Consider the following 57,671-nt stretch of genomic DNA (forward strand, 5'->3'; position numbering starts at 1 on the left):
TGAGCTTGGTGTCCGCCCACAGGAAGATGCCACCGATCAAAAGGAAAGTGATGAGCAGTAGTGCTCCGACGCCACGCATGCAGCCCTTTGCCGGATTGCGTCGTGGCTTGGTAGGGCGATAGGCCGGGCGAGGCGCAGGTTGCTGTGGCCGGTAACTCTGGCTCTGGCGTGGCTGCTGCCGTGGTTGGTACTGCGGGCGTTCGTATCGCGGGCGTGGCGTTTCCTGGCGCGGGCGCTCCGATTGAGCAGGTGGAATGTACTGGCGTGGGCGCTCAGGTTCTTGGCGGCCCACCCGTGGCATATCCACCTCTGTACGGTCAGTGCGTGGCCGCCGGCGCGGTGGCTGAGACATGCGCGTGCCCGGACGCTTGCGCACGGGACGACCGTAACGGTCCAGAATCGGGTTGCCGTTGCGGTCGCGTGCAATGTCGTCGCCGTGAGTCATGGCTATTAGAGTAACGCCTGTTGCGGTGGGATGTCTTCAGGCAGGTAATGGCTGCCAAGAAAGATGGCGAAATCAAGGTCGTAGATGTGCACGCAGGACCATCGACCAGTCACATGCTCGCGGTAGGTGAGGATCCCTTCATCCCGCAGATCGAGGTCGTAGGGTTCGATGATCTTCACTTCGTGGCCCAGTGAGGTGTCCGCGTGCATTTCCATCAGCCGCCGGTCGCTGATCGCGGCAAAGGTTTGCCGGATGATGTCTTCAGTGGTTTCCGCACAGATCGGTCGTTGACGAACGTCGTGGCTGATCTTCCCAAACGCTTCCAACAGGAGCTCTTGGAACAGTTGGGTGGACTTTCGCTCCGATTCTGGATCGAGCTGATCCACCAGCTCCCGCATCGCTGCCGTGTAGTCGGCGCTGGCGAAGTCCCCTAAGAATTCCAGCCATTTCGTGGCTGCGGCGATATGTAGAGCGCACTGCGGGCTGAGCATGAGCAAAGGAAACGCGTATTCATGCTTGTCGACGTCCGCCGGAAGTTCTTCTTCAACGCGACCAATCGCCGCTATCCGTCTTTCCAGGGTTGCCGGCGAGCAATGAAGCGCTGCGCACAGCTCGAGGGTGTTCAGGTCCTTTCCAGCAAGGAATCGCGCGTTTACCAGTTTTGCGGCGTCTTCGATCTTGTCATTGCCACCCCAACGGTAGCTCGCCCTTTGTAGTTCGTTGAAGTAGTGCAGTTCGGAGGTGATCTTCTCCACCCGGCCAGCGACAATCGTCCCCTCGGGGTGTATCCCAATTGACTCGAGTGCTCTGGAATTGATCGCGACTGTGGTTTGGCCTTTGTTGCCGAGGTCAACGGTCAAAGAATGATAGGTAGTTTCGCAGAAATCATTTTCTATCTCCTCGACGTCTATCACTCGGCCGATGATGAACGCTGATTCGAGGTAGCTAACGGGCTCGCGAGTCGCAAAAGGATCGTTTATGGTCGCGCCAAAGTCCTTTGATGCTTCTTGGTAGTCGATGTAGAACATCAGGTCGATGCCAGCCAGTGCGCCACCCCAGTCGCCGGCGTTCGGCGGGGAAACGTAGAAGTCGTGGGACAAAGTGGGGAAGATGATGGTGTTGTTCTGGAAGTCAGAAACTTCAATGACCGCGTCATCGATGTGGTTTTTCCAGCTGAGCCAGTCAGGATTCGCCGCATTCAGGCTTCCTTGCAAATCGGTTGTGCCACCGTAGGTAAAACCCATGGCAGACAGGTGATTCTCTATCACGTGAGCCCCGTGGTCATGGCGTGCCGAGCCCCAATAGGACTCCACTGAGTTGCCAATGTCGAATTGTGGATCGAGGAAGAACGGTGGTGGAGTGAGGTTGAAAAACCCAGTGACTATTGCATCGCCACTGATATGGTCGCCCGGCGCAAAGGAGTGTTCGTCGCCAGGGCAGGCTGCTGTGATGGTGCAATCACTGAACTCAACTGCCAGCAACCAGTAGTCACGGTGGTATGTGGCATCGACGACCTTTCCCGTAGCGCGAAACTCTTTGCCACGAAGCTTGTGCCAGCTGCTCATCCATGAGTAATTGTCGACCACAGCCTCCTTGAAGAGGAGGGTGAATGTTACCTCGGGACTATCGTTCAGTGGATCCCAATTGTGTGGATCGGCGATGAGGATTTCCTTATTTCCCATGAGAAAGACACCTTTTTCAAGATCCAAAGGAACCACCGAAAGCTGTGTTGTTTCGCCTGCTTTAAGTGCGGGGATGACCTGATCCCCGAAAAAAGAAACCATCGCGAAGTCGTTTTCAAACCGGCCCTGGAAAGTAGAGGTGACTTCCACCGGATCATGAATCAATGACTGCGGTCGCGCTTGGGTGCGATAGGTGTCGGCGAGATAAGGCTTCAGGCCAATTGCTGCTAAGTATTCCATGGCCCCAGATAGTAGAATGGGCTCCGGACAACTCAGCGGGAAATTGGAACGCTCTAGCGAACGCTAAACAGATCTCCTGGCTGGCAGTCCAGGGCTTCGCACAGGGCCACGAGGGTGGAGAAGCGGACTGCCTTGGCGCGGTTGTTTTTCAGGACGGAGAGGTTGACGGCTGTGACGTCGACAAGCTTGGCTAGCTCGGCGAGCGTCATACCCTTTTCTTCGAGGATACGATCAAGGTGGCAATAGACCTCCACTCAGATCAATCCTTCCTGGTCTTCCTGCATTTTCACGGCGCGGCTCAGTGCGATGGACATCATCGACAGCACCATCATCAGGATATACATCGGGATAAAGCCCGGGTCGTCGATGCCATTGGGAAGCGTGTTGTTGTCGATGCCCTCGGTGGCGGATACCCAGTTGTTGCCCATTCCTTCGATGAATTGGCCGACGATATAGGCTATCCCGGCCCCCGAAGATACTTTCAGCAGCCGGACGTTGGTGGAGGTGAAGAAGTCACCCTTGATAAAGCTGTGGGTGGCTTTCAGAAGCGCGACGCACATCGTGACGGAGGAGATGGTCTTTACTGCGTATGTGATGAGGAAGATGGTGGGTTGGTCTTCGGTGAGCTTATCCAATGGAACATGGATGCTGTTGACATCGTGCATCAGCAGGCCGATCGGGGAGCTGATCTCCTGCCAGGCGATAAGGCGAAACAGGGAAATGGCGGTGAGGAAAAGGATAAAGGCGAAGCCGAAGGTGTTGGCGCTGAGGTCCCAGCGGGTTTTCTTGGTCATTGCGACCACTCCTTGAGTGTATCGATTCTCGATGTATCGAATTTCATTGTATCGAAAAGCGATATGCTGTCAAGAGTTTTGTGAAACTACAAAAATTGATAACCGACGAACGCCACGGCGTCGATGAGGAAATGCCCGATCACCAGCGGCCAGACTTTGCCATAGCGATGGAAGTACCAGCCGTACACCAGGCCCATGACAATGTTGCCGAATCCCGCGGAAACGCCCTGGTAGAGGTGGTAAGAACCGCGCAGAACTGCGGAGCATGCCAGCACTGCCCACAGTGGAAACTTCAGTTGCTCCAGCCTGGTCATTAGCCAGCCGACGACCACTACTTCCTCGCCAAATGCGTTCGCAAAGGCCCAGAGCAACAGCACGGGCACGCCCCACCAGGATTCAAAACCGGAGGGAATCACTTCCTTTGTGAGTCCCAGATGCAGCGCCCCGTAGTAAAACGCCAGGCCAGGCAACCCGATGATTGCCGCGAGTCCTGCGCCGGAGACCCAATCGCGCCAGCGGTAGCGCGCGAGGTGAATGCCGTCGCCCGCTAGCAGGAACAGCGCCAATAGGCCCCAGCCGACCAGCACCAACGCCGAACACAGCTGCAAACCATAGTCCAGCCAGAGCGCGGTCGCAGCGGGTTTGTTCAGCGTGACCGACTGCTCGTTCAGTGGCCCCTGGAACAGGGAATCTATGAGACGGAGCAGGGAACGCACCCCGCTCATCCCGAACGTGATGGTCAGGACGATCGCGATTTCCCACCGAATCCTACGAGCCATGCAATTCCTCCGCGAGCCCCAACAATTCACCCTCTGAGCAGCGGATCGCTCCCAGGTGTACCGACCGGCCACCAAACGGAATCGAAATTCCCGCCCACCCGGTGATGTTAAATAGGGTGCACCACGGCGTCCAGCGGGTTTGCTCGTCAAAGTCTTCCCGCGGTGAAAGCGCCGAGAAATGCCCAATTTTCGGCGGATCGAACGCGAGCGTCGGCGTGAGTAGCACGTCGATGTCCCACGCCCCGCGCACCACAGCGCCCAATGACGCGCACTTATCGACGGCTACCGCCCGCTCCTCAGCTGACAGTGCCTGTCCCTTTCCTCGAAGCCACGAAACGATTTCGCTGGCCTCGCCATCGATCTTCCGGCACATTCCGGAGAGCATGGTTTCGAAGGCCTGGAAGTAGGAGGCGTCGTAGGCGGGGGCCACTTCCACGACGTCGTGGCCGAGATCTGACAGTGCCGTCGCCGCTTCCTGGCAGGCGGCCACCCATTCCGTGGTGACTGTACCGTCTCCGTGCAGTGGCTCCAGCAGAACTCCGATTCGCAAGGGGCGCGGGGTCAATTGGACCCCGTGCATGCGTGCTTGCATGGCAACGCTCTGGGTAATGAAGCCCTGAACTGTGAGTTTGCCACCCCGGTTGTCGTGGACTGGCTTGAAGCCCACGACCCCGCAGGCAGCTGCAGGCACTCGAATTGATCCGCCGCCATCGGAGGCGTGCGCTACCTCTACTAGCCCACGGGCTACTGCGACGGCCGCCCCGCCGGAGGATCCACCTGGAGTGTGTCCTGGCCAGAGCGGATTATCTACCGCGGGCATGCCCACGGGTTCGGTATAGGCCATCATTCCGAGTTCGCTGGTGGCGGTTTTGCCCACGATTCGGGCGCCTTTGCGCACCAATTCATTAACGAATGGGTCGGAGGGTTCGAATACGGTGCGGTGCACTGATCCGTAGGTCGTGGGCATGCCCGAGACAGGCATCAAGTCTTTGATCGGGATGAGGAGATCCGACAGTGGGCCTTCGGTGAGCGCGGGCTCCGAGTCGACGACGTGCACGAACCCGGATTGCTCCGGGCTAAGGGCCGTGACTTTGGCGTGGAACTCCTCGAACATGCGTTATAGCTTAACGGGCAGCTCCGCAGACTGATCCTAACCCCAGCCCAGCCTGTGCAGTTCGTCGTCATCGAGCCCGAAGTAGTGCCCGATTTCGTGGATGACCGTGATCTTCACCTGCTCCACAAGCTCTTCCTCCGTGCGGCAAAAATCCTGGAGTGCGCCACGGTAGATGGTGATGGCGTCGGGCAGGTGCCCCGAGTAGTCAAAGGTGCGGTCGGGGAGGGCAACACCTTCATAAAGCCCGAGGATGTGCGGTCCGGAGGGATGGTAGTCCTCGATGAGGATGACCGCATTTTCCAAACGATTCAGCAGCTCGGGTGGGACTTGCGCCAGGCCCAGATCCACGAGCTCCTCAAACCGTTCGTCCGAAACCTCGATCATGGCGTAGGCGTTGGCGTGCGCAGTGGGTTGCGGGTCGGTTGTGGTGGTGGGGCAGCGCCATCGATGGTGAACTGGCCCTTTGCGGAGCCCGCCAGCACGGAGAAAGATCCCGCCTGGTTCGGCTTGAACAGCGCACAGTTGACGGTGTGGGAGCCACCGATCCATGAGTTGGTGTTGATGGAAGTCCAGAACGGTTGCAGCGTGGAGTTGTAGAGTGCGTCGTCGCCACCGAGGAATTCCTGGGCAGCCGCGGTGCATTCGCCCTGCAGGTATTTGTCCTGATCTTCCACCGTCGGGACGCCCTCTGGGAAGTGTTCCTTCAGGTTAACGACCTTGGTGACCTCGAACGAGTGATCTTGCGCGCAGTCGACCGTACGAGTGGAGCCAGCGGCGTCGACAAGCACGCAAGCACCTGCTTCGTGGGCGCGCGACTGGTCCTGCTCGGTGGCGCGACCGGTTGTGGTCATTGGGATGCCGTTTTCGCCCGCGACCTGGACTCCACAGAGCATCGTGCGGTCGCCGGCGTTCCACGCCTCAGCTGGCGGCAGGATCGGCGCGATGGAGTAGCGGCCAAGCGGATCGTACTGGCCCTGCAGGTATTCGATCGTTGGGCCTTTACACAGCTCTTCGCGCAGCTGCGCCTGACGAGTAATGTCCGGCGCCGGCGCCTTCGGGCCAAATTCGGACGAAGGGTAGGCTGCGAGGTTTTCGCGGGAAGCCACCTCGTAGCGGTGGGCGCCCGCGCAGTCGGTCTTGCCGAAGTTGCTAAACGACCCATCCTCCGCGACATCCCAGGTCAAACAGCTACCCGTGTCAGCGGTCGTGAACGGCGCTGCCTGCACGGCGGTATCGCCCTGGCTTGACGACGAACCGTTCCCAGCTCCTTCGGTGGCGGCCTGAGTCTGGTAGGAATAGCCACCGATTCCGGAACCGGCCACCAGCGCTGCGATGAGGGCAGAGCGAACCGCCAGGGAGCTGCGCCACGAATTTGATCTAGTCATGAGGCCTCTATTGTGCCTAAATTTCAGGCAAATGTCATAGTCCGGCGCGACTGACGTGCGTTTTTAGCGTGTATCGATCCGTTCGGTAGAGGGAACTGCACCACTCAATGGGCAGGCCATTGGACTGGGATTGGCGCACAATCTTCAGGAGTGCGGTGCCGGGTTCGACGTCGAGAAGCTCGGCGGTTTCTGCGGTGGCGTTGACAGCGGTCGCGGTTTGGATCGCATCGGTGATGGGCACGTTGTATTCGGTGCCGAGAATGGAATACACCGAGTTGTAGACGTCGTTTTCGAGCAGGTCAGGGACGTATTGGGAGTTGTACCAGGCGTCGTCGATGGCATAGGGGACGCCATTGCCCAGGCGGAGTCTGCGCAGGTGAGTGTGCGTGGCTGCGCTGCCGAAAAATTCCGCGATGCTTCCTGGGGCGCTGGCTCGGGCGGACAGCAAAATCTTGCTGGAAGACTCAAGCTGCTGCGCCTCCATCTCTTGGGAAAAGGAGGCCAGGTGCAGGCGTGATACGAGCGGGCTAGGGGCAACGAAAGTGCCTTTGCCGCGGGCACGTTTGAGAACTCCGCTGGCTACGAGGTCACCGATGGCGCGGCGGACCGTGATGCGTGAGACGCCGTAGGTCTCTTCCAGGACCCGTTCTCCAGGCAGCATGTCCCCAGGCGAGAGCTGAGTCGTGCACAGCTCTTCGAGGATCTCCCGGAGTTGGGCATGCTTGGGCTTTGAGGGGTCGTCGAGTGCGACGACTGGTAAGCCGGGTGCACTGTTGAGGACAGTCATACTTCCAACCATACGCCTTACTGGTTATGACCACCGGCTTCGCTGGTGAGGTGATAGTCACAGTGCGGAACTCCACGGTTGTTGAGCAAGATCACGTGGGGAAACATATGCCCGGTTGATAGTGTTTTGCGCTAGTCTGGAATACGTGATTGATCTCAAATTCCTCCGTGAAAACCCAGACGTCGTACGTGCCTCCCAGAACACTCGTGGCGCTGACCCGTCACTCGTCGACCAGCTCATTGCAGCCGACGAGCGCCGGCGCGAAGCGATCCTGGCTGCAGACAAGGCTCGTGCTGAGCAGAATGCCTTTGGCAAGAAGATTGGTCAGGCATCACCGGAGGAGCGCCCTGCGCTGCTGGCAGGCTCTGAGGAGCTCAAGGCTGCCGTCAAGCAGGCAGAAGCAGATCAGAAGGCTGCAGAAGACGCAGTGAACGAACTGCAGATGCAGATCGACAATGTTGTTGTTGGTGCCCCTCCAGGAGGCGAAGATGACTTCGTCGTTCTCGAGCACGTTGGCGAGCCAACCAAGTTCGACTTCGAGCCAAAGGATCACCTCGAGCTGGGTGAAACCCTCGGCCTCATCGATACCGAGCGCGGCACCAAGATCTCCGGCGCCCGTTTCTACTTCCTCACCGGCTACGGCGCGTTGCTGCAGCTGGCGATGCTGAACCTGGCTGCCCAGAAGGCAACCGCCAACGGCTTCAAGCTGATGATCCCACCAGTGCTGGTCCGCCCAGAGATCATGCAGGGCACCGGCTTCCTTGGCGCGCACTCCGACGAGGTTTACTACCTGGAGAAGGACGACTTGTTCCTCGTGGGTACCTCTGAGGTGGCGCTGGCTGGCTACCACAAGGACGAGATCATTGACCTCTCCGAAGGCCCACTGCGCTACGCAGGTTGGTCCAGCTGCTTCCGTCGTGAAGCTGGCTCTTACGGCAAGGACACCCGCGGTATCCTGCGCGTGCACCAGTTCGACAAGCTGGAAATGTTCGTCTACTGCAAGCCTGAAGACGCTGAGGCGCAGCACCAGGCGCTGCTGAACATGGAGCGCGAGATGCTCGCTGCTGTGGAAGTTCCTTACCGCATCATCGACGTCGCAGGTGGCGACCTCGGTTCCTCCGCAGCTCGCAAGTTCGACACGGAGGCCTGGATCCCAACCCAGAACACCTACCGTGAGCTGACCTCCACCTCCAACTGCACCACCTACCAGGGCCGACGCCTGTCCGTGCGCTACCGCGACGAAAACGGCAAGCCACAGATCGCCGCCACCCTGAACGGCACCCTGGCTACCACCCGCTGGCTGGTCGCCATCCTGGAAAACAACCAGCAGGCCGACGGCTCCGTTGTGGTCCCAGAAGCTCTGCGCCCATTTGTTGGTAAGGAAGTTCTCGAGCCAATCAAGTAACCACAGCAATGCACACGACTGATTTCCGACGTCGCGGGGCAATCTACCTGCCAAAAGACTTTGTTCGTCCGGCTAGGCACGCTGAGCAATCGGAGCCGTTCTACGGCACGATTGCTTCGCTTGTCGCGCGCATGCTCAAAATGCAGGGCATCAAAGTCTACGTGGAAGGCGCCGAGAACGTCCCTGCCGACGGAGCAGCCCTTTTCGCCATCAATCACACGGGCTACTTCGATTTCATCCTTGGTGGCGTGCCCGCCAAGGCGCGTGGCGGACGCTTGGTGCGTTTCATGGCGAAGAAGGAAATCTTCGACGTGCCCGTAGTCGGCACCATGATGCGCATGATGCGACACATCAGTGTGGATCGCTCTGCTGGCGCGGCATCGATGGACCTTGCCGTCGAGAAGCTGCGTGAAGGTAACCTCGTGGGCATCTTCCCTGAGGCGACGATTTCCCGCAGCTTCGAGATCAAGGAGCTGAAGACGGGCGCGGTGCGCATCGCGAAGGAAGCCGACGCCCCGCTGATTCCGCTGGTCATTTGGGGCTCGCAGCGCATTTGGACCAAGGACATTCCAAAGGACGTCGTCCACCCGAACGTGCCGGTGTGGATCAAGGTGGGCACTCCGCTGGAGCTTTCTGGCGATCCTGACGCGGACACCGAGCGTCTGCGTGAGGCCATGATTTCCTTGCTTGATGAGGTCCGCCACACCTACGCCCGCAACTTTGGCCCGTTCCCGACGGGTGAGCGTTGGCTGCCAGACTCCCTAGGTGGCACTGCGCCGACCCCGAAGCGCGCCGAGCTGCTCGCGATGGAGGAACGGGAGCGCCGACAAGCAAAGAAGGAGCGTCAGCGCGCCGAAAAGCTGCGTCGCCTGGATGCTCGCGCTGACCGCAAGGCGATGGACATCCTGCGTTCCCGTGGCTGGTTTGGCCGCATGAAGGCCCGAATCGCAGCTGTGGTGGAAGCACGCCGTGATCGCTAACCCGCCGCTGCTCATTGCCAGCGACGTAGACGGCACGCTTATCGACGACCGCGAACGCATCCCACTCAAGGTGCGCAATGCGATCCGTCGCGCAGTCTCCGCCGGAACCGTATTTGCGCTTGCTACCGGCAGGCCACCACGGTGGATCCATCCGGTGCTCAGCCAACTTGAGCTCAAGCCTGTGTGCGTGTGCGCCAACGGCGCGATCGTCTACGACGCGGCGACGGACACGATGCTCGACGTATGTAATCTGTCCCCGGCGGACCTGAAGACCATCGTCGGCATTGCCGAAGCTGCCTTGGCTGCGCATGGCGGCGCAGGTTTTGCTGTGGAACGCGCTGGCGAGTCGGCCTGGGCGCCCGAGAAAGAACTCTTCCTGGTATCCCCGACGTACGTCCCCGCATGGTTCTCTGAGGATAACGGCATGGTTCCGTTGGATGAGCTCATCGGACAGCCCGCCATCAAGCTGCTCGTCAGGAATGAGCACCTCAGCTCGGCGGACATCTACGAGCTTGTGGCACCTCACATCCCGCCAGAGCTGGCGCACGTGACCTTCTCGGTCCCGGACGGGCTGATCGAAGTCGCTGCGCCCGGTGTGACCAAGGCTAGGGGAGTGGAGTTCCTTGCCTCGCGCATTGGCGCTGGCCCATCAGACGTCATCGTCTTTGGCGATATGCCCAACGATATTGAAATGCTGCAGTGGGCAGGCCACGGCGTTGCCATGGCCAATGCTGTGCCTGAGCTCAAAGCGGTTGCCGATGAGATCACTCGCTCAAACAACGAGGGTGGCATAGCGGACGTGCTTGAGCACTGGTTCTAAAAAGAAAACTCCTACCTGGTTTTCCAGGTAGGAGTTCGTTGTTACATGTGGATCTGTGTCTGTCCCGTCGCAGGGTCCAGGGTGATGTGGCCGTGCTGGAAGTCGACTCGCTTCAGCCCGCCGACGCTGTATTCGTCTGAGGTTGGCAGTCCGAGTGGGCCGGCGTCCATGCCCTGCTGGACCCAGGCGTCGCCGATTGGGCCGTAGAGAGCGTGGGTGCCCGTGGCAGGGGACTTGACCACGGCGCCCTTTTCAAAGGCTTCGAAGGTGACCGGGTTCTGCGCGCCTGCTGCGTACTGGACTGGGCCCTTGGACTCGCCAAGGTTGTCCTTCATCAGCTTCGCTACAGCCTGGACATCAGGATCGGAGGACAGTGCCTGAGCCTGGTCGATCTTGCCTGGCAGGTCGGAGATCTTCAGTCCGCCCACCTTCGGGGTGCCGCCGTCGAAGGTGATGCCGGCTGGCAGCTTGCCTTGGCTTGCCAGGTAGGTGAACACGAGCGTAGCGAGTGTGCCGACGACGCTCATGATCGCATTCTGGTCGCCGTTGCGAGCAGAGCTCAGGGTCTGCAGCAGGTCACCAACGGTGTTGCCGACTGGTGCAGGAGCTGGCGCCGGTGCCGGAGCTGGAGCTGGGGCAGGGTTGTTGTCGACTGGTGCCTTGGTGGTGGTGGTCTTTGGTGCCGGTGCGGTGCCGCCGATGCCGTTGTACTTGTTCATGGCGATGTCGCGGATGCGGCCCATCTGGGCGTAGCCGGCGTCACCTGGGCAGGTGGTGGTGCCGACGTCGCGGTGCGCGAAGATGTTCGGCAGTGTGACCGCTGCGCCGTAAGGGTACTTGGAGTAGCTGGTGCCCTCGGAGTAGTGGGTGTCCGTACCCTTAGGGTTCACGCCAGCGACCTTCAGGCGCCAGCCTGCGAGCTCGCCCACCGATTGGATCTGTGCGGAGCTTGGCTGCACGCTCGAGTAGTCGCCCATCATGGAGATTGCCCAGGTGTTTTCGTTGAAGCCACCTGCATGTGCGCCCATGACTGGCTTGTTCATTCCGCCGTAGCGGCCTTCAAAGATATTGCCGTACTTGTCCACGAGGGAGTGGTATCCGACGTCGCACCAGCCGAGGTTGACGCCGTGGTACTGGTAAATGCCACGCACGATGCCTGCGGATTCCTCTTGGGAGTAGTTGTTGGAGCCCGCGGTGTGGTGAATGGTAATTGCGCTCACCGAGTCCGAGTAGTCCGGATTTGGCTGGCAGTTCTGGCGGATGGACTCGTCAGCGCCCCATCCCGCGCGAGAAATGATCCGTGGCATGCCGTCGGAGTCCGCAGCCAGGTCGATGCCTGGGCTCACCTGGCTGGTGCCACCGTCAATGAAGACGGCCTGCAGGCCGGTGGTGGTTGCCTCTGCGACTGGCTTAATGTCGCCGTAGTTGGTCGGCAGCTTTGGCAGGCCGGCAGGCTTATCGACGACCGGTGCCGCAGCTGTGGTCGCTGGAGCTGCCGGGGTTGCTGGTGCCTGCTCTGGCGCCTTTTCCGGGGTCTGCTCTGGGGCTTTCTCTGAGGCGGCTGCTGGGGCTGGCGCAGCTGGTGCTGCCGGCGTTGCTGGAGCTTCGGCAGGCATGAGGTCCATGCCGACCAGGGACACCTGGACGCGCTTGGTTGGCTCGATGTAGACGAGCTCGGTGCCGTTCTTGCCCTCAGCCTGGACCTCGGAAGCTGGTTCAGCCTCGAACCATTCGGTCCACGTGCCGTCGGCGCGCTGGCCACGGAAGTGGGCGGCAACATCCTTCTTGCCGTTCCAGGTGAGGGCGAACATGGAGAATTCCTTGTCGCGCGAGAATTCCTTGACGGCGCGAGGGCCACCGGCCTCGCCCTGGGCGGATACTGCTGGGTCGTTGACCACAACGGTGGCGCCATCGTCGAAGGATGCGGTCTCCATGGACGCAGCAACAGGGGCGATGCCACCTGTCTGGGTGTTGAGGATGCCGCTATTTACGCCCACGGCGGCCGAGGCTACGAGTGCGGTAGACAGCAGAAACGCCCACACGGGGCGCGAGGTCGTGGTGCGGATCGTTCGTCGTTGCAGCACTATGTTCTCCCTGTATTTGCACAATGGTGCAGCTGTGACAGTAGTTATCAGTTGAATATGCTAGTGCAAGATCGAGACGAATGATAGTCTAGTGAATAAGAGTTTCCTGAGTTTCCTATTGTTACTAGTGGGAATGTGCTTTGAAAAAAGTCGGGAAACACGGTCGCAGACCCGGCCAGTGGGGGATAAGGGCGCTACGCTCTACAGACATGACTTATGACCTCATTGTTGTGGGCTCCGGCCTTTTTGGATTGACCGTTGCAGAGCAAGCCGCAAGTCGACTGGGTAAGAAGGTGCTGATCGTCGAAAAGCGTGCACACTTGGGTGGTAACGCTTACTCGGAGGCTGAGCCGGAGACCGGCATTGAGATCCATAAGTACGGTGCGCACCTGTTCCACACCTCCAACAAGCGCGTGTGGGACTACGTCAACCAGTTCACCGACTTCACCGACTATCAGCACCGCGTGTTCGCCATGCACAACGGCACCGCATACCAGTTCCCAATGGGCCTGGGTCTGATCAACCAGTTCTTTGGCAAGTACTACTCGCCAACTGAAGCGCGCGAGCTGATTGCAGAGCAGGCTGCTGAGATCAACACCGAAGACGCCACCAACCTCGAGGAAAAGGCCATCTCCCTCATTGGTCGCCCACTGTACGAAGCCTTCATTCGCGACTACACCGCCAAGCAGTGGCAGACCGACCCGAAGGAACTGCCAGCGGGCAACATCACTCGCCTGCCGGTGCGTTACACCTTCAACAACCGCTACTTCAACGACACCTACGAAGGCCTGCCTGTCGACGGCTACGCTGCGTGGCTCGAGAAGATGGCCGAGTCTGACCTGATTGAGGTTCGCCTGAACACTGACTGGTTCGAGGTTCGGGACGAAATTCGCGCTTCCAATCCGGAGGCTCCAGTAGTCTACACTGGCCCGCTCGACCGCTACTTCGACTACTCCGAAGGCAAGCTCGGCTGGCGCACGCTGGACTTCTCTACGGAAGTTCTTGAAGTTGGCGACTTCCAGGGCACCCCGGTCATGAACTACAACGATGCCGATGTCCCATTCACCCGCATCCACGAGTTCCGCCACTTCCACCCAGAGCGCGCCGATAAGTACCCGACCGACAAGACGGTCATCATGAAGGAATTCTCCCGCTTTGCCGACGAGAATGACGAGCCGTACTACCCAATCAACACTCCAGCCGACCGTGAGATGCTGCTCAAGTACCGCGAGCTGGCGGAAAAGGAAGAGGGCGTCTTCTTTGGTGGTCGCCTCGGCACCTACCAGTACCTCGACATGCACATGGCGATCGCTTCTGCGCTCTCCATGTTCGACAACAAGCTGGAAGAGCTGCTGAAGTAGTTTTGTACAGGGGTTTTACCCTTTATAGGGACACGTCAGCAATTGCGCTGTAGTGTCCCAGGCATGACCAACTCTTTGCACCCATACTTTGGCTTCGCAGGCAACGCTGCCGAGGCAATGACCTTCTACCAGTCCGTTTTCGGCGGCGAACTCCAAATCATGACCTTCGAGCAGGGCGGCGCAGGCGAGTTCGCTCCAAATCCTAACTTCGTGATGCACTCCCAGCTCATCGTCAACGAGTCCTGGTTCCTCATGGCTGCCGACTCCGAAGAGGTCGCAGGTTCCACCTCCGGTGCGCCACGCATCACCGTCGCCATTGCTGGTTCTGACGACCAGCTCGAGGTGCAGACCGCACAGTTCAACAAGCTTGCTGAAGAGGGTAAGGTTGTTATGCCTCTTGAGAAGCAGATGTGGGGAGCTGTGTACGGTCAGGTAATCGACAAGTTCGGTATCACCTGGCAGTTCAATATCGGCGGCTAATTTTTAGCTTTTGGCCCGGTCGAGTGTTTTCTCGGCCGGGTTTCTTTGTGTTTGGGGTGCCTGTGTTGGCCGGAGGGATTTGGCATCCTGGGCAAGATTCCTCCGGTCTTTGGGTGGCCTGTCTTGGCGTTTTGGCGCCAAAGCCCGGAGGAATTTGATCTGGGTGCTGGATTCCTGCCCGGCGGGTTGAAGGCTGATTGCCTGAGGGGGTAGGGGCTTATGCGGTGCCGGGGGAATTTGGGATTCTGGGCAAGATTTCTCCGGTTTTTGGGTGGCCTGTCCTGGGGTTTTGGCGCCAAAGCCCGGAGGAATTTGACTCTCGGGCAACGTTTCCCCGGCAGAAAGCGAGGGTCCCCAAGGACTGTTGAGCAGAAGGCGAAACACCTGAATCGAAACCCTGTCAACAACTTGAAAAGTTGCTACCAAACGACTAAGGTTAACTCCAGGTTAACAAAAGGGTTCCCCAAAGTGAACGGAACCGAAGAGAGGAAATCATGTCCGCCCGCGACTTCGACATTGTCCGTGAAGATCTGCACCGCCGTTATGGCCACATGGTTGACGCTGCCCAGATCGACGCCATTGTTAACGATACGATCGTGGAGCAGAACGCAACTGCCAAGCTTACTGCTTTTCTGCCAGTCTTTGTGGAGCGAATCGCGTCCGAAAGGCTGGAGGAGCTGCTAGCTGGAAAGGAAGCGCATCCTCGCCAGGAAGTGCTTTTTGCTTGCGAACGCAATGCTGGCCGTTCCCAGCTGGCATCCGCCATCATGCGCCACCTCGCTGGCGATGATGTTTTCGTTCGGTCTGTGGGGATCAAGGCTCGTGGTGGCATTAATCCAACCGTGCTCAAGGTTCTGGAAGAGCGTGGAATTAGCACCGAGGGCCTGTACCAGAAGGAGATTTCCCCACGCGTTTCTCACCGCGCTGACGTAGTTGTTCTGCTCGGCATTAACGAGATCCCAGGCGTCCCAGGCGATCGCTACGTTCGCTGGGATATTGAGGATCCAGAAGGTGCTCCGATCGAAAAGGTTCGTGAGATTGCGGACAGCATCGAAGAGCGCATTCGCGAGCTGTTGCCAAAGCTGCAAGTTCCAGCAACTGTCTAGTTACTGAAAAGAAGGGCGTCCAAGATTGGGCGCCCTTTTTGCGTGCCCTGAAACAGCAACCCGCCCGAAACAACTACGCTGGAAGTCACCAAAAACGTAGAAAGGCTGGAGATGAGCGAGAGCAAAGCAGTAGAGCAATTGCAGCGGGTCCTGCTTCCACGACGTGGTGAGCCACAAGACGTGCGGACCCTGTACTTGCTGGAAGCTGAGCAAAACAAGGAGCGTGCGACCTGGAATGATCGCTACTCTCTGAGCATTCCAGCCGGAGCTGAAATCTCCTTCCAAACCTATTTCAACGCCTTTGCTGCCAGCTACTGGCGCCGCTGGTCGCAGCTGGATTCTGTGATCTTGAAGGTCGAGCTGGAAGGCGAAGCCCGCGTCGACATTTACCGCTCCAAGATCGACGGTTCCCGCATCGCGGTTGAAGGCGACCTCATCAAGGGCACCGGCGAGTTCGAGATTTCCCTCGCCCCATTCGAAGACGGCGGTTGGATCTGGTTCGACATCACCGCCGAAACTGACACCGTGATCAAGAAGGCCGGCTGGTGGGCGCCAGTCGCACCTGGTCGACAGACCATGCCTAACGGCGAGCAGGTCGGCCCATTCGACAAGCGCGTGACCGTCGGCATCCCGACCTTCAACCGCCCCGTCGACGCGGTCAAGGCTCTGGAAGCACTGGCCGAGGACCCAGAGGTCGACGCGGTCATCGATACCGTCATCATGCCTGACCAGGGCAACAAGCACCCCGCTGACGAACCAGGCTACGAAGCTGCCACCAAGCACTTCGGCGATCGCTTCTTTGAGTTCCGCCAGGGCAACCTCGGCGGTTCCGGCGGCTACTCCCGCATCATGTTCGAAGCCCTCGGTGGCGTTGATGGCACTGGCGACGCAGGCGCCAAGAAGTCTCCATACATCCTGTACATGGACGATGACATTGCCATCGAACCGGATTCCATCCTCCGCGCGCTGCAAGCAGCCCGCTACGCAAAGTCCCCAATCCTGGTCGGTGGCCAGATGCTGAACCTGCAGGAGCGCAGCCACTTGCACTCGATGGGTGAGGTTGTCGGTCGCCATGACTTCATGTGGACCTCCGCACCATACGTGCACTACGACCACGACTTTGCCAAGTACCCACTGTCTGACCGTGGCAACCCTGGGGACAAGCCAGGCACCCGCAACTCCTGCGACCTACACCGTCGCATCGACGTGGACTACAACGGCTGGTGGATGACGATGATCCCGCGCGTCGTCGCAGAGGAAATCGGTCAGCCACTGCCGCTGTTCATCAAGTGGGACGACGCTGAGTTCGGCCTGCGCGCCGGCGATCATGGCTTCCCGACGGCCACCTGGCCAGGCATCGCGATCTGGCACATGGCCTGGTCTGACAAGGATGACGCCATCGACTGGCAGGCCTACTTCCACCTGCGCAACCGCCTCATCGTGGCGGCCCTGCAGCACACTGGCCCAGTGGACGGCATCATCAAGTCGATGCAGAAGGCGACGATCAAGCACCTCGTCTGCATGGAGTACTCCACGGTTGCTATCCAGAATGAAGCCATGAAGGACTTCCTGGCTGGACCTGATCGCCTCTTCGACATCCTGGAAAGCGCCCTGCCACGCATCAATGCAATCCGTAAGACCTACTCGGACGCCGTGGTGATGCCAACGGCAGCCGATCTGCCGAAGCCTTCTGGCGCGCCGGGCGTTCCGATCAACGACATCGGCGGCCGCTTGGCAAAGCCAAAGAAGGCTGTGTGGGCTCTCAAGGGCCTCATCCACACGCTGCAGAAGGAAGACAAGCGTCACCACGAGGTGCCACAGGCCAACCTGGCACCGATCAATGCCCGTTGGTTCTCGCTGTCCCGCATGGATGGCGCCACCGTCACGACCTCCGATGGTCGGGGAGTGGTGTACCGCAAGCGTGACCGTGACCAGGCCAAGGAGCTGCTCATGGAGTCCCGCCGCCTGCAGAAGGAAGTGGCAGAGCGCTTCCAGGAAATGCAGGGCAAGTACCGCGCTGCGCACAAGACGTTGACCAGCCGTGAGGCATGGGGAGAAATCTTTAATGACTAATGAATCCGATGTCCTGGTTGCCATCCAGGATCGGCTGTACAAGGAGCCGTACACCCAGGTAGCGCGCGGGATGAGCCTGTTTGGTGAGCATGCTGCGGGTTGGCTTGGGATGGGTGTGCTTGGCATGGCCGTCGATAAGCCACGGCGCCGGCAGTGGGCCGCGTTGACTGCATCCGCGTTCACCAGCCACGCTGCGTCCGTCGTGATCAAGCGCATCGTGCGACGTCCACGCCCGACTGACCCGCGCATTCAGATCGGCGTGGGAACTCCGAGTAAGCTGAGTTTCCCGTCGTCGCATGCGACGTCCACCACCGCGGCTCTCACCTCTCTGGCGATGTTGACTAGGTCACCACTGCCACTTGTTGGCGTGCCAGCAATGATGCTGTCGCGTATGGTTTTGGGGGTTCATTACCCAACGGACGTTGCGGCCGGCGCCATCCTCGGCGCATCGACTGCGCTGATCGCGGACAAGCTGGAAAAGAGGAATGCATGAGCAAGGAGCAGCGCTTCGGCGACTCGGAGCCGCACACCGAGGGCATCGACACGATGAAGAAGCGCCAGCCGCCGAAGAACCTCGCCGACGGCATGGTCAAGGCGCTGCGCCCCAAGCAGTGGGTCAAAAACGTGCTCGTGGTCGCCGCACCTCTCGCGGCCGGCACTGAGACTTTGTTCAACCAACGCACGCTTATCGACGTTGCTTTCGCCTTCATCGCGTTCTGCATGGCTGCATCCTCGATCTACCTAATCAACGACGCCCGTGACGTCGAGGCTGACCGCGCTCACCCAACCAAGCGATTCCGCCCGATCGCCGCTGGTGTCCTGCCGGTGGGCCTGGCCTACTGCATGGCTGTTTTCCTCATGATCGCGGCCCTTGGTGTGTCCTTCCTGGCGACGTCCGGTAGTTCACTTGCCATCGTTGTGGCTATCTATATTGCGCTGCAGCTTGGCTACTGCTTCGGTTGGAAGCATCAGCCGGTCATCGACATTGCGCTGGTGTCCTCTGGATTCATGCTGCGCACCATGGCCGGTGGTGTGGCTGCCGGAATCGTGCTTTCCCAGTGGTTCCTGCTGGTCGCGGCGTTCGGTTCGCTGTTCATGGCCTCGGGCAAGCGCTACGCCGAAATCCTTCTTGCCGAGCGCACGGGCGCAAAGATCCGTAAGTCGCTGGAGGGCTACACCCCGACGTACCTGCGTTTCGTATGGACACTGTCTGCCACTGCCGTGGTCATGTCCTACGCGCTGTGGGGCTTTGACATGGGACATGCATCCGAATCTGTTGCCGCAATTTGGTACCAGGTTTCGATGGTCCCATTCACCATCGCGATCCTGCGCTTTGCAGCCGATGTTGACCGTGGCGATGGCGGTGCCCCCGATGAACTTGCGCTCACCGATAGAACATTACAAGCCCTCGCTGTCCTGTGGATTCTCTGCATTGTAATGGCTGTGTATGTTTCCCCGATGTTATAACTGCTTGCCAAGTTATTGATTTGGTGTAGGTTTAATAACGATCAAATAGGAACGCGCGAGGAGAGTTATGTCAGTTGCACAGCGTTTGCGCAATGTTGGACGGAAAGTCACTTCGGTAGCACTTGCCGCCGTCACCGCTGCAGGTCTGGCCGTTGCCGGTTCCGGAGTTGCCCACGCAGATAACCGCGACTGGCTGCGTCCAGACGCAACCGGCACCTGCGACTGGGACCCAGCGATGTACTGGGTACAGCGCTGCGATGTCTGGTCCGAGGCGATGGGTCGCTCCATCCCAGTCCTGATTCAGCCAGCCCAGCGTGGTGGCGACGCAGGTTTCTACCTGCTCGACGGCATGCGTGCCGACGACAACCAGACCGGTTGGACCAAGTTTGCTAACGCCCCAGAGGCATATGTTGATTCCAACATCACCCTCATCATGCCAGTCGGTGGCGCGGGCTCCTTCTACTCTGACTGGGATCAGCCAGCTCTGATCTCCTCCGGTTCCTCTGCACAGCAGGTGAACTACAAGTGGGAGACCTTCCTTACCAACGAGCTCCCTGGCTACCTGCAGGCACACTTCGGTGTGAACCCAACCCGCAACTCCATCGCGGGTCTGTCCATGGGCGGCACCGCTGCACTGAACCTGGCTGCACGTCACCCAGGCCAGTTCCAGCAGGCAATGTCCTGGTCCGGCTACCTGCACACCACCGCTCCAGGTATGCAGACCCTGCTCCGCGCAGCGCTGATTGACTCTGGCGGATTCAACCTCAACGCAATGTACGGCTCCACCCTGAGCCCACGTCGCTTCGAGAACGACCCATACCACAACCTCGAAGGCCTGCGCGGCAAGGATGTCTACATCTCCGCAGCTAGCGGCAACTGGACCGAGGCTGACATGAACCTCGCTCTCAACGACCGCATCATGGGTTGGGGCCTCGAGGCACTGTCCTCCATGTCCACCCAGGAGTGGGAGCGCAAGGCACGCAGCATGGGCCTCAACGTTACCGCTGACTACCAGCCTGAAGGCATCCACCGCTGGGGCATCTGGAACGAGCAGATGTGGAAGACCCGCGACCGCGTTCTCAATCACATGAACGCCTGGTAATTAATACCTCCTGAAAGCCCCACCTGATGGTGGGGCTTTTTCTTTTTCTCTTCGCGAGGACGATAATCCCCGTTAGATAATGGCCACTTCAAAAGTGCTACAGGCCCAATATCTAACGGGGATTATCGCCCTCGCGTCAAACCACGCCGAAAACCAAATTCACACCAATCACATGGCGAACAATGTAAACAAAATAACCACTAGCCCCTGGTGTGTCACTGCCAGAAAAGTCTAAAGTTGTACTTAAACTTGAGTCCAACCTATTGGGCACGTGTGCCCACAGGCGGCAAAACTTAACAAACTAGGCGTCACGCCTTCCGGAAGCGGGGAACTTTCGGAAACTGTGGCCCGCAGAACAACAGCTGAAACACGACTATTTAAGGACTTTTCATGCGTGAAACTCGCTCTGCTCGGCGACGTTCCTTCCGCCATGTCCTCGCGGCCGTGCCGGTCACATTGGCACTGGTAGCGGGAATGGCATCCCCGGCTCTCGCTCAACTGAATTCTTCTGGATCCTCAGGTTTCCCTGGTGGCACCGGCGCTTCTGATTACCTGGATCCTGGTGAGGTGCCACAGCGCACCCCGATCAAGACTGACTACCCAAAGATCGAGGGCCTGCCAGCAGGTGTGTCTGTCGATCGCGTTGAGTGGATCACTGATCGTCGTGTGGCTGTGTTTATTAAGTCTGCCGCTATGCCTGAGCAGCTGATGCAGGTTCAGATCCTGCTTGCTCGTGACTGGCACTCCAACCCGGAGAAGAAGTTCCCTGAGGTGTGGGCCCTTGATGGTCTGCGCGCTGTGGATACGGAGAGTGGTTGGACCATTCATACCAATATTGAGCAGTTCTACGCTGACAAGAATGTCAACGTGATCATGCCGATTGGTGGCGAGGCTTCCTTCTACACCGACTGGGAAGGCCCTGCGAAGGACAAGAACTACAAGTGGGAGTCCTTCCTCCTGAACGAGCTGCCTGCAGTGCTTAAGAATGGTTACCGTTCCAATGAGCAGCGCGCAATCGTTGGCCTGTCCATGGGTGGCACCGCCGCGATCAACTTGGCGTCCCACCGCCCGGACATGTTCAACTTTGCTGGTTCCTTCTCGGGTTACCTGGACACCACCTCTCCTGGTATGCCTGAGATGCTTCGTGGCGCGCTGATTGAGGGTGGCGGATACGAGCTCGACAACATGTGGGGCAAGCCGGTGAACCAGCGTTGGATCGACAATGATCCAAAGCTTGGTCTGGAAGCTCTCAAGGGCAAGACCGTCTACGTTTCTGCAGGTTCGGGACGCGATGACTTTGGTGAGCCAGGCTCCGTCGCGACGGGCCCAGCTAACGAGGCCGGCAAGGGCCTCGAGGTCGTATCTCGCATGACCACCCAGACTTTCGTTGACCGCGCTAAGCAGGCCAACCTTCCGGTCGTGGCGCAGTTCCGCCCATCCGGCGTCCACAACTGGCCATACTGGCAGTTTGAGATGTCCCAGGCGTGGCCTTACATCGCAGACTCCTTGGGCGTGAAGCCTGAGGATCGCGGCGCAGAGTGCACTACTGTGGGTGCCATCGCTGAGCTGACTAAGGGTGGCCAGTGGGGTGCTTGCCTGAACAATGAATACGACGTCAAGGGTGGCAAGGCTCAGGACTTCCGTGCTGGTCGCGCATACTGGTCTGCTGAGACGGGTGCTCACATGCTCATCGGCCGCATTGGCGCCCGCTACACCGAAATGGGCGGAACGGACTCCTGGCTCGGCTTCCCGCTGACCAATGAAATGCAGACTCCGGATGGCAAGGGTCGCTTCGTCCACTTCCAGAACGGTTCCATCTACTGGACTCATGAGACTGACGCCGTAGAGGTGCCACGCGACATGGTCGATGCGTGGGGTCGCCAGGGCTACGAAACTGGCGCCATGGGCTACCCAGTAGACGTGCCGAAGGAAGTGAACGGCAGCCTGGTCCAGCAGTTCCAGGGTGGCTACACTGTCCGCAATTCCAAGCAGGAAACCTTCTTTGTGAAGGGCAAGATCGCTGAGCACTACGGTCAGCTCAAGACGGCATCCTCTCGCCTGGGCGCCCCAACTTCTGACGAGTTCTCCATCCCGGGTGGCGCACTGCAGAACTTCGAGCATGGCACCATGTACTGGTCCGCAGCCACGGGCGCGCACTTCATCCTGAATGGTGACATCCGTGATGCTTGGGGCAAGTCCGGTTGGGAGAATGGCCCATTTGGTTGGCCGGTTGAGGATCAGACTGCGATCCCTGCCGGTGGCGAACAGATGAAGTTCCAGCATGGCATCATCAAGCAGGTTAATGGTCGAATCGTGGAGGAGCGCTTCTAAATGCGAAATACCGTATCAGCCATCGCCATCGTCGCTACCGCTTTAGTGTTGGGCGGCTGTGGTGGTGGCGCGACGGTAGACAATGGGCAGGCAGCCCCTTCGTCGGTTGCTCCGCTGACCAAAACCTCGAAGACGGACCAGGTGACGTCGACAAGCCAGCCGACGCCGACACCACGCGCGGGCGGTGGAGCAGCAGCGCCCGGACCGCAGGACGGCGCCGTGCAGGAAGTTAGCGCGTTGCCGAGCGCACCGGCTCGACCTGAGAAGGAACAGCGGTTGCTGGAGGAGCTGAAGCAGCAAGGAATTAACGTCGATGGCGTCGAGGATCAAATGGTCAGCGTCGCCGGGGGCGTGTGCCATTCCGGAGAGAAGAACGACACCGTTGGCGCGGTATCGGGCCAGCTCATTGAGCAAAAGCGCACCGATAAGAAGTTTGAAGATATCCGGGGCATCCTTGTCAAAACTGCCAAAGAAGCGTATTGCTAGTTCATGCGAAAAATTCTGACGATCGTTGCAACCCTCGTCCTCCTCATCGTGGTGGGCGCCGGGGTTGTCAATTGGATGAACAGTGGTGGCCACAAGCCGTTGCCGGAGCCAACCACGGCTGCACCACAACAGCCTGATTGGTGCCCAAAGGTTGAGGTTGTTGCAGCTCCGGGTACGTGGGAGTCGGCACCGAACGATGACCCGATCAATCCGACGTTCAATCCGCATTCCTTCATGCTGACCGTCACGAAGCCGCTGCAGCAGCGCTACACCCCGGACGATGTGAAGGTGTGGACGCTGCCGTACACGGCCCAGTTCAAGAACGTCAACGCCATGCACGAGATGAGCTATGACCAGTCTCGTCAGGAAGGCACCTCCAAGCTGGAGGGCGAACTTCGCATGATGCACGCTGACTGCCCAGCTACCGATTTCATACTCATCGGCTTTTCCCAGGGTGCGGTCATCGTCGGTGACATCGCGAACCAGATTGGCGCCGGGCAGGGCGTCATTCCGGCTGAGCGAGTTCGCGGCGTGGCCGTCATTGCGGATGGTCGACGCGAGCCGGGCGTCGGTGTCGCGCAGGGCAATCCAGTTAGCGGTGTGGGTGCGGAAGTGTCCCTCGAGCTGCTGAATCCGCTCACTCAGGCGATCATGCCGGGCGCTACCATGCGTGGCCCGCGTGCCGGTGGCTTCGGTTCGCTCCAGGACAAGGTCATGGACATCTGCGCGCCGGATGATCACATCTGCGACGCCCCACTTGGCGTCGGTAACGCCGTCAGCCGTGCACAGGCGCTCATTGCCGCCAACGCCGTGCACGCGCAGTACGCTACGAACCCGAATGTCTTCCCGGGGTCGACCACAACGCAGTGGCTCATCGACTGGTCCGCAGGGCTTATCGACGCCCGCTAGCGAGCTTTCAGGCAGGCCGTTCGCGGTCTGCCTTTAAAATTTTCCAGGAAACGCAAGCAAAATAGTTTTGTATTGCTAAATAATCTGGGTAAGGTAGCTGCAACGCTTCTTTACAAGGATCACAAAAGGAAAACCCATGGATATTAATGCAGCAATGGGCCGCTTCTTCGACGAAGCCGGCAATGTCGTCCTGCCTCCAGAGTTCACCCTGGCCGCCATGTGCGAGCTGATGTACCAGGCAGACGCTGCCGCTGGCGGTAAGGACCGCGAGGTTTTGCGATTCTGGGACTATTCCGAGTCTCGTGAGGGCAAGCTGGTCTCCTTTACTCGCGAGCAGGTCAATACCCGCATCAAGGCTGTCGCGGCTCGCCTGCAGCAGACCGGCCAAATGGGCGATCGTGTCGCCATTCTGGCTGGAAACAGCCCGGAATACATCTTTTCCTTCCTTGGCGCCATGTACGCCGGCATGGTCCCTGTTCCGCTCTACGACCCAGCCGAGCCTGGGCACACGGGCCACCTGACGGCCGTCATTGGCGATTCGAACCCGAAGTTCGCCCTGACCAACTCCGCGAGCGCTTCCGCAACCCGCAAGTTCTTCGCTTCCGTTCCTGCGGCTGAGCGTCCGCGCATTCTCTCCGTGGATTCCTTGCCGGACTCCACTGCAGAAGCTTTTGTGAATCCTTTGACCAACCCAGAGGTGCTGGCAAAACTCAAGGAATCCAAGGTTGCCCCGGTCGATTCCGTCGCCTTCCTGCAGTACACCTCGGGTTCTACCCGCACCCCAGCTGGTGTGGTGCTCACGCAGCGCAACATCATGACCAATGTGCTGCAGATTTTCCGCGCAGCGCAGCTCAAGCACCCAATGCGCCTGGCGCTGTGGATTCCGCTGCACCATGACATGGGCATGATCCTGTCCGCCTTCGTCACGATCCTCGGCGTCGGCCTGGATCTCATGCGCCCACGCGACTTCCTGCAGCGCCCATCCCGCTGGATTGAGCAGCTGAACCGTCGTGAAGGCGATGCGAACATCTACACCGTGGTGCCGAACTTCGCTATGGAGCTCGGCGCGCGCTATGGCATCCCTGAGGGCGTGGAGCTGGATCTTTCCGCTGTCGACGGCATCATCAACGGCTCGGAGCCGGTGTCCGAGGTGGCCGTGGAGTCCTTCCTGTCGACCTTCGAGCCACACGGCCTGAACCGGAAGGCGATCCGTCCGGGCTACGGTCTGGCGGAGGCCACCTTGCTCGTTGCGCTGCCACAGACGGAAAATCGTCCGATATTCAAGCACTTCGACCGCGAGGCTCTTGCTGAAGGTCGCGCCGTGGTGGTTGAGGAAGGAACCGCATTCGCCTCTGTTGGTGAGCCAATTGCCCCAATGCACATGATCCTGGTTGATCCGGAGACCCGCGAGGAAATCGAAGACGGCAAGATCGGCGAGTTCTGGTGCAACGGTGCCAACATGGCACAGGGCTACCTGGGCCGCGACGAAGAGACCGCCGCGACCTTCCATAACAAGCTGGCCAAGAAGCTGCCGGAAAACTCCCGCGCCGAAGGCGTCGCCGACGACGACATCTGGATGGCCACCGGCGACCTGGGCACCTTCATCGACGGTCAGATCTACCTCACTGGCCGTCTGAAGGACCTCATCGTCATCGCTGGACGCAACCACTACCCACAGGACATTGAGCACACCGTCCAGCAGGCCAGCGCCCATGTTCGACCAGATAGCGTCGCTGCCTTCGCGATTGAGGGCGAGGACGTCGAGAAGCTCGTGATCATCGCTGAGCGCGACATCAACCAGACCGAAGACGGCGACGCTGCGGCCATCGACGCGATCCGCGAGCAGGTCACCCAGCATCACGGTGTGAACCCGCATGACATTCGCATGGTTGCGCCTGATGCCATCAAGCGTTCTTCGAGCGGTAAGATTGCACGCAGGGTTGTGCGCAAGGCATACCTTGAAGAAAGCTAGTTTCCGCGTGTAACACTTTCACGTTTTTTAACGACTGCCTTGCAGAGGGCCCTTATCTCAGTCTCTCAGCTGAGTAAGGGCCATTGACTTTTGTCCGTATCTAGTAGAAGAGGTGAGCGACCGGCATGGAGTCCAGGCAGGGTAACGCCGAGATGACCGTTTCCGAGCTTCGCGAATGGTTGCGAAATTGGGTCGTGACGGCGACGGGACTGCCTGCGGAGGAAATCACCGACGACAAGTCCCTCCAGAACTTCGGCCTCAGCTCCCGCGACGTCGTCTTGCTCTCGGGCGAACTGGAGAACCTGCTCGGAATCCAGCTCGACGCCACCGTCGCCTACGAGTACCCAACCATCGGGGCTCTCGCCCAGCGCCTTATCGACGGCCCTCCGGCCGGCACCCAGCAGGCCAAGAAGCCTCGTTTCACCGCGCAGACCGGTGGGGCACACGACATTGCCGTGGTTGGCATGGCTGGTCGCTTCCCAGGAGCAGGCAATCTTGGTGAGTACTGGAACATGATCGTCTCTGGCACCGACGCTACGTCTGACCTTCCGGTTGGTCGTTGGTCGGAGTATTCCGCCGATGAAGTGATGACGCAGAAGATCGCCGAGAACAACGTTCGTGGCGGCTACATTCAGGACATCGCCACCTTCGACGCCGAGTTCTTCGGAATTTCCCCGGTGGAAGCTGCGAACATGGATCCGCAGCAGCGCTTCGCCCTGGAACTGACGTGGGAAGCGCTCGAAAGCGCACACATTCCAGCAAGCTCCCTCAAGGGCGAGGCCGTAGGCGTGTTCATCGGTTCCTCCAATGTTGACTACGGCATGATCATCACCGCCGACCCAGCAGAAGCGCACCCATACGCACTGACCGGCACGGCAAGCTCGATCATTCCGAACCGCGTCTCCTACGCCTTTGACTTCCGCGGACCATCCGTTTCCGTTGACACCGCCTGCTCCTCCTCCCTCGTGGCAGTCCACGACGCCGTGCGCGCACTGCGTTCCGGCGACGCTGACCTGGCCATCGCGGGTGGCGTGAACATCCTGGCGTCCCCATTTGTCTCCACTGCCTTCGGTGAGCTGGGCGTTATCAGCCCAACCGGCAAGATCCACGCCTTCTCCGATGACGCTGACGGATTCGTCCGCGCCGACGGCGCTGGACTGGTTGTCCTGAAGCGTGTCGAGGAAGCCATTGCCGACGGCGACAACATCATCGCCGTGATCAAGGGTTCCGCAGTGAACTCTGACGGTCACTCCAATGGCCTCACCGCGCCAAACCCAGAGGCTCAGGTTGATGTGCTCGAGCGCGCCTACGCAGACGCGGGCGTGGACCCACGCCAGGTTGACTACGTGGAAGCCCACGGCACCGGCACCATCCTCGGCGACCCAATCGAGGCAGCAGCCCTCGGTGCTGTCCTTGGCAAGGGCCGTGACATCGCAGAGCCAACCCTGCTCGGCTCCGTCAAGACCAACATCGGCCACTCAGAGTCCGCAGCAGGCGCAGCAGGCCTGCTCAAGGTCCTGCTCGCCATGCAGGAAAACGTGCTCCCGCCAAGCATCAACTTCGCAGGCCCGAACCGCTACATCGACTTCGACTCCGAGCACCTGGAAGTAGTGGAAGATCCACGCGAATGGCCGGAATATTCCGGCAAGAAGACCGCAGGCGTTTCCGGATTCGGCTTCGGTGGCACCAACGCGCACGTCGTAGTCCAGGAATTCGATCCGGCAGAGTACGAGGCTGCGCCGGCAGCGGAGAAGGAGTTGGACGGGGTCATCCTCCCTGTCAGCGGATTGCTGCCTAGTAGGCGTCGACAAGCTGCAGCGGACCTCGCTGACTTCCTTGAGGGCCGCAGCGACGACGACTTGGTCAAGGTCGCCCGCTCCCTCGCGCGCCGTAACCATGGTCGCTCCCGCGCAACGGTGGAAGCTGCCAACGTGGAAGAGGCAGTCAAGCGCCTGCGCCAGGTAGCTGAAGGCAAGAAGAGCATCGGTATCAATGCGGCCGACGCACCTGCCACCACCGGCCCAGTCTTTGTGTACTCGGGCTTTGGTTCGCAGCACCGCAAGATGGCCAAGGACATGCTCGAGCTGTCCCCACTGTTCAAGACTCGCCTGACCGAGCTGAACGAGATGATCGAGTTTGAGTCCGGCTGGTCCCTGCTCGACATCATCGCTGACGACGAACAGACCTACGACACGGAAACCGCGCAGGTCGCCATCACCGCAATCCAGATCGCACTGACCGACTACCTGGCCGCATTCGGCGCGAAGCCAGCAGCCGTGGTTGGCATGTCCATGGGCGAGATCGCCGCTGCCTACGCAGCCGGAGGCCTGTCCGCCAAGGACGCAATGCGCATCGCCTCCCACCGTTCCCGCCTGATGGGCGAGGGCGAGAAGTCCCTGCCGGAAGACCAGCTCGGTGCGATGGCCGTGGTGGAGTTTTCCGCTGAGGACCTGGAGGCGTTCATCGCTGAGCACCCTGAATACTCCGGCATTGAGCCAGCCGTGTACGCGGGCCCAGGCATGACCACCGTGGGTGGCCCTCGCGACGCCGTGCTCAAGCTGGTGGAATTCCTGGAAGGGGAGGGCAAGTTTGCCCGCGCCCTCAATGTCAAGGGCGCAGGCCACACCTCCGCTGTCGAGCCACTTCTTGGTGAGCTCGCCGCGGAAACCGCAGACATCGAGCCACGCCCAACCACGATCCCGCTGTTCAGCTCCGTGGACAAGAATGTTGTGTACCCAGCAGGTTCCGTCATTCACGATTCCGACTACTGGCTGCGCTGCACCCGCGGCAGCGTCTGGTTCCTCGAGGCGACCCAGCAGGCCTTCGCTGCAGGCCACACCATGCTCGTGGAAATTTCCCCGAACCCAGTGGCACTGATGGGCATGATGAACACCGCGTTCTCCGTTGGTGCTGGCGATTCGCAGCTGCTTTACGCTCTCAAGCGCAAGATTCCTGCTGCTGATTCGCTGCGCGATCTGCTGGCGAAGCTGTACGTGTCCGGCCAGGACATTGACTTTGACCTAGCCTACGGCGCAGGTGAGCGCCTGGATGCGCCGTCCATCACCTGGAAGCACCAGCGTTACTGGACCGCCGCACGCCCAAGCTCCTCCGGAAACGTTGGCATGCCGGGCCACAAGGTCACGCTGCCGGATGGCTCCGTTGCCTTCTCCACACTGGCCGAACTGGTGCCAAGCGCAGAGGCCCTCATGGACGCAGCCGTCGCCACGATGGGTGTGGACGCACAGCTCGTAGTATGCGAGGAAATTTCCCCGCTGCCACCAACGGGCGAAGTCACCACGATTGCCGGTAAGCACATCGGTGGCGTGAACCTGTCCGTGTACCGGAAGATGGGCGAGACGATGAGCCTCGTCGCCGAAGGTTTCGCATCCTCCCTGGTCACCCCAACCGCGGAGACCACCGCTGAGCCTAGGCGCGTAGCCGCCCCTGCCGTCACCGATGAAGTCACCATCGAATCGATGCACTGGGACCCAGCCTCCGGGGAAACCGTGGAGCAGCGCATGCGCACCATCGTCTCCGAGGCCATGGGCTACGACGTGGAAGACCTGCCACGTGAACTCCCACTCATCGATCTCGGCCTTGACTCCCTTATGGGCATGCGCATTAAGAACCGCATCGAACATGACTTCCAGATCCCTGAGCTGCAGGTTCAGGCACTTCGCGATGCCTCCGTGGCCGACGTCGTTACGCTGGTGGAGGACATGGTGGCTGGCCGGGACAGCGTAAAGAAGGAACCGGCCGTCGAAAAGCCTGCTGCAAAGAAGGGCGGCGTTGGAGTTGCACCGCGCGATGCGTCGGAACGCCTCGTCTTTGCCACCTGGGCAACGATCACCGGTGCTGCTGCCGCGGGCGTGACCTCCGAACTGCCGGAGCTCACTGGCACCCAAGCTCAGGACATCGCTGCGCGCCTGTCTGAGCGTTCTGGCGCCGTGATCACCGTGGACGATGTGCTGGCTGCGGAGACGCTGGAACCGCTGGCTAACCTGGTTCGCGAAGGCTTGGAGACCGAGGTAGAGGGCAACATTCGTGTGCTGCGCGCACGTCCGGAAGGCTCCACGCAACCAGCCGTGTTCATGTTCCACCCAGCCGGTGGCTCCTCTGTGGTATACCAGCCACTCATGCGCCGACTGCCTGCCGACGTCCCGGTGTACGGCGTTGAGCGCCTGGAAGGCCCACTGTCTGAGCGTGCTGCTGCCTACCTGGATGAGATCAAGCAGTACTCCGACGGGCTGCCAATCGTCCTCGGCGGTTGGAGCTTCGGTGGCGCCCTGGCCTACGAGGTAGCTAACCAGCTGCGCGACACGGACGTTGAGGTCGCGCTGGTAGCCCTGCTCGACACCGTGCAGCCTGCGGAAACTGTTCCGGATTCCCCAGAGGAGACCCGGGCACGCTGGGAGCGCTACCAGGCCTTTGCCAAGAAGACCTATGGCCTTGACTTCCCAGTTCCATTTGACCTGCTGGAGACCGCTGGCGAAGACGCACTGCTTGGCATGCTCGCTGAATTCCTGGCCACCACCGATGCTTCCGAGCATGGCCTTTCCGCAGGTGTACTGGAGCACCAGCGCGCGTCCTTCGTGGACAACCGCATTTTGGACAAGATCAAGTTTGAGGATTGGTCCGAGGTTTCGGTGCCGGTCATCCTGTTCCGCGCGGAACGGATGCACGATGGCGCGATTGAACTCGAGCCACGCTATGCCACAATTAAGGAAGATGGTGGCTGGTCGGCTATCGTGGAAGACCTAGAGATTATTCACTTGAATGGCGATCACCTGGCCGTGGTTGATGAGCCGGAAATCGCGACAGTTGGTGCAAACCTGACGCGTCGCATTGCGAAGCTCGCCAAGAAGTAGAAACGAGTAGCGTAGAAACGTGACTGGAAAGACGACTGCAGAGAAGCTTGCCGATCTTCGCGCGCGCCTGGAACAAGCAAAAGACCCAGGTAGCGAGCGGGCGCGAGCGAAGCGTGACGCCGCGGGCTTGTCGACGCCTCGCCAGCGCATCGACCGTCTTCTAGATCCCGGTTCCTTCGTTGAAATCGGCGCCCTCGGTCGCACTCCGGACGACCCGGAAGCGCCATACTCCGACGGTGTCGTCACCGGTTACGGCCGCATCGAAGGCCGACCAGTGGTCATCTACGCGCACGACAAGACCGTTTATGGCGGCTCAGTGGGCGAGACTTTCGGCCGCAAGGTCTGCGAGGTCATGGACATGGCTATTCGTGTTGGCTGCCCAGTCATCGGTATTCAGGATTCTGGTGGCGCCCGCATCCAGGACGCAGTTACCTCTCTGGCCATGTACTCCGAAATTGCGCGCCGCCAGCTGCCACTGTCTGGTCGTTCCCCTCAGATCTCCATCATGATGGGCAAGTCCGCAGGTGGCGCCGTATACGCCCCGGTGACCACGGACTTCGTTGTGGCCGTCGATGAGCGCGCTGAAATGTACGTGACCGGCCCTGCCGTGATCAAGGAAGTTACCGGCGAGGAAATCACCTCCGCCGAGCTCGGCGGTGCGCGCCAGCAGGAGCTCAACGGCAACGTGTCTTATGTGGCCCGCGACGAGGATGACGCCTTCAACTACGTCAAGGATCTCCTCGATCACCTGCCACTGACCTGCAATGATCCAGGCCCTGAGTTCTGGGCTCCGTCCGATGAGGTTGTTGCCTGCGACGAGCCACTCGACACGTTCATGCCGAACGACACCAACGCCGGCTACGACATGCACGACCTGCTGTCCAAGCTCTTCGACTCCGACGACTTCCTGGAAATCCAGCCGAACTTCGCGCAGAACTTGGTCGTTGGCTTCGCGCGCATCGACGGCAAGTCCGTGGGCGTCATCGCGAACCAGCCGCTCGTGTACGCGGGCTGCATCGACGCCGATGCCGCAGACAAGGGCGCACGTTTCATCCGCATTTGCGACGCCTACAACATCCCGCTCGTCTACGTTGTGGACACGCCTGGCTACCTTCCAGGTGTGGCGCAGGAGAAGGCCGGACTCATTCACCGCGGTGCGAAGTTCGCGTTCGCGCTGGTCGAAGCAACCGTGCCAAAGGTGTCCCTCATCGTGCGCAAGGCCTACGGCGGAGCCTATGCCGTCATGGGTTCCAAGAACTTGTCCGGCGACATCAACCTGGCCTGGCCGACCGCGCAGATCGCTGTGATGGGTGCTGCGGCAGCCGTGGTGATGATCCAGGGCAAGCAGCTCGCCAAGATCGAGGACGAGAACCAGCGCGCATACATGAAGAAGGTCTTCATGGACTTCTACGACGAGAACATGACCTCGCCATACGTTGCCGCTGAGCGTGGCTACATCGACGCCATGATCGAGCCGAATTCCACCAGGTTGGCGCTGCGCCAGGCCCTCCGACAGCTCTCCACCAAGAGTGAACGGGACCTGCCGAAGAAGCACACCATTATGCCGATGTAACATTGTCGTTACTTTCTACGACATTTAAAACGTTACTGAATTAAGGCTTCACCAAAGGAAAGGCATATTCGATGCTGAGCACCGTTTTTGACCTGGCAGGCGACATCGTCGGCTACTTCTTCATTGTCATGAACCAGATTCACGGTTTCTTCGGCTAACAGCCAATAAGATACCGGCGCCCCGGCTTCCACTTATGGAAGACGGGGCGTTTTGGTTTTGTTGAGCCAGGTGGATTCTAGGGTAAGTAAAGAAATGTGTGTCCGGGCGGCGTGTCGTCGGTCGGTTTGTGTCTTTAGCCGAGTTTAGGAACCAGAGTTTCGGAGCGGAAGCGGTCGATTTGCCCTCGGCCGGAGGGATTTCATCCCTAAACTCGGGTTCTTAAACTCGGGCTTCCGGGCTAAATCCTGAGGTCAACCCTGGCATTTAGGGATCGTTGCGACAAGTGCCCGACCGGAGACACATTGTGCTGCTCAATCAGGCTTTAGCGTCGAGAAGCCACCAGGCGAGCGATCAGTCGCCAACCAAGCAGCAACAGGCCCGACATGACGGTGGCGACGATGATGAAGGAGATGTGTGGGGTGCGGCCGTTGTTGGCAGCCCAAATGCCGAGGCCACTGACCACGGCGCAGGCCCAGACGATCACGCCGGAGGCCATCGACACACCTGTCATACCGCGCAAGCGGAAGTAGACCCAGGCGATCAGCACGCCGATGAGGAATGGCCAGTAGGTATCCAGAATGTTCACTACGGTGAACGGCTCTGACTTGTGTGCCATGCGGGCGAAGATGGCGAACGCCAGGATGGCGAGGGCGTCGAAAAAGAAGTGCTTCATGGTTTCTCCTTAAGTCCAACTAGATACACTACCCAGCCGATCGCGGTGGCGAGGATAAAGGAGATCATGCGGTAGACCAGCACTGCTGCCAGCGCGACGGACGCAGTGAGCCCAGCTGCCGTTAGGGAGGCCGTCAGGGCGGCTTCTAGGGGCCCGAGTCCGCCAGGGGTGATGCCTGTGGCCCCGACGATCTTCGCGGAGAGGAAAGAGAGCGTCACGCCGGGAATTGACGCCGTTCCACCAACTGCGAGCACAGCTGCCCACAACGTAGCCAGATCAAGCAACCGATTCAGCAAAGACCACAGGGCAACCGAACCGAAGCGGAAGAAGGACAGCTTTACCGCTTGCAATTGCCGAATTGAGCTCAGCACTGAATCCAGGCCACTGTCGGGCTCGCGTCGCAGCAAGCGATTGAAAAAGGGGAGCACGAGATTCGCGCAGCGCTCCAAAAAGTGTGGGTTGTTGGCCACCCAGTACACGAGGAAGACCAGCAGGATCAGGCTGCATCCCGTGGAGATCAATGACCAGATAGAAAAGGAAGCCCCGAGCAGGGCGACAGCGAGGAGGCCGAGGATGACGAGCCAGAGCGTCGATAAGGCGCCGGAGAGTACGACGAACCAGCCAATGACCATCACCGATGCCCCCCAGGCACGTTGCACCTTAAATTGCAGGACCGTGGACAGGGCGGGGCCACCGGGCAGGCTGTTGGACCATGAGTTGGAGGCGAGGACGAGGGCGAGGGCTGAGCGTCGTCGGACGGGTACGCCTGCCGCGCGGAGGAGCTCAGCCATGACTTCGCTCATCGCGACGAATGACAGGGCGCACAATGCGGTGGCGACGAGCACCCAGCCCCAGGAGGCGGAGCGAAGCGCGGAGACACCTTCTGCGATGAATCCGAGTTGGTCACGGAAGAAAAACACCACCGCCACAATCAAGATGACTGTGGCGGCGATGCGTAAATAACGGGACTTCATCAGTCTTCCCGGCTGAGGCGCTTCATCAGTTCACTGAAAGGCACGAGATTTTCGTCCATCTCCGGGGTGCGACCACTGCGGATAGGGGAGTCGGCAACCGTGACGCCCGGGAGGGCCGGCTCCGGGGACTTGCCGTGGCCCATGCGGTCGGAGAGGTTCTTCACCCACTGCGGCGCCCACCAGTTGTCCTCGCGGAGCAGGTGCATGACGGCAGGTACGAGCATCATGCGGATGATGGTGGCGTCAAAGAGCAGGGCGAAGATCATGCCGAATGCGATGTACTTCATCATCACGATCTCGGAGAACCCGAACGCGCCACAGACCACGATCATGATCAGGGCCGCGGCCGTGATAATCGAGCCGGTGTGGGCGGTGCCGTACACGATGGAGCGATCGGTGGACATGGAGCGCTTGCGGGCTTCCACCATGCGCGAAATGAGGAACACCTCGTAGTCCGTGGACAAGCCGTAGACGATCGCCATGATCAGCACGAGGACAGGGGACATCAGAGGCCCGGCGGTGAAGTCGAAGAGCGTTCCGCCCACACCGTCGACGAACATGCCCGTCAGGATGCCCAGGGTAGCGCCCAGGCCCAGCACGGTCATGATGACAGCCTTGGCTGGCAGAATCAGCGAGCCGAACACCAGCGCCATCAGCACGAACGTAGCGACGATGATGTACACCGCCATCCACGGCAGCTTCTCAAACAGCGCTTCAATGGATTCAACCTCCAGCGCCGGGGTGCCACCAATGTGCATCTCGACGCCCTCTGGCACCTCAATGGCGCGCAGCTGCTTCACGACGGCTTCGTTGTTACTCCGGTCGACGATGCCTGCGGCAAGCACCGTTGTGCCGTCCTTCGTGCCGTGAGAAGGCGAGAATCGGCCCGTGAGGCCCTCAACAGCGTTCGCCTGCTGGTAGATCTCCACCAGCTGGGCATTATCCGCTCCAGTGACCACCAGCTTGACTGGCTCGGTGCGGAAGCTCGGGAAGGCTTCATCGAACTTCGCCTGGGAGGCACGCACTTCGTTGGATGGTGGCAGGTAGGTCTCGTTGATGCCACCGAACTTCACACCAACCAGTGGGAAAGTAAGCGCGAGGAGCACGCCGACGATGCCCACGGTGATGAGCTTGGAGTGCTTGATGGACCATGCAGGGATGCGCGCCCACACGGTCTGTTCCCACTTGGACTCGTCCTTGGTGGTTTTACGGATCGACCATTTATCAATGTTCTTACCCAGCATGCCGAACAGCGCTGGGAGGACAGTGATCGACAGGAAAGCCGCCAAACCAACAGCGGAAATAGCACCATATGCGATGGACTTCAGGAACGCCTGCGGGAACACGAAAAGTCCGGACAGGGCCACCATCACCATGAACGCGGAGAACACCACCGTCTGGCCCGCCGTTGCCACCGTGGTAGCCACCGCAGGCTTAATGGCCTTCCCAAGCGCCATTTCCTCGCGGAAACGCGACACCATGAACAAGCCGTAGTCGATGGCAAGTCCCAGGCCGAGCAAGGTCACCACAGACTGGGCAAACACGTTCACCTGAGCAGTAGAGGCCAACACAGAAAGCACGCCAAGGGAACCAGCGATCGACAGCAGACCCACGATCAGCGGCATCGAGGCCGCTACCACCGAGCCGAAAACGAACAACAGCAGGATGGCGACAAGTGGCAAGGCGTAGAGCTCTGCACGCTTGATGTCGCCACCCATGCCGTCGTCAAGCGCGTCGGCAACAGCGGTCGCGCCGGCAACCTCGGCGGTGGCGCCACCGGGCAGTTCGGCGGGGAGGAGTTGCTCCTCGACGGCCCGGAATGACTTCAGGGTATCTTCGCCGTCGCCCTTGAGGCCGACCGCTGCGAACGCCATGCGGTGATCCGGGGTGATCAGCTGGGCATTGCGCTTATCAAAGTAGCTGGTGACGTGCGCAATGTGCTCTGGGTTGTTTTCCTGCAGCGTCTTCAGGTGGTTCTGCGCTGCGGTGAAAATGAACGGGTCATCGAGGTTCTTGCCCTCGGGGGCTTCGAACAGGATGATGACGTCACCGGAGTTGTCGCGCCCGAAGGTTTCCAGCTCAATCTGTGCTGCCTTGGTGGAGGAAGAATGAGGGTCGTCCCAACCTTCCTGGCTCATGCGGTCGCCGAGCTGGGTGCCCTGGAAGAAGAACAGGCCCAAAATGGCAGCGACGATGAGAATCGGAACCGTGATGCGGAACCGGTAGGCAATTTCGCCCCAACGATAGAACACGTGTGTTTCCTTTCGTGACCGAGCGTAAATTTAGCGCGAGGACAGTAGGGCAGACAGCGGGCGGAATGGCTGCAGCCAGGCACCTTCTGCAGGGAGATTGTCCAGGCTGATGCGTGGAAGTGGTTCGCGGAAGACCCCAGGGATTTCTTCTAGGTCCAGGAAGTCAATCGTGTCGTGGCCAACGGCCCAGGATGCGTGCTCGTGGAAGCCAATGACGGTGGCAGGAATGCCCTCGGATACGAGCTTTTCCAGCAGCTCCCGGAAGTTCTGGCCATCAGCGGACGCGACGACGACGCGCTTCAGCACGCCTTCGCTGAACCTGCGCTTGATGTGCTCCAGCATGTCGGGATCAACATCAGAGTCCTCGCCAACCTTTGGCTTGGCAAACACCGCAAAACCGACGTTGCGCAGGGCCTCAACCCATGGGCGCATGACATCGGCGCCGCCTTGCGGGACGTTGGTGAACACGGTTGCCTCTGGCTCGATGTGTTCGCCGATCTCTGCGCTGAGGCGCTGGCTTTGATCGAGGAGCCAGCGGCCGATGGCGTCGAAACGTGGGCGGTAGGCAGCGGTTGGGCGGCCACCGAGGATCGCGCCGAGTCCCATGTCGATGTTGGGGGCGTCCCACACGAGCAGCATGGATTGTGGCGCCTCGGTGGTTGGAGACGTGCTGGAGTAGTTGTGCATGAATTCGTGGACTGACATTTATGCCTTCTTCTGCCACAGGAATTCGGTGATGACGTGGTCTTTTTCTAGGCCCTTGCCCTCAAACTTCGTGATCACCTGGCGGTCGGTGAGCTGTGGGCACTCTGGCCATGGCCAGCCCTTGTATTCGAGCAGTGGCTCGACGTTTACGAGCTCGGAAATCCACTCGGCATAGTCCGCGTGGTCGGTGGCCACGTGCAGCACGCCACCTGGCTTGAGGCGGGTGGCAATGAGGTGCAGCACGCCGGACTGGATGATGCGGCGCTTGTGGTGACGCGCCTTTGGCCATGGGTCCGGGAAGTAGATTCGTACGCCGTCGAGGGATTCCTCTGGCAGCATGCGGGCGAGGACCTCAACGCCGTCGCCTCGGATCATGCGGATGTTGCTGAGGTTTTCGCGGACGGCTGCGCCCATGAGCTTGGCTAGGCCCGGCTTGTAGATTTCGCAGGCGATGATGTTGGTGTCAGCCTCAAGTGGCGCCATAGCTGCGGTCGAGGTGCCGGTGCCGGAACCGATCTCCAAGATGGTCTTGGCGCCGGTGCGGCCGAACCATTCGTCGAGGTTGATCTGCTCGTCGGCAAGCACCTTGCCCATGGTGGGCCAGTTTTCGTCCCACATTTGGGTCTGGTTAGGCGTGAGCGTGCCGCGCCGGAAGCTCATAGAGCCGAGGCGTGGGTAGTCGAGTCCGTCGTTGAATTCGGACTGAAGTGGGCGACCGAAAGGAACGTTGCCTTCACGAGTGCCATAGGAATGAGAATTATCAGAATTATGCATCCCGTCCATTTTGCCTGTCCGCAGTCTCATACACAACATGGGCCCCAAGTTGCGGACGGCACGCCGATGCGGTGCAATTGTGGTTGAAGTGATGAAATCAGTGGGGGCTGATATTAATGGGGGCACTTTCACTCCAAGACTTACGCGAATTCGCGCACAATCACGCAGGTGATCCAGGCGTGCGCGCACTCATCGACCGCAGCCAGGATACGCCCCGCGTGGGTGCCTGCACCCTGCATGCGCCGGTGAGCATTGAGCTTGCCGACGCCCATTCGGTTGCTCTCTCCTGGCCTGCGATTGGCGTGGACGTTGACGTCATCTTTCTTGTTCACGATGGCCCCCTTGATGCTCGCATCCGGGATCGGATGGCTGCTGGGCCCGCCGAATTCCTCGTCGTTCCCACGGCAGGCGACATTGCTCAGGCGTGGTCGGATTTCGATCCTGGTCGGTTGGAGCGTGCCCGTATGAAGAGTCTGTGGCACGGGCTGGCCAGCCTTGGATTGGAACCACCCGCGCTTCCGGTTCAGAGTGGTCGCGGTCCAGCGTCCGTCTGCGTCATCAGCCCGAGGCAGGGAGATAGGAGCCGGGTTGCCGACATCCTCAACCAGGCCGGATATGTGTGCAGTGCTAGCGACGCCGCGGACATCGTTGTGGCCGTCGCGCCGATGGGCGGGTGGCGAAAAGAAGACGTTGAGCCACTAGCGGAGGCCTTTGCAAAGGTGGGCAGGCTCGTTTCGACCGCACCTCTTCCAGTGGGGCAAGGAATTGAAGCTGTGGTTGCTGCGGAGGAGGGTGTCGTAGCTGCGGTGCAGCGCTGCCTTGAGCGACCTCCATTGTTCCCATTGCCGGCTGTTAACCCGTCCGCGTGGGAAAGGGGCGCCATGCGGTTGGAGCGGGGAACTTTGTCAGAGCGATCCCTTGGCGAACTGCTGGTTATAACCATTGTGCTTGGGGTGGGCTTAACAAGGCTGTTCCCTGTGGGTATTGCGGTATTGATTGCTGTCATTCTTGGGGCTGTTAGGTTGTGGTCTCGATGTCGGTCTAAAGGTTCGCGGACGCCTGCGGCCAGCATCTGGCTGCGGCGCAAGTTGGCGACGGTGGGGAGTGAATGATGGATTGGGACAACTTCCTCAGTGCCCTGCTCTCGGCCGGGGATGAAGCAGCTCATATCGAATGTGATGAGCGTGGGCTCACTGTTTTGGCAGATCTTGACGGAGATGGTGTTCCTGACCGGCTTTCTCGCATGGAGTTTGAAGGCCAATCAATAACGGTCGATTTAGAAGGTTGGGGCATGAAGTGTGAAGTCAATCCGAGCTCGAAAACCCCCGAATGGGGGTGCGTGACGGAGGGGGGAACCCAACATTCCCCCGGATGGGGTGAGCTATAGCGGGGGTGCTGGACAGGTAATGACAAATTGTGGTTCTTGTCTCATCGACCTGGCACATTTTTGTTGCCGTTGTGACTAGTCTTAAATGGAGAACGGTAAACGAGCCGGTGTTCGGCGACCCAGCTGTCCGTTGGGGGTCGGGCAACCGAATAGTCAGGAGAAGCGATGACCGCTGCTGCAATTAAGGGTCTTGAGGGCGCAGCCCCGACCAACAACGAAGAGATGCTGAGCTGGATTGCGGATGCGGTCGAGTTGTTCACCCCGGACAAGGTCGTCTTCGCGGATGGTTCCGATGAAGAGTGGAACCGTCTTGCTGAAGAGCTTATTGAAGCTGGCACTCTCATTCGCCTGAATGAAGAGAAGCGACCAAACTCCTTCCTCGCGCGCTCTAACCCTTCCGACGTGGCTCGCGTTGAGTCCCGTACCTTCATCTGCACCGAGAACGAGGAGGGCGCTGGCCCTACCAACAACTGGGCTCCACCAGCAGCGATGAAGGAAGAAATGCTGGAGCACTACAAGGGCGCCATGAAGGGCCGCACCATGTACGTTGTTCCTTTCTGCATGGGTCCTATCGACGATCCAGAACCAAAGCTCGGTGTTCAGCTCACCGACTCCGCCTACGTTGTGATGTCCATGCGCATCATGACCCGCATGGGTGCAGAAGCACTGGCAAAGATCGGTGACAACGGCGAGTTCGTCCACTGCTACCACTCCGTTGGCGCTCCACTTGAGCCAGGCCAGGAAGACGTGCCATGGCCTTGCAACGACACCAAGTACATCACCCAGTTCCCTGAGACTCGTGAGATCTGGTCCTACGGTTCTGGCTACGGCGGAAACGCCATCCTGGCTAAGAAGTGCTTCGCGCTGCGTATCGCTTCCGCCATGGCTCACGACGAAGGCTGGATGGCTGAGCACATGCTCATCCTGAAGCTCAACTCCCCAGAGGGCAAGAGCTACCACGTTGCGGCTGCTTTCCCATCCGCTTGTGGCAAGACCAACCTCGCCATGATCTCCCCAACCATCGAGGGCTGGACCGCTGAGGTCGTCGGCGACGACATCGCATGGCTGCACATCCGCGAGGACGGCCGCCTGTACGCCGTCAACCCAGAGAATGGCTTCTTCGGCGTTGCCCCTGGCACCAACTACGGCTCCAACCCGAACGCTATGAAGACCATGGAGCCAGGCAACACTCTGTTCACCAACGTTGCACTCACCGACGACGGTGACGTCTGGTGGGAGGGCCTCGAGGGCGACCCACAGCACCTCATCGACTGGAAGGGCAACGAGTGGACCCCAGAGTCCGGCGAGCTCGCAGCTCACCCGAACTCCCGCTACTGCGTGCCAATCGCACAGTGCCCAGTAGCAGCCCCTGAGTTCAACGACTGGAAGGGCGTGCCTCTCGACGCCATCCTCTTCGGTGGCCGTCGCCCAGACACCGTGCCACTGGTTTCCCAGGCATTCGACTGGGAGCACGGCACCATGATCGGTACCCTCCTCGCTTCCGGCCAGACCGCTGCATCCGCAGAAGCAAAGGTCGGCGCGCTGCGCCACGACCCAATGGCCATGCTGCCATTCATCGGCTACAACGCTGGCGACTACCTGCAGCACTGGATCGACATGGGTCGCAAGGGCGGCGACAAGATGCCAGCGATCTTCCTGGTCAACTGGTTCCGCCGTGGCGAAGATGGTCGCTTCCTGTGGCCAGGCTTCGGCGACAACTCCCGCGTCCTCAAGTGGATCATCGACCGCGTCGAAGGCCGTGTTGAGGCAGACGAGACCATCGCAGGCTACACCGCACGCGTTGAGGATCTGGACCTGACCGGCCTGGACACCCCAGTCGAGGACGTCAAGGAAGCCCTGTCCGCACCTGCAGAGCAGTGGGCTGGCGACATCGCCGACAACGAAGAGTGGCTCACCTTCCTGGGACCAAAGGTTCCAGCTGAGGTCCACGCTCAGTTCGAGGCACTGAAGAAGCGCATCGCAGACGCTAAGTAAGCCAAGGACACCGCCAAATCGAGCCCAGCTAGATTTGGCGGTTTTTCTGTATCACGATCACGAGGTTGCTCACTAGAAACTCCCTAAGCACAGGAACATTCACCAGCCACCACGCCCACTTCGGGTGATACCTCGGGAAGAGCCCCACGCAGGTGGCTCCGGAGACCGAGCGTGCCCATCGGATTCCTTCGGCGCAGGAGACATCAAACAGGGATTCGCCAAACACATTCTTCGGCGGATGACCATGCACGCGTGTGTAGCGATCGCGGGCCCATTCGCCACCAATATAGTGCTGCCACAATCCAGTCTCGTGGCCACCAAAAGGCCCGAGCCAGATGGTGTAGCTCAGCACCACAAGACCGCCGGGCTTGGTGGCGCGAATCATCTCCTCGCCCATCTGCCAAGGATCAGAGACGTGTTCCGCCACATTGGAGGAATACACCAAGTCAAAGGTATCGGTGGCGAAGGGAAGCGCACGGCCGTCAGCGCGGATGGCCGAAGGCGTCGATAAGCCCGCGGCGTGCAGTTCGGTGGGCGAGGGTTCGACGCTGACGTAGTGGCTGTCGGAGAAGGCGTCGGCGAAGTAGCCGGGCCCGCCTCCGACATCGAGGACGCTGGCGTCACGCAGGTCCTGGCCGCGGAGGTCGCGGGAGAGGGCATCCAACTGGGTGTAGGTATCAGCAGCTAGGGCGCTGTAGAAGACGTCCGGCTGGGCCTGCTCTAGTGGGAAGGACCGCAAAAGATGCCACGAGCGCGCGAAAGTGGCATGTCGACGAGCGTGATGCAGTGAAGGCACAGTAGGCATTGTAGGCTGTGCCAAGAGATGAACATTCTATTGCTGTGCTGGCGCGACACGGAACATCCCCAAGGGGGAGGAAGCGAACGATACCTTGAGCGGGTCGCTTCGCACCTTGCGTCACGTGGTCACCGCGTGCAGTACCGCACAGCCGCTGTGAAAGGCAAAGACTACCGCGAGAGCCGTGGCGGGGTGGCGTTCCTGCGCCGCGGGGGCCGAATGTCGGTGTATGTCACGGTAGCTGCGGAAATGCTGCTCGGGAAGCATCGCGACGTGGACGTTGTGGTGGATACCCAAAACGGCATCCCGTTCTTTGCCACGTGGTGGCTGCGTAAGCCGACAGTGGTGTTGACGCACCACTGTCATCGGGAACAATGGCCGGTGGCGGGACCCTTGCTGTCACGGATTGGCTGGTTCCTGGAAAGCCGCGTCGCGCCGTGGGCGTACCGAAAATCCCAGTATGTGACGGTGTCGGAGCCGTCGAAGCAGGAACTGGTTGACCTCGGAGTAGCTAAGCAGCGCATCGCGATCATTCGCAATGGGCTGGACCCGGTTCCGGCATTTGCACCATTGGAATCCGACGGCAAGACCCACCTGGTGACGCTCTCGCGGTTGGTCCCGCACAAGCAAATTGAGCACGCCCTGGATGTGATCGCTGCGGTGTCCGCGGGCCACGACGTTGTCCTCGACGTCATCGGTTCCGGCTGGTGGGAAGAAGAACTGCGTAGTTACGCAGTTTCGCTGGGAGTGCAGGACAAGGTGGTGTTCCACGGGCATGTGTCCGAGGCTGTGAAGCATGCCCTCCTGGATCGCGCGAAGGTACAGCTCATGCCGAGCCGTAAGGAAGGCTGGGGGTTGGCGGTCATGGAGGCCGGCCAGCACGCCGTCCCAACGATTGGTTACCTCAGCTCCGCGGGACTTAAGGATTCCATCCGCGACGGTGAGACGGGAATCCTGGTACGAGACAAGGCGGAGCTCATCCGGGCGACCTACCGATTGTTGGAAGACCCTGAGCTCCGCAACAACCTAGGGCGGGCAGCGAAAGAGCGTTCCAGTCAGTTTTCTTGGGAGCTCACCGGCGAGGAATTCGCCACGCTCCTAGAGCAACAAGCCCAGCGCTGATCCACACCATGAGCAGTGCGAATCCGAGCCACCACTGAGCGGAACGCGGGGCAGCAGGACCGATCGTGGTGAGCGTGCCATCTGCGTAAATCGCGCCGATACCAAGCTCGCGCAGCCCCTCAGTATCGCCCTGCTTGTAGCGCTCGTGCGCAGCCACGAATCGCTCCGCAGGAGCATCAACGAGGACCCCATCGACCCGAAGCTCACCATTTTCCACCACCGGCGCGGCCTTTGACAGGGGATTGACGGTCGGGGTGCCTTCGATAAGCGCCAAAGTAGTGAGATGGGGGAGGAAGACGTCGCGGTCGCGGGGCAGCGATATGGCTGGTTCCGGCACAGGCGCGAGCTTCTCGACGGCCATCGGCGCATCCCATACCTGCAGCGCTGCGAACACGAGAGCACTGGCAGCGAGCGCGCGCGGCCTCAGCGAAGCTGCGAGGAACACGCACGGCGCGATGGCGAGTATGACCAGCTTCTGAGAGTCCCGGAATAGCGCTGCTCCGGGCAGGTGTGCGACGGCGAATTCGGCCAGGGAGGGAAGGAGGGCCATCGCTAGGGGAGCGAGGATTCCGATGGCGAGCAGCGCTGCGAACCTGCGGGGGATACTGCGGATCCGGGTGAGGAGTATCGCGAACAGGGCTACGCCTGCGAGCGCGAATCCAGCTTCCCGAGAGGCCGGAACAGCAGCCGCGTTCCAGATCCCGCCCAGCCCTACAAGCGCTCCCGCGGTGCCAACGAGGTGCTCCGCGCGGGCGGCGAACATGCTCGCGCCCTGGGGAAGAGCAGTTGGAGAGGACAGCACGCTGGGGACGAGCCAAGGCAAACTCACCACGATCCCGTAAAGCAGTGTGAGGTGCCGATACTGCGCAACAAGAGCCACTACCAGGGCAATGACTGCTCCAGTGGGTGTGAGAGATGCCAGCCACATGGCCGGGAGCAACGTTTCCCACCGCCCCTCAAGCGACCACACCGCGATGCCCGGCAGCAGCCACGCCGCGATGCACAGGGACCAGTGTCCTTGCAGCAACCGCTCAACGATGAACGGGTTTGCAACGGTCATGGTGACAGCAAGGAGCGTGGCTAGCGGGGTGCTTTCAACCTTTCGTGCAACGCAAACGGCCCCATAGGCGCCGAAAGCTGCGCTGGCCACCAGCAACAATCGCGCGAACCAGGAGGCGTCCGCCACCATTCCGACTAACGCGAGCAGCCCATCCTGGGGCGCATTGCGCGCCGGCAGATCGCCAAAACCCAGTGCGCTTTCCGTGAGCGCCGGGTGCGCGAGCACCGCCATGTCTCGATACAGCAGCGCCCCCGGATGCACTAATGGCCACAGCAGCATGCCGATGAGCAGCGCAGCCCACGCTACCGTGGCGACCTTGACACGCATAATGTTCAGTCCTGACGGCGCAGGAAGTAGATTCCCAGAACGATCAGGCCTGCGCTGGCGGCCGTGGCGAGCAGCAACGAAACACTCACCCAGTGCAGCAGATTCAAATGCTCATCGGCCTGCTGCCACATGTGGGCGCGGGTGTCTTCATCCCATCGCAAGGTGGCGCGGAAAAGCGTCCGTGGGGAATCAGGCTGCACCCGGGCAGCCTCCACCGCGTCGCGCGCGAGGAAAATGTGCGGGATTTCCACGCTGTCAATGATGGTGCCCGTCTTCGGCTCCACCCACAATGTGCGCGTCATGGAGTAGTACTGATTCATCACTACGGTGCTCGCCGCGGCCAGCCCCTGCTCAGTGATCTCCTGGGGATCATAGAACTGATTCGCAGCGCCCTTGATGCCGCCGATCTGCAGCTGGACCGGCGCGATCTTCTGATTGAAGCGATACACCGTGTGGCCCCGCAGAGTTTCCTTGTCGTGGAAATCAATCGGCGTCGTGGTGGCCGAGTAAATGTCGAAATACCGGTAACTACGGAACTCCGTCGCAAACGGGAAGGTGTATTGCAGGCCGTCGCGGATCTGCTCCGTGGTGTGATGCGTAAAGCCCGGCAAAGGAGACTGCGATTCAAGAGAATCTAAGGGCTCGTCCACCGGGATCGAGGAATGGCGCACCAAGGTGACCTTGTCCGCGGCGTCGAACAGGTTCGTGCCATCCGCAGTCGCGACATGATGCTTTACGTTGTAATCCGCCGTCTTTCGGGTCGACCCAGGTTTCGCCTCAATGGTGGTGGTCGCAGACACCGAAGGATGCGAGACGAAGCAACTCACATGGGTGCCACAAGATGGATCCAGGGGCTGGCCGGATTCCCAGGCTTTGTCGTCGAAAAGCACGCCCTCCGCCGTTTCGGTGGTGACCGTCGTTGTCGAGCCCAATTGGAGCAGGCGCACCTCAGCCGTCGCGAGGGACGGGCCGACCGCGCGCAAGGCAAGCAGAACCAAGGCCAGTGTGAATGCGATGCCAGCTTTGGCCTTTTTCGTCACCAGGCGCGCCTTTCCATTACTATCCAAAAACGTGAAGGAGGAATAAGTGTCAACAGCTCAAGCTTACCGTTCGCAGACCTCCTTTATCCCCTCGCTAGAAGGACTCAGGGCAGTCGCCGCCTTCGGCATCATGCTCACCCACGTCGCATTCCAAACCGGCGTGCGCCCTGACTCGATCCTCGCCCGCTTCGACTTCTTCGTCCCCGTCTTCTTCGCCCTCTCCGCCTACCTGCTCTGGCGCAGACACCGCGACGATCACCGGTGGCGTCGCTACTACACCAAACGCGCCCTGCGCATCCTCCCCGCCTACTGGGCCACCGTCATCGGCGTTTTCCTCCTGCTTCCCGACGCCTTCGGCACCCGCCCCGCCACCATCCTCGCCAACCTCACCCTCACCCAGATCTACGTCCCAGCCGCCCTCGCGCCGGGCCTGACCCACCTGTGGTCGCTCTGCGTGGAGGTGGCGTTCTACCTGGTGCTGCCCCTCATCGCGCTCGCTTTACGACGCCGCAGCGCACAGATTCGCATCGCACTCATCATCGCGGTATCCCTGCTTTCACTCGGCTGGTCCTTCCTGCCCTTCGTGATGGCCACGCCCGCCCCAGGACTGCCAAACCTGCAAATCTTTCCCATCTCCTACATCTGCTGGTTCGCCATCGGAATGCTCGCCGCTGAACTCGAAGACACCGTGCGAATTCCTGGCCCTACCTGGGCCTACTGGATCCTGGCACTCGTCGTCGCATGGATCGCAGCACAACCCTGGTTCGGGCCCCTAGGACTCGTCCACCCAAGCCCATGGGAATTCCTGCGCCGAACCCTAGCAGGAACCCTCTTCGGCGCACTGGTCTTCCTCCCAGTCGCCCTCGGAACCGCCCCGCGATTCCTCACCAGCAAGCTGTTCCAACACCTAGGAACCTGGTCCTACGGCATCTTCCTCTGGCACGTACCCATGCTGTCCTGGGCCTTCCCGATCCTCGGCGTGCCCCAATTCAGCGGACACTTCGGACTAGTACTCCTCGTCACCACCGGACTCACCATTCCGCTGGCTGCAGCGAGCTACCACTTCATCGAGCGGCCGGCGGGAAATCTTTCCCGTATTTGGACACGGATTGGCGGAAAAGCCCAGGTGGAGCTGTCCAAATAGGGGAAAGATTTCGGTTGGGGAGAAAAACATCCCCTGTTTGGGCAGGATTTTGAGCAAAACGCCAGGAAGGCCTGTCCGTTGACGGGAAAGATTTCCCTACCACCGAAATCTTTCCCCTACTTAGACCCGCTTTCTTGGGCAAATGCCGGATTTCCGGTCCAATTACGGGAAAGATTTCCCGCGAGTGCGATGCAGCAGGCGAGCGTGGTGAACCACTGGTCTCCGGCATAGCCTTCGGCTGGCCATGGCGCGTGGGCGAGCCACAATCCTGCGACGCTGATTCCCATGATCGCGAGGTGTTTGTTCGTTAGCAGGGTGTATCGGGGGATGAGGTAACAGGTGGCGAGGGCGATGAGGCCGGTCCAACCTCCGACGAGGAGGATTGTTGCTGTTCCGAGGATCAGGGGTGGGGTGTCCAGGCTTGGTAGTGGTCCTGGCGTGTGTCGGCGGGCGAGGAAGGCGCAGCCGCTGGTGGTGATGAGTGCTAGGGCGAGGCCTCCGAAAAGGGTGGTTCGGTAGGGGCGGTCGCCGATGAAGCTGAGTTGGACGGGGCCGTGGACGCCGGGAGGGATGAGGAAGGCTTGGGTGCTGGCGTCGATAAGGCGGGGTTCGAGGGGCACGTTGTTGATGGTGGCGCGGAGGCCGTCGTTGTGGGCGCGACCGGTGATGAGCAGTTGTGGCTTGTCGGAGGCTGGGACGATGTCGTGGATTGGGGTTGGTGCTGGTGGTGGGGTGAATTCTGGGGTGGTGAGGGTGATCCAGTCGGCGGTGGTGGATAGTTCGTGGGTGCCTGCGGTGAGGGGGATGGTGTCGCCACAGGCGATGGGGGAGCCGTCGAGGAGGAAGTCGTCGGTGATGTCGGTGGGGTTGGTGGTGGCGGGTTCCTCGGTGCAGGAGGAGGCGTCGATGTGGACGGTCATGTCGCGGGGCGCGGTGAAGCGTCGTTCGATGAAGCCGGTGTCCACGAAGAGGCGCTGGAAGAGGAATTTCTGCACGTCGGGGGAGGTGTTTGGCACGGTGAGGATGCGGCGCAGATCGTGGTCGGGGATGGTGACGTTGGCAAGGCCGACTGGCTCCTGGGAGGCGCCCATGGTGATGGTGATGTCTTCGGCGCGCTCGACCGGCAGCGAGACACGCAGGGGCATGCCGGGTTCTGCGACTTTGTTTACGCGTGTTGTGCCGGTGCTGAACGTGAGGACGACGGCGGTGCCCTCGGTGAGGACTTCGACTGTCGGGTCGTCGAAAGTGCCGTGGATGTTGAAGGTTGCGCCTTCTTGCTGGCCAGGGGCCGGATACCAGGCGGTGTCTGTGGAGCCGTCCACTGCTGCGGTGAGCCCGCGGGTGGCGTCGGCGCCGCCGAAAGCGGTGGCATCTCCCGCGGAGGAGGACACCGACAGCGGCGCTCCCTCAACCGTGTTCAACGCGCCCACGGAGGGGTAATCGCGCACCTTATTACGCACATCCATGCCCTCGCCTGGTGCAAGTGGCGCCGACTGCGCGTTCCACACCGTTCCGTAATTTCGGCTCACCAATTGAGGCGTGTCGGTGACAATCTGTGCGTGTTCGGAAACAAGTTCATAGGTCCCTGGTCCCAGCATCGCCAGGGACTCGCCGCCACCGGCCACCCGCACGGGATCGGCGGTGGTGATCTGCATGGAGTTATTCAGGTCAAACTCGGCGATGTCCACCTCGCCAAAGGAATGGATCTCGAAGCCCTCCTCGCGGAACTTCTCCACCAACTGCTGAGAATTCGTGGGACCGACCAGGTCATGGCGGATAACTGCGGCACCAATGCCGAGCCTGGCGAAGCCCTCCGCGCTCGGGTGAGCCATGAGTCCATCCAGCCCGCGAATCGCCTCCGGTGGCACAAGCGGCACTGCGTCACGAACCACCCACGGCACATCGAGCAGCGGTTGCAGTGGCTCGTCGCGGGTCCAACCCCAGTGCTGCCGGGCAAACGACGACTGCGGCAAAATCACCGTTCGCGTGTTCTTCGCGTTGCTGTTCAGCCAGTCGGCTGCCTCCTGCCAATAGCCAGGCACCTGCTCGTAACCGCCGCGCGGGGCAAGCCGCGATGTCAGCGCCGGGGAGATGGCGCCGAACGCAATCACGCAAATAAGAGCAAGGGCAGCTTTGCGACGCGCATCGTCACGAATCCGCAAGGTCGAGGCGAAATGCACAAACCCGACCACGATCGGCACATGGACCAAAGCGTCAAACTTGTGGACATTGCGCAGCGGAGCGCCCGCCGCATCCAGGAAGGACAAGTACTGGGATCCCAACGGGCCATGCGCCGCTCCGAGGATGGCAACTCCCAGAAAGAGGGACGTCAGCCAGAGTCGGCGCTGGGGAACGTCGAAAAGCCCGGCGAAGCCGAGCACCGCAATGCAGACGGTGAGGATCACGAAGTAGGGGCTGGTGGCCAGCAGCGTGCCGGCGAGGCGTTCGGAGTCGGCGAACGGTGCCCATGATGTGGTGCCTCGCAGGATTTCGATGGGGCTGAGCCAGCGGGTGGTGACGTAGGAGCTTTCGATGAAGTCCGTGAACGGCGGGGAGTATTTCCCGAGGACAAGGAGCGGGCCCAGCCACCACAGGGAGACGGCGGCGCAGCCGAGCAACCACCAGGACAGGGCTCGCCACTGTTTGGACAGCACCAGGGCCAGAAAAGCAGGAACGCACGCGGCGCCAGTTGCGGTGGCATTGACGGCGCCGAGGCACACCACAGCAAGGATCGAGGCCGGAACATTCGGCTTCCGGCTCAGCACCGGCAGCAACACCCACGGGGTGAGCATGATCGGCCAGGTCTCGGAACTAATCGCCCCCAGGGTGCTGAGAGTGCGAGGGGAAAGGGCAAACAAGAGTGCGCCGAGAAATTGCCACGGCAGCGTGCCAATGCTTAGTTTTCGGACGAGCGCCAGGAAGCCGGAGAACCCGGCCCCGAGGACGATCCACCACCAGAGTCGTTGTGCGATCCAGTCGGGAAGAGGGTCAGTGAGCAGGAAAAACAGACCCTGCGGGAAAAGATAGCCATAGGCCTGGTTTTGTAGCTGGCCGAGCGGGAAAATATCAGTCCAAGCATGCAAAGCACCCCGGAGGAACCCGGCCGGGTTTGCTGCGAGATCATGTTTGGTATCGGCGACCGTGAGCCCAGGGGACTGCACGAAGCTAATCAGCCCCAGCAGCAGCCAACCGATGAGATGAAGATGCTTACTGGCGCGAGCCATACTCCGGGCCGCCTAGCAGCGCCGTATCCGCATTGGCGACTGATCCAGCAGGAAGAGAATCCTGATTAGAGACGGTAGCTACACCGATCACGGCGGCAACGCCCACGACCAAGCCCACGACAGCGCTAGCAAGCGCGGGGCCGATGGTGCGGCGCGTCAGCGAATCAGTCTCAAAAGCCATAGGGCGAACTATACCAAGTCCTCGTCCGATGGCGGAACGATAAGAACGGGCAGCCCAGAGCCTTTGACCAAATTGTCAGCGGTTGAGGAGGTAAAAAGGGAGCGCAGGCCCTTGATCGCGCGAGTGCCGGTCACGATGACGTCCGGGCCGAGTTCCTTGGCGGCGTCCACGAGGGCGCTCCACGTAGAGGTGGAAGATTCGACCAGGTGAGCATGCGCTTCGAGTCCGAAGGACTGGGCGAGCGTGACGCCCGCCTGACAGGTTTCTAGTGCATGGGCGTAGGCGGGATCGTCGCCTTCTGCGGCCTCTACTGCGGAGGAAAAATCGGTCTGCATCATTCCTGCGCCTCCGGCTGCGCGGGCAGCTTGGCGGTGCAGTGGTTCCCATGCGGTGAGGATTTCGACGCGAGTCGGGTGCAAGAGCTTCACCCCGTATTCAAGCGCACGTGTGGATTCTTCCGAACCGTCGAAGGCTACGAGGATGGTTGACAAGCGGTTTCACTCCTGTATCTATCGTGTGCTTTCGTCCAGCCTAATCAACGAGCAAGGCCAATGTCTGGCAAACTAAGTGCGCTAGTCATCATTTTTAGCCCTCGACCGGACAGGAGCCTCATCATGCGTAACGCAGCCTTGAGCGTCGCGCTCCTGTTCGGCCTGGCCGGCTGTTCCGCGCCTGAGGCGGACGTTTTCTATGGTCCAGCCCCAGCTTTGGTCAGTGAACTTGCCGAACAAGATGAGCAGGCCCAGGTCAGGGAAGCAGCGCGCTTCGGAGTGGACGTTGATACGTGGCGCCGGGCAAAAGCCGAGCTCCCAAGCGAACAGCGCGCTCGCGTAGCCTCCCTAATGATGGTGGGCGTTCGAAACTATGACGACGCCGTCTTCGCCTTGGAACAAGGCGCCGGTGGCATCTTCATCGGCTCGTGGACTGACCCCGCGTTGCTCACCCAACCCGGTCGCAATATCGCTGCTCTTCGCCAGCACATCGGTCGACCGTTCTCCGTCTCCATCGACGCCGAAGGCGGGCGAGTGCAACGCCAACCTGCACTGTTCGGGCCTGTTCCGGCTCCCCGCGAGATCACCAACAAGGGCCTTGACGCGCGAGCCATCGGCTTTGAGTTGGGGCGTGACCTCAAGGAAGCCGGAGTGACGGTGGATTTTGCGCCGGTGGTGGACGTCGATAAAGGCCCCGCAGGTGGCGCGATCGGCGACCGCAGCTTCTCCGGCGATCCGGCGGTCGCCACCGCGCAGGCCACGGCATTTGCGCAGGGGCTTATCGACGCCGGCATCACCCCCGTGTACAAGCATTTTCCGGGCCACGGCCGTGCCTCCGGCGATTCGCATTTCCAGGACGTGACCTCGCCACCTCTCGAGGACGTGAAGCAGGTGGACTTGGCGCCCTATGGTCCGGCACTGCGGGATGCTCCTGGTTCAGTGATGGTGGGGCACGTCCGAGTGCCTGGCCTTGGAGAGGCGTTACCGTCCAGCATCAACCCGGCGGCATATGCGCTGCTGCGTTCAGGTGATTATCCGGGCGGGCAGCCGTTCACCGGGGTGATTTATACAGATGATCTCTCGGGTATGCGGGCGATCACGAATCGTATGGGCACGCCTGATGCCGCGTTGGCTGCGCTCATGGCAGGGGCCGATTGTGCCTTGTGGATCTCCACAACAGATCTGGTGGCCGCCATTGATACGGCCAATGCTGCCGTTTCCAGAGGCGAATATTCGCTGGCGCAGATGGAAGATTCGGCCCTCCGGGTGCGGTTGCAGCAGTTGAACAACTAGGCGGTTGCCCAGGTCACTCACTAAGGTGTTGTGGGACTAATTATTTGCTTAAAAGTTTGCGGAAAGCCTTTATGACCACATCACTGAAAGTTGCCACAGGAATCGTCGGCGGATTTCTTGGCCTATCAGCCCTCGCCTATGGTGCTGACTACGCCCTGACGCAGGATCAGGTGCCCCGCGGAACCACAGTCGCGGGCGTTTCAGTGGGTGGCATGAGCAAAGAGGCCGCCAGCGAAAAGCTCTCGACTGAGCTCGCATCCCGCGTGACGCAGCCGGTGATAGTGATGGCTGGAAACAAGCAGGCCAAGCTGGACCCTGCCATTGCTGGACTCAGTGTGAACTGGGAGGAGACGGTGCGCTCGGCGGGGGAGCCGTCACTGAACCCGATCGATCGCCTGACCTCGTTTTTCACCGAGCGTGAGGTGGGCATTGTCAGCGACGTTTCCGAAGGGCAACTCGCCCCAACCCTCGGCGAGCTCAAGCAGGAATTATCCGTGGCTCCCATCGATGGCACTGTCACCGTGGCCGGTGGCAAGGTGGGGCAGACCGCGCCTGTCGACGGCCAAACCGTCGATCTCGATACCTTGCGCTCTGACGTGGTGTCCGGTTGGCTCAATCCCGCAGGCGTGTCCGTTGAACCGCAGGTTGTTACCCCGGACATCGATGCCACGGACGTGAAGAAAGCCGCCAGTGGCGACGCCGCGAAGGCCGTGTCGGCGCCGATTGTGGTGAAGGGCCGCGACGGCATCAACGGTGAGATCCCTATCGATCGCATGCACGAAGTGGTGGGCTTCGTGCCGTTTGAAGGCGGGTTGAAGACTGAAATCAACACCGAGACCGCCCAGGCGATCCTGGCCGAGAACCTGGCCAAAACCGAGGTGAAGAAGCAAAACGCCAAGATTTCCTTCTCCGGCGGTGGCCGACACGTCACCCCTTCCGCTGACGGCGTGAAGATCGACTGGGAAAAGGTCATGGCCGACTTCCCAGCGCGCGTCACCGGCCAAGGCGAGCGCACATTCGACGCCACCTACGTGGACGAAAAGGCGACCTTCACCACTGAGATGGCCCAAAAGGCAACGTTTGACGACACCCTCGGCACCTTCACCACCAGCGGTTTCTCCGGCCCTTCTGGGGTGAACATTGCCAAGACGGCCGCGCTTGTCGACGGCGCCATCGTCGCCCCGGGCGATACTTTTTCCCTGAATGGGTGGACTGGTCCGCGCGGCGCGGCCCAGGGCTTTGTTGAATCCGGAATCATCATGAACGGCCACGCCGACAAGGCTGTCGGCGGTGGCATTTCCCAGTTCGCCACGACGCTGTACAACGCCTACTACTTCGCCGGCATGGGCGATGTAGCGCATACTCCACACAGCTACTACATTTCGCGCTACCCAGCGGGCCGCGAAGCAACCGTGTTCGATGGTGCCATTGACCTGGTGTTTAAAAACACTTCGCCATACCCAGTGATGATCACCGCTGGCGTATCCGGCGACTCGGTCACCGTCGCTCTCAAGGGCGTGAAGACTGTTGAAGTCGAATCGATTCCAGGTGGCCGCTGGGCAACTACCCAGCCGAAGGAAATGAGCGTGCCCGGTGATTCCTGCATCCCATCCAGTGGTGCGCCAGGCTTCACGACATCCGACACGCGCGTCATCAAAGACCTCTCAGGGGTGGAGATTTCCCGCGAAACCACCACGACTGTCTACGATCCGCAGCCGATCGTTAGGTGTGGGTAAGTCTCTTTAGCCGCGACAACGATAATCCCCGTTAGATAGTGCCCACTTCAAAAGTGCTACAGGCCCATTATCTAACGGAGATTATCGTCCTCACGGATCCCTGAAAACCAAAAACCCAAAACTAGTGGCGCAGATCACTTTCCATCGGTACGGTAGAAACCAAAATCGTACTGCGAAAGAAGGTGTGCCTTGGACGTTGTCATTGTTGGTGCTGCTCGAACACCGTTCGGCAAGCTCCTCGGAGGTCTGTCGAAGCTCAAAGCCACGGAGCTCGGCTCTCACGCCATCAAGGGAGCTCTTGCGCAAAACAGCATTGATCCGAACATGGTTGAAGCTGTGATTATGGGCCAGGTCTTGCAGGCTGGCGCTGGCCAGAATCCTGCAAAACAGGCTGCGCTCGTTGCCGGCGTTCCAGCGACGGCGCATACGAACACCGTGAATAAAGTGTGCCTTTCGGGCCTTACGGCCGTCATTGACGCAGCTCGATTGATTCGCTCGGGTGAGGCCGAGGTGGTTGTGGCTGGCGGCATGGAGTCCATGTCGAATGCCCCGCACCTTCTAGGCAAGTCTCGTACCGGCACCAAGTACGGCGATGTGTCGATGAAGGACCACATGGCGTGGGATGGTTTGACTGATGCTGCCCAGGAGATTTCCATGGGTGAGCTTACGGAGAAGTTTTCGGAAACCTACCAGGCGACCCGTGAGGAGCAGGATGAGGTTGCTGCGAATTCTCATATCCGGGCAGAGCGGAGCCGTGACATCCTTGCCCGCGAGATTGTTCCGGTGGGGGATGTGACGCAGGATGAGGGCGTCCGCGAGGGCACGACTGCGGAGAAGATGTCCAAGCTCAAGCCTGCTTTCACTAAGGATGGCAGCATCACGGCAGGCAGTTCCTCTCCGATTTCCGATGGTGCAGCAGCAGTGGTCCTCACTTCCCGTGAGCGCGCGGAGAAGGAGGGCTGGCCGATCATGGCGGTGCTGCGCTCGGTTGGTCAGGTAGCTGGCCCGGATTCTTCCCTTCAGCTGCAGCCGGCGAATGCGATGAAGAAGGCCCTTGAACGGGAGGGTTGGACCGCGGATGAGCTGGACATTGTGGAGTTCAATGAGGCTTTCGCCGCTGTCGGCATTTGTTCGGCGCGTGAGCTCGGGATCAGCATGGACAAGGTGAATCCGTGCGGTGGTGCGATCGCACTCGGTCACCCGATCGGCGCGTCCGGGGCTCGGTTGGTTGCGCACCTGGCGCATCGATTGGCTAACGGTGAAGCAAAGAAGGTGGGCGCGTCGCTGTGTGGCGGCGGTGGCCAAGGAGACGCAATTTTGATGGAGGCACATTCATGATCCGCAGTGAAATCAAAGGCAACGCAGGTGTTATCACTCTCGACCGCCCCAAGGCTCTCAACGCGCTGAGCCACGACATGGCCCTTGAGATGGAGCGCATCCTAGGCGATTGGCGCGACAATGACGCCGTACAACTCGTCATTGTGCGTGGTGCGGGCGACCGTGGGCTGTGCGCTGGTGGCGACGTGGCGGCCCTGCGCGAGGACGCGCTTGTCGACGGCCACGCCGGCGCCGACTTTTGGCGCGACGAATACCGTCTCAACCTGCTCATTTCCCAGTATCCGAAGCCATACGTGGCGATCATGAATGGCATTGTGCTTGGCGGTGGTGTCGGAATTTCAGCGCACGGATCCCATCGCATCGTCACGGATTCCACTCGTCTCGGCATGCCAGAAACCGGTATTGGTTTCTGCCCCGACGTCGGAGGATCTTGGCTGCTTGGCCATGCCCCGGACAACCTGGGAATCCACTATGGCCTGACGGGCATCCATGAGGGTGGTGCAGAAGCAATCGAAGCTGGACTGGCTGACTACCTGGTGCCCGATGCGAAAATTGAGGCACTGATCGCGGACCTGTGTGCGAGTGGCGTGGTGGGGGACGTCGAAAAGCATGCCGTCGATGTTGCGGTAGGTTTCGGTCCGCGCCGGGCCGACATGGCGCGGATTTATGGGGCGGAGACTGTCGAGGAGATCCTGGATTTGCTCGATCACCATGACGAGGATTGGGCCGCGGATGCGGCGAAGCGGATTCGTCGCAACTCGCCGACGGCGCTGAAGGTGACCTTGGAGTCGATTCGGCGCGCGCGGGACTTGACGTTGGAGGAGGCGCTGAAGCAGGAGTACCGCATTTCGTGTCATATGCAGAAGAATCCGGACTTCGCGGAGGGCGTGCGAGCACAGATTATCGATAAGGATCGGCAGCCGAAGTGGCAGCCAGGTACGCTCGGGGACGTTACGGCTGAACACGTAGAGGCCGCATTTGCCCCACTAGAAAAGGAGCTCTAAATGGAAAACATTCTGGTTTCCACCGAAGGTCGAGTCGGCATCATCACCCTCAACCGCCCGCAGGCCCTCAATGCTCTCAACGAGCAAACCATGCGCGAAGTAGTCCAAGCAGCGCAGGAATTCGATACCAACGAAGGCATCGGCTGCATCATCCTCACCGGTTCCGAGAAGGCGTTTGCCGCCGGCGCCGACATCAAGGAAATGGCGCCAAAGGGTGCCACCGAGATGTATAACCTTAATTGGTTCGCAGGCTGGGACGGCCTCACCGCAGTTCGTACCCCAATCATCGCAGCGGTCAACGGCTACGCGCTCGGTGGTGGCTGCGAAGTTGCCATGATGTGCGACTTCATCATCGCAGGTGACAAGGCGAAGTTCGGTCAGCCAGAAATCAACCTCGGTGTCACCCCAGGCATGGGTGGCTCCCAGCGCCTGACCCGCGCAATCGGAAAGTCCAAGGCCATGGAAATGTGCCTCACCGGTCGCATGATGGACGCCGAAGAAGCCGAGCGCTCCGGACTAGTCGCACGGGTCGTTCCAGCGGCAAACCTGCTGGAAGAGGCCATGAAGACCGCCCAGGTTATCGCATCCAAGTCCCGTGTTGCTTCCCGACTGGTGAAGGAACAGGTCAACGTTGTCTACGAGATGTCGCTGTCCCAGGGCATCATGTACGAGCGCCGCACCTTCCACGGCATCTTCGCATCCGAAGACCAGAAGGAAGGCATGGCTGCGTTCGTCGAGAAGCGCGACCCAGAGTTCAAGGGTAAGTAATGCGCTATCCAGCGAACCGCGTGGCCAAACCGACCGGGTTCGGTGAAAAGCTGCTGGCCTGGCAGCCACTGCAGCTGCTCACCGGCCTGTACGGTCGCATTGCGATCGGCGGGCACCTGGAAGTGACGCCTGATCAGCTCGTTTTTGAGCCACACGCAATCAACCTCACGACGGACGTGGTGCGCATTCCGCGCAGTGCGATTGCCGGCGTGCGCAAAAAGCAGTTGCTGGCTGCTGCATTGCTGATCGTCACCACAGTTGATGGTCACGAAGAACAGTTCGTTACCTGGAAACGCGACGAAATCATCGCTGAGCTGGGGCTAGGCGTGCGGTAGGTTTAATCCTCAAAAACCTTTTCCAGCACCGGCACCACGGTGGAGACCAGGGCAATTCCCTGATCGGTAATGGATACGAGCACGCCGCGGCCATCTGATGGATTCGCTAAACGGGAAACCAGCCCTGCCTCTGCCAGGGCAGTCACTGCATGCGTCACTGAGGCTGCTGGCAGGCCCAGCGATGAACTGATTTCCTTCATCGCCAATGCCCCGGAACGAGAGTGTCTGAGTAGGGACAACAGCTCGAACCGGGAGTAGGAAATCCCATAGGGCTTCAGCGCTGCTGAAGCCCTATTTTCCAGCGTCCGCGCAGTGCGAATCTGCGCGGCTACGTGTTCAAAGGGCATGAGGCAAGGTTAGCCCTTGAGGGATGGGAAGTCCGTATCGGCGAACTCGGTGGACACCGAGGTGGCGCCACCGTCACCAGCATGGATCTCATTCTCGCGCTTGCGTAGGTCAACGCGTCGAATCTTGCCGGAAACCGTCTTTGGTAGTTCGTAGAATTCGATGCGGCGGATGCGCTTGTATGGGGCGAGTGTCTCGCGGCAGTGCTTCAGGATCGACTCGGCGGTTTCAGCGTCAGGAGAGAAACCGGCAGCTAGCGCCACATAAGCCTTCGGGACGGCCAAACGAATAGGATCTGGCGACGG

At 60.3% G+C, this 57,671-nt stretch carries 49 protein-coding genes (2 of these 49 only partly in view); 26 read left to right on the forward strand and 23 right to left on the reverse strand.

All coding sequences use genetic code 11. The features are described 5' to 3' along the window. The 9 genes from WG939_RS07630 to WG939_RS07670 all read right to left on the reverse strand — a co-directional run. Positions 1-445 carry the 5' end (the start) of an LCP family protein gene (locus tag WG939_RS07630; protein WP_339984328.1) on the reverse strand. The gene continues 806 nt to the left of window position 1, outside the view, so the window shows 445 of its 1,251 coding nt (coding positions 1-445); its start codon is at positions 443-445; its stop codon lies off the left edge, out of view. A 5-nt stretch (positions 446-450) separates the two neighbouring features. Next, entirely contained in the window at positions 451-2,367 is a 1,917-nt protein-coding gene (locus WG939_RS07635) for a hypothetical protein (protein WP_339984330.1), read from the reverse strand. A 53-nt stretch (positions 2,368-2,420) separates the two neighbouring features. After that, entirely contained in the window at positions 2,421-2,621 is a 201-nt protein-coding gene (locus tag WG939_RS07640; RefSeq protein WP_339984332.1) for a helix-turn-helix domain-containing protein, read from the reverse strand. After that, positions 2,622-3,161, reverse strand: coding sequence for a hypothetical protein (locus WG939_RS07645; protein WP_339984334.1), 540 nt, complete (start codon positions 3,159-3,161; stop codon positions 2,622-2,624). 86 nt (positions 3,162-3,247) lie between these two features. Then, positions 3,248-3,940 (reverse strand): CPBP family intramembrane glutamic endopeptidase, encoded by a 693-nt coding sequence (locus WG939_RS07650; RefSeq protein WP_339984336.1) that lies wholly within the window; start codon positions 3,938-3,940, stop codon positions 3,248-3,250. Further along, positions 3,930-5,054: an amidase gene (locus tag WG939_RS07655; RefSeq protein ID WP_339984338.1), complete on the reverse strand. Its 1,125-nt coding sequence runs from the start codon at positions 5,052-5,054 to the stop codon at positions 3,930-3,932. Before WG939_RS07655 ends, WG939_RS07650 begins: the two co-directional genes overlap by 11 nt. Before the next feature lie 36 nt (positions 5,055-5,090). Next, entirely contained in the window at positions 5,091-5,438 is a 348-nt protein-coding gene (locus WG939_RS07660; protein ID WP_339984340.1) for a metallopeptidase family protein, read from the reverse strand. After that, on the reverse strand, positions 5,435-6,439 hold the full coding sequence (locus WG939_RS07665) for a septum formation family protein (RefSeq protein WP_339984342.1): 1,005 nt from the start codon (positions 6,437-6,439) through the stop codon (positions 5,435-5,437). The genes WG939_RS07660 and WG939_RS07665 overlap by 4 nt, the downstream gene beginning before the upstream one ends. A 34-nt stretch (positions 6,440-6,473) precedes the next feature. After that, complete coding sequence (locus WG939_RS07670; protein WP_339984344.1) at positions 6,474-7,226, reverse strand: GntR family transcriptional regulator; 753 nt, start codon at positions 7,224-7,226, stop codon at positions 6,474-6,476. A gap of 145 nt (positions 7,227-7,371) precedes the next feature. On the opposite strand from WG939_RS07670, the gene serS reads away from it, so the two are divergent. From serS to WG939_RS07685, 3 genes are read left to right on the forward strand one after another with little or no spacing between them, the layout of a single operon-like run. After that, complete coding sequence (gene serS / locus WG939_RS07675) at positions 7,372-8,631, forward strand: serine--tRNA ligase (RefSeq protein ID WP_339984346.1); 1,260 nt, start codon at positions 7,372-7,374, stop codon at positions 8,629-8,631. An 8-nt stretch (positions 8,632-8,639) separates the two neighbouring features. Further along, entirely contained in the window at positions 8,640-9,611 is a 972-nt protein-coding gene (locus tag WG939_RS07680) for a lysophospholipid acyltransferase family protein (protein WP_339984348.1), read from the forward strand. Then, positions 9,601-10,431: an HAD family hydrolase gene (locus tag WG939_RS07685; RefSeq protein ID WP_445227886.1), complete on the forward strand. Its 831-nt coding sequence runs from the start codon at positions 9,601-9,603 to the stop codon at positions 10,429-10,431. Before WG939_RS07680 ends, WG939_RS07685 begins: the two co-directional genes overlap by 11 nt. A 41-nt stretch (positions 10,432-10,472) precedes the next feature. Here WG939_RS07685 and WG939_RS07690 read toward each other — a convergent pair whose 3' ends face one another. After that, positions 10,473-12,515: an N-acetylmuramoyl-L-alanine amidase gene (locus WG939_RS07690; RefSeq protein ID WP_339984350.1), complete on the reverse strand. Its 2,043-nt coding sequence runs from the start codon at positions 12,513-12,515 to the stop codon at positions 10,473-10,475. A gap of 209 nt (positions 12,516-12,724) precedes the next feature. Between WG939_RS07690 and glf the strand changes: the two genes are divergently transcribed. From glf to WG939_RS07755, 13 genes are all read left to right on the forward strand, one after another. Further along, the gene (glf, locus tag WG939_RS07695) at positions 12,725-13,876 is read left to right on the forward strand and encodes a UDP-galactopyranose mutase (RefSeq protein ID WP_339984352.1); all 1,152 of its coding nucleotides are present in this window, start codon (positions 12,725-12,727) and stop codon (positions 13,874-13,876) included. Between the two features lie 63 nt (positions 13,877-13,939). After that, positions 13,940-14,356: a VOC family protein gene (locus WG939_RS07700; RefSeq protein ID WP_339984354.1), complete on the forward strand. Its 417-nt coding sequence runs from the start codon at positions 13,940-13,942 to the stop codon at positions 14,354-14,356. A gap of 494 nt (positions 14,357-14,850) precedes the next feature. Further along, on the forward strand, positions 14,851-15,462 hold the full coding sequence (locus tag WG939_RS07705; RefSeq protein WP_339984357.1) for an arsenate-mycothiol transferase ArsC: 612 nt from the start codon (positions 14,851-14,853) through the stop codon (positions 15,460-15,462). Between the two features lie 111 nt (positions 15,463-15,573). Next, positions 15,574-17,535, forward strand: a complete 1,962-nt coding sequence (locus WG939_RS07710; RefSeq protein ID WP_339984359.1) for a glycosyltransferase — start codon at positions 15,574-15,576, stop codon at positions 17,533-17,535. Further along, positions 17,528-18,028 carry a phosphatase PAP2 family protein gene (locus WG939_RS07715; protein WP_339984361.1) on the forward strand — a complete coding sequence of 167 codons (501 nt, stop codon included), beginning with the start codon at positions 17,528-17,530 and terminating at the stop codon, positions 18,026-18,028. The genes WG939_RS07710 and WG939_RS07715 overlap by 8 nt, the downstream gene beginning before the upstream one ends. Beyond that, entirely contained in the window at positions 18,025-19,002 is a 978-nt protein-coding gene (locus tag WG939_RS07720) for a decaprenyl-phosphate phosphoribosyltransferase (protein WP_339984363.1), read from the forward strand. The genes WG939_RS07715 and WG939_RS07720 overlap by 4 nt, the downstream gene beginning before the upstream one ends. A 67-nt stretch (positions 19,003-19,069) precedes the next feature. Further along, on the forward strand, positions 19,070-20,104 hold the full coding sequence (locus tag WG939_RS07725) for an alpha/beta hydrolase (RefSeq protein ID WP_339984365.1): 1,035 nt from the start codon (positions 19,070-19,072) through the stop codon (positions 20,102-20,104). 390 nt (positions 20,105-20,494) lie between these two features. Continuing rightward, positions 20,495-22,435: an alpha/beta hydrolase-fold protein gene (locus tag WG939_RS07730; protein ID WP_339984367.1), complete on the forward strand. Its 1,941-nt coding sequence runs from the start codon at positions 20,495-20,497 to the stop codon at positions 22,433-22,435. Continuing rightward, the gene (locus tag WG939_RS07735; RefSeq protein WP_339984369.1) at positions 22,436-22,921 is read left to right on the forward strand and encodes a DUF732 domain-containing protein; all 486 of its coding nucleotides are present in this window, start codon (positions 22,436-22,438) and stop codon (positions 22,919-22,921) included. A gap of 3 nt (positions 22,922-22,924) precedes the next feature. After that, entirely contained in the window at positions 22,925-23,830 is a 906-nt protein-coding gene (locus tag WG939_RS07740) for a cutinase family protein (RefSeq protein ID WP_339984371.1), read from the forward strand. 136 nt (positions 23,831-23,966) lie between these two features. Next, positions 23,967-25,802 (forward strand): FadD32-like long-chain-fatty-acid--AMP ligase, encoded by a 1,836-nt coding sequence (locus WG939_RS07745; RefSeq protein ID WP_339984373.1) that lies wholly within the window; start codon positions 23,967-23,969, stop codon positions 25,800-25,802. A 125-nt stretch (positions 25,803-25,927) separates the two neighbouring features. Beyond that, positions 25,928-30,670: an alpha/beta fold hydrolase gene (locus tag WG939_RS07750; protein WP_339984375.1), complete on the forward strand. Its 4,743-nt coding sequence runs from the start codon at positions 25,928-25,930 to the stop codon at positions 30,668-30,670. Positions 30,671-30,689: 19 nt separating this feature from the next. Further along, on the forward strand, positions 30,690-32,243 hold the full coding sequence (locus WG939_RS07755; protein WP_339984377.1) for an acyl-CoA carboxylase subunit beta: 1,554 nt from the start codon (positions 30,690-30,692) through the stop codon (positions 32,241-32,243). A gap of 481 nt (positions 32,244-32,724) precedes the next feature. Here WG939_RS07755 and WG939_RS07760 read toward each other — a convergent pair whose 3' ends face one another. The 5 genes from WG939_RS07760 to trmB are packed head-to-tail and all read right to left on the reverse strand — an operon-like array spanning position 32,725 to position 37,780. Beyond that, entirely contained in the window at positions 32,725-33,075 is a 351-nt protein-coding gene (locus WG939_RS07760; protein WP_339984380.1) for a DUF3054 domain-containing protein, read from the reverse strand. Beyond that, positions 33,072-34,049 (reverse strand): lysylphosphatidylglycerol synthase transmembrane domain-containing protein, encoded by a 978-nt coding sequence (locus tag WG939_RS07765; RefSeq protein WP_339984382.1) that lies wholly within the window; start codon positions 34,047-34,049, stop codon positions 33,072-33,074. Before WG939_RS07765 ends, WG939_RS07760 begins: the two co-directional genes overlap by 4 nt. Continuing rightward, the gene (locus tag WG939_RS07770; protein WP_339984384.1) at positions 34,049-36,301 is read right to left on the reverse strand and encodes an MMPL family transporter; all 2,253 of its coding nucleotides are present in this window, start codon (positions 36,299-36,301) and stop codon (positions 34,049-34,051) included. Before WG939_RS07770 ends, WG939_RS07765 begins: the two co-directional genes overlap by 1 nt. A 30-nt stretch (positions 36,302-36,331) precedes the next feature. After that, entirely contained in the window at positions 36,332-36,988 is a 657-nt protein-coding gene (locus WG939_RS07775) for an NYN domain-containing protein (protein ID WP_445227891.1), read from the reverse strand. An 18-nt stretch (positions 36,989-37,006) separates the two neighbouring features. After that, the gene (trmB, locus tag WG939_RS07780; RefSeq protein ID WP_339984388.1) at positions 37,007-37,780 is read right to left on the reverse strand and encodes a tRNA (guanosine(46)-N7)-methyltransferase TrmB; all 774 of its coding nucleotides are present in this window, start codon (positions 37,778-37,780) and stop codon (positions 37,007-37,009) included. Between the two features lie 179 nt (positions 37,781-37,959). Here trmB and WG939_RS07785 point away from each other — a divergent pair, with 179 nt between their 5' ends. Together WG939_RS07785 and WG939_RS07790 are read left to right on the forward strand one after the other, a co-directional pair. Beyond that, positions 37,960-38,892, forward strand: coding sequence for a hypothetical protein (locus WG939_RS07785; protein WP_339984390.1), 933 nt, complete (start codon positions 37,960-37,962; stop codon positions 38,890-38,892). A 440-nt stretch (positions 38,893-39,332) separates the two neighbouring features. Next, on the forward strand, positions 39,333-41,162 hold the full coding sequence (locus WG939_RS07790; RefSeq protein ID WP_339984392.1) for a phosphoenolpyruvate carboxykinase (GTP): 1,830 nt from the start codon (positions 39,333-39,335) through the stop codon (positions 41,160-41,162). A 28-nt stretch (positions 41,163-41,190) separates the two neighbouring features. On the opposite strand, the gene WG939_RS07795 is transcribed toward WG939_RS07790, so the two are convergent. Further along, positions 41,191-41,967, reverse strand: coding sequence for a class I SAM-dependent methyltransferase (locus WG939_RS07795; RefSeq protein WP_339984564.1), 777 nt, complete (start codon positions 41,965-41,967; stop codon positions 41,191-41,193). 18 nt (positions 41,968-41,985) lie between these two features. On the opposite strand from WG939_RS07795, the gene WG939_RS07800 reads away from it, so the two are divergent. After that, entirely contained in the window at positions 41,986-43,080 is a 1,095-nt protein-coding gene (locus tag WG939_RS07800) for a glycosyltransferase family 4 protein (protein WP_339984394.1), read from the forward strand. On the opposite strand, the gene WG939_RS07805 is transcribed toward WG939_RS07800, so the two are convergent. Beyond that, complete coding sequence (locus WG939_RS07805) at positions 43,031-44,467, reverse strand: hypothetical protein (protein ID WP_339984396.1); 1,437 nt, start codon at positions 44,465-44,467, stop codon at positions 43,031-43,033. The genes WG939_RS07800 and WG939_RS07805 overlap by 50 nt on opposite strands. Before the next feature lie 5 nt (positions 44,468-44,472). Then, entirely contained in the window at positions 44,473-45,507 is a 1,035-nt protein-coding gene (locus tag WG939_RS07810; RefSeq protein ID WP_339984398.1) for a DUF3068 domain-containing protein, read from the reverse strand. A gap of 46 nt (positions 45,508-45,553) precedes the next feature. Here WG939_RS07810 and WG939_RS07815 point away from each other — a divergent pair, with 46 nt between their 5' ends. Continuing rightward, positions 45,554-46,651: an acyltransferase family protein gene (locus tag WG939_RS07815; protein WP_339984400.1), complete on the forward strand. Its 1,098-nt coding sequence runs from the start codon at positions 45,554-45,556 to the stop codon at positions 46,649-46,651. A gap of 116 nt (positions 46,652-46,767) precedes the next feature. Here the strand turns inward: WG939_RS07815 and WG939_RS07820 are convergent, their stop codons facing one another. The 3 genes from WG939_RS07820 to WG939_RS07830 are packed head-to-tail and all read right to left on the reverse strand — an operon-like array spanning position 46,768 to position 50,547. Next, complete coding sequence (locus tag WG939_RS07820) at positions 46,768-49,875, reverse strand: alpha-(1->3)-arabinofuranosyltransferase domain-containing protein (RefSeq protein ID WP_339984402.1); 3,108 nt, start codon at positions 49,873-49,875, stop codon at positions 46,768-46,770. Beyond that, positions 49,859-50,056, reverse strand: a complete 198-nt coding sequence (locus tag WG939_RS07825) for a DUF2613 domain-containing protein (RefSeq protein ID WP_339984405.1) — start codon at positions 50,054-50,056, stop codon at positions 49,859-49,861. Before WG939_RS07825 ends, WG939_RS07820 begins: the two co-directional genes overlap by 17 nt. Before the next feature lie 8 nt (positions 50,057-50,064). Then, positions 50,065-50,547: a universal stress protein gene (locus WG939_RS07830; RefSeq protein ID WP_339984407.1), complete on the reverse strand. Its 483-nt coding sequence runs from the start codon at positions 50,545-50,547 to the stop codon at positions 50,065-50,067. A gap of 123 nt (positions 50,548-50,670) precedes the next feature. Between WG939_RS07830 and WG939_RS07835 the strand changes: the two genes are divergently transcribed. The 6 genes from WG939_RS07835 (at position 50,671) to WG939_RS07860 (ending at position 57,021) form a co-directional block, all read left to right on the forward strand. Beyond that, entirely contained in the window at positions 50,671-51,840 is a 1,170-nt protein-coding gene (locus tag WG939_RS07835) for a glycoside hydrolase family 3 N-terminal domain-containing protein (protein ID WP_445227887.1), read from the forward strand. 71 nt (positions 51,841-51,911) lie between these two features. Beyond that, the gene (locus WG939_RS07840) at positions 51,912-53,576 is read left to right on the forward strand and encodes a VanW family protein (protein ID WP_339984409.1); all 1,665 of its coding nucleotides are present in this window, start codon (positions 51,912-51,914) and stop codon (positions 53,574-53,576) included. Between the two features lie 189 nt (positions 53,577-53,765). After that, entirely contained in the window at positions 53,766-54,914 is a 1,149-nt protein-coding gene (locus WG939_RS07845) for an acetyl-CoA C-acetyltransferase (RefSeq protein WP_339984411.1), read from the forward strand. Further along, positions 54,911-55,918, forward strand: a complete 1,008-nt coding sequence (locus WG939_RS07850) for an enoyl-CoA hydratase/isomerase family protein (protein ID WP_339984413.1) — start codon at positions 54,911-54,913, stop codon at positions 55,916-55,918. Before WG939_RS07845 ends, WG939_RS07850 begins: the two co-directional genes overlap by 4 nt. Next, positions 55,919-56,686 carry an enoyl-CoA hydratase gene (locus tag WG939_RS07855; RefSeq protein WP_339984415.1) on the forward strand — a complete coding sequence of 256 codons (768 nt, stop codon included), beginning with the start codon at positions 55,919-55,921 and terminating at the stop codon, positions 56,684-56,686. Then, on the forward strand, positions 56,686-57,021 hold the full coding sequence (locus WG939_RS07860) for a hypothetical protein (protein WP_339984418.1): 336 nt from the start codon (positions 56,686-56,688) through the stop codon (positions 57,019-57,021). The genes WG939_RS07855 and WG939_RS07860 overlap by 1 nt, the downstream gene beginning before the upstream one ends. A gap of 2 nt (positions 57,022-57,023) precedes the next feature. Here the strand turns inward: WG939_RS07860 and WG939_RS07865 are convergent, their stop codons facing one another. Then, positions 57,024-57,368, reverse strand: coding sequence for a MarR family transcriptional regulator (locus WG939_RS07865; RefSeq protein WP_339984421.1), 345 nt, complete (start codon positions 57,366-57,368; stop codon positions 57,024-57,026). A 9-nt stretch (positions 57,369-57,377) separates the two neighbouring features. After that, on the reverse strand, positions 57,378-57,671 hold the 3' portion of the coding sequence (locus WG939_RS07870; protein WP_339984423.1) for an AMP-binding protein. Its footprint extends 1,422 nt past the window's final position; the window shows 294 of its 1,716 coding nt (coding positions 1,423-1,716); its start codon lies off the right edge, out of view; its stop codon occupies positions 57,378-57,380.

The sequence above is a fragment of the Corynebacterium sp. H130 genome (assembly GCF_037572395.1).
GTDB lineage: Bacteria > Actinomycetota > Actinomycetes > Mycobacteriales > Mycobacteriaceae > Corynebacterium.

Excerpts from the sequence above, each read along its gene's own strand:
- WG939_RS07635 (WP_339984330.1), bottom strand. The coding sequence starts at position 2,367 with ATGGAATACTTAGCAGCAATTGGCCTGAAGCCTTATCTCGCCGACACC.
- WG939_RS07645 (WP_339984334.1), bottom strand. The coding sequence starts at position 3,161 with ATGACCAAGAAAACCCGCTGGGACCTCAGCGCCAACACCTTCGGCTTC.
- WG939_RS07650 (WP_339984336.1), bottom strand. The coding sequence starts at position 3,940 with ATGGCTCGTAGGATTCGGTGGGAAATCGCGATCGTCCTGACCATCACG.
- WG939_RS07655 (WP_339984338.1), bottom strand. The coding sequence starts at position 5,054 with ATGTTCGAGGAGTTCCACGCCAAAGTCACGGCCCTTAGCCCGGAGCAA.
- WG939_RS07660 (WP_339984340.1), bottom strand. The coding sequence starts at position 5,438 with ATGATCGAGGTTTCGGACGAACGGTTTGAGGAGCTCGTGGATCTGGGC.
- WG939_RS07665 (WP_339984342.1), bottom strand. The coding sequence starts at position 6,439 with ATGACTAGATCAAATTCGTGGCGCAGCTCCCTGGCGGTTCGCTCTGCC.
- WG939_RS07670 (WP_339984344.1), bottom strand. The coding sequence starts at position 7,226 with ATGACTGTCCTCAACAGTGCACCCGGCTTACCAGTCGTCGCACTCGAC.
- WG939_RS07680 (WP_339984348.1), top strand. The coding sequence starts at position 8,640 with ATGCACACGACTGATTTCCGACGTCGCGGGGCAATCTACCTGCCAAAA.
- glf (WP_339984352.1), top strand. The coding sequence starts at position 12,725 with ATGACTTATGACCTCATTGTTGTGGGCTCCGGCCTTTTTGGATTGACC.
- WG939_RS07700 (WP_339984354.1), top strand. The coding sequence starts at position 13,940 with ATGACCAACTCTTTGCACCCATACTTTGGCTTCGCAGGCAACGCTGCC.
- WG939_RS07705 (WP_339984357.1), top strand. The coding sequence starts at position 14,851 with ATGTCCGCCCGCGACTTCGACATTGTCCGTGAAGATCTGCACCGCCGT.
- WG939_RS07710 (WP_339984359.1), top strand. The coding sequence starts at position 15,574 with ATGAGCGAGAGCAAAGCAGTAGAGCAATTGCAGCGGGTCCTGCTTCCA.
- WG939_RS07715 (WP_339984361.1), top strand. The coding sequence starts at position 17,528 with ATGACTAATGAATCCGATGTCCTGGTTGCCATCCAGGATCGGCTGTAC.
- WG939_RS07720 (WP_339984363.1), top strand. The coding sequence starts at position 18,025 with ATGAGCAAGGAGCAGCGCTTCGGCGACTCGGAGCCGCACACCGAGGGC.
- WG939_RS07725 (WP_339984365.1), top strand. The coding sequence starts at position 19,070 with ATGTCAGTTGCACAGCGTTTGCGCAATGTTGGACGGAAAGTCACTTCG.
- WG939_RS07730 (WP_339984367.1), top strand. The coding sequence starts at position 20,495 with ATGCGTGAAACTCGCTCTGCTCGGCGACGTTCCTTCCGCCATGTCCTC.
- WG939_RS07735 (WP_339984369.1), top strand. The coding sequence starts at position 22,436 with ATGCGAAATACCGTATCAGCCATCGCCATCGTCGCTACCGCTTTAGTG.
- WG939_RS07740 (WP_339984371.1), top strand. The coding sequence starts at position 22,925 with ATGCGAAAAATTCTGACGATCGTTGCAACCCTCGTCCTCCTCATCGTG.
- WG939_RS07745 (WP_339984373.1), top strand. The coding sequence starts at position 23,967 with ATGGATATTAATGCAGCAATGGGCCGCTTCTTCGACGAAGCCGGCAAT.
- WG939_RS07750 (WP_339984375.1), top strand. The coding sequence starts at position 25,928 with ATGGAGTCCAGGCAGGGTAACGCCGAGATGACCGTTTCCGAGCTTCGC.
- WG939_RS07760 (WP_339984380.1), bottom strand. The coding sequence starts at position 33,075 with ATGAAGCACTTCTTTTTCGACGCCCTCGCCATCCTGGCGTTCGCCATC.
- WG939_RS07765 (WP_339984382.1), bottom strand. The coding sequence starts at position 34,049 with ATGAAGTCCCGTTATTTACGCATCGCCGCCACAGTCATCTTGATTGTG.
- WG939_RS07775 (WP_445227891.1), bottom strand. The coding sequence starts at position 36,988 with ATGCACAACTACTCCAGCACGTCTCCAACCACCGAGGCGCCACAATCC.
- trmB (WP_339984388.1), bottom strand. The coding sequence starts at position 37,780 with ATGCATAATTCTGATAATTCTCATTCCTATGGCACTCGTGAAGGCAAC.
- WG939_RS07790 (WP_339984392.1), top strand. The coding sequence starts at position 39,333 with ATGACCGCTGCTGCAATTAAGGGTCTTGAGGGCGCAGCCCCGACCAAC.
- WG939_RS07795 (WP_339984564.1), bottom strand. The coding sequence starts at position 41,967 with ATGCCTACTGTGCCTTCACTGCATCACGCTCGTCGACATGCCACTTTC.
- WG939_RS07800 (WP_339984394.1), top strand. The coding sequence starts at position 41,986 with ATGAACATTCTATTGCTGTGCTGGCGCGACACGGAACATCCCCAAGGG.
- WG939_RS07805 (WP_339984396.1), bottom strand. The coding sequence starts at position 44,467 with ATGCGTGTCAAGGTCGCCACGGTAGCGTGGGCTGCGCTGCTCATCGGC.
- WG939_RS07820 (WP_339984402.1), bottom strand. The coding sequence starts at position 49,875 with ATGGCTCGCGCCAGTAAGCATCTTCATCTCATCGGTTGGCTGCTGCTG.
- WG939_RS07825 (WP_339984405.1), bottom strand. The coding sequence starts at position 50,056 with ATGGCTTTTGAGACTGATTCGCTGACGCGCCGCACCATCGGCCCCGCG.
- WG939_RS07835 (WP_445227887.1), top strand. The coding sequence starts at position 50,671 with ATGCGTAACGCAGCCTTGAGCGTCGCGCTCCTGTTCGGCCTGGCCGGC.
- WG939_RS07840 (WP_339984409.1), top strand. The coding sequence starts at position 51,912 with ATGACCACATCACTGAAAGTTGCCACAGGAATCGTCGGCGGATTTCTT.
- WG939_RS07850 (WP_339984413.1), top strand. The coding sequence starts at position 54,911 with ATGATCCGCAGTGAAATCAAAGGCAACGCAGGTGTTATCACTCTCGAC.
- WG939_RS07855 (WP_339984415.1), top strand. The coding sequence starts at position 55,919 with ATGGAAAACATTCTGGTTTCCACCGAAGGTCGAGTCGGCATCATCACC.
- WG939_RS07860 (WP_339984418.1), top strand. The coding sequence starts at position 56,686 with ATGCGCTATCCAGCGAACCGCGTGGCCAAACCGACCGGGTTCGGTGAA.
- WG939_RS07865 (WP_339984421.1), bottom strand. The coding sequence starts at position 57,368 with ATGCCCTTTGAACACGTAGCCGCGCAGATTCGCACTGCGCGGACGCTG.